The organism is Phenylobacterium sp., from assembly GCF_004299445.1.
Taxonomy (GTDB): domain Bacteria; phylum Pseudomonadota; class Alphaproteobacteria; order Caulobacterales; family Caulobacteraceae; genus Phenylobacterium.
Genome location: NZ_SCTC01000048.1, coordinates 1 through 56320, shown reverse-complemented (window position 1 = coordinate 56320; position 56320 = coordinate 1). Strand labels below are relative to the sequence as shown.

Genomic DNA, 56320 nt, shown 5'->3' with positions numbered 1-56320 from the left:
AGCGACCACGCCCGCCTCGATCACCAGCCAGGTCCTGGCCCGTGGTTCGATCCTCGATGCCCTGGCGGAGGAACTGGACAATCGGCTGGAGCTTCCGGTCGTCAACTTCCCCGACGCCTCCGTCAGCACGCTCGACGACGTCGAGGCGGCCGCGGAGTCGGCTCGTGATCACTGGGGTCTCGGCAGCTCCGGACCGATCACCAACATGATGCGCGTCGTTGAGAACGCCGGCGCGATCGTCACACACTTCGACGGGGTCTCAGAACGGGTGGATGCGCTATCGATGGACCGTCGCCGCCCAATCATCGTGCGGAGCGCCGCCAAGCAGAGCCTCTGCCGCCTGCGCTTCGACTTGGCCCACGAGTGTGGCCACCTTGTCATGCACCGTGGTGTCCAGACTGGCGACCGGTGGACCGAAGATCAGGCCAACCGGTTCGCCAGCGCCTTCCTGCTGCCCCGCGCACCCTTCCTGCACATGTTTCCGCGATCCCGCTTCCTGAATTGGGAGCTCATCTTCCACATCAAGTTGAACTGGAAAGTCAGCGCCCGGGCCGTGCTCCGGCGCGCGCTGGATCTCGGGGTGATCACGCCCGACCAGTACAAGACCGGCAACATCCACCTCGCCAAGACCGGTCAGACCAAGGTCGAGCGCTACGACGCCGACATGCCGATGGAACGTGCCGAGCTTTTGGACGCCGCCATCGACGCCTTGGGAGGATCGCGCCCCGGGGCGCTAAGCGAACTTGCCAGCGAACTTGGCCTGGCCGACGACATGTTCGGCCATCTCACCAAGCGAGAGCTCGACGCGCCGGCGATCGCGCTACTCGACAGTACGGTTCGCTACGTCGATTTCTCGGCGCGTCGCTCCTAGCCTGCAGTTGGGTCTTATAGCCATTAGGTCGGGCCCGGCGGCGCGGGGCGCGGCGCCCTGACCTTCAAGACACGGGTCGCGATTGCAAAGAAGGCGTCGAGGTCTTCAACCGAAATCTCGGTCTGATAAAGCGGACAGGACCGCTCCTCGTCGAGTTCGAACCCGACCTTGCACGGCTCCGTCGTTTGCTCGAGGCGGGCATAGGATTGATCGGCCGGCTTCTGCGGCGTGCCGTTCCGCCCAAACCGCGACCAATAGGTCTCTATGGGGTGTCGGCGCTCCCAGTGTTTCAGACTGTCGTCCCTAGAAAAGCGGGCGCAATCGCTACTGCACACCAGCTGCAAATCACCTCGGAGGCTGTGCAGGATCGGCCCTAGTAGAAGATCTACGACCTTGGTTGGGAAGGGTTCGCCGGCCTCGGTACGGAGCGCGATCTCCATGGCCTGTTGCAGCCGTTCGGACATGTCGTGACGTAGCGTCGAGAGTATGAGGTACGCGATCGCTTCGACGATCGGACCGTGCTCCACGCCCGCCTTCACCAGTCTGGTGTAAAGGAACAACAGATTGAAGATCGCCATCTGGCAGGCGTGTAGGGCCTGTTCGGCGGTGCAATAGCCGGCCCAAGGCCGCTCATCGATGCTGCCATGGGCGAACTCGTTGGCGATGAGCGCGATGCGCTCCATCGGCCCAATTTCGAGCGTATCGCGCTCCGCCCAGATGCGCCGGGCGCGCTCGATCGAACTGTATTCCAGTAGGCTCCAGAAGCGCTCTGAGATCGCCTGCAGATATCCGGCGGAGCTGAGGGCGCCCTCGAACAGCCGCAGCACCGTCGAAGGCTGATCGCCCAGCATGCGCTCCAGCACCGGCCGGTCCCATAGCAAGATTTGCGGCCTCGGGAAGGTCTGTTGCCAGGTTCTGACCCAGTCGCGGGTCGGGTTGGAAAACGTCGAGTTCGTCGCGATCACCAGGCAGTCGACGGCCCCATCCGCCAGGACGTTGTTGCAGGCCGAGGTGACGGCGTCCTTCTCGACCGTTCCGGCTCGCCCCTTACACTCGATCCACCAGCGCTTCGCTTCCATCTGGCCGTCGGGCGCCGGCGTGTAGAACGTGGCTTCCAGGTCGCGGCCGCCGTCGGCTGCGCCGCTGCCTATTCCGCCCAGGCGCCACTCGAGGTCACGCGCGCCAATCCCGTCAAGCAGCCAGAAAAGGCATTCTTCCAACGCGCTGCCTTTGAGCTCGGCGAAGGGAATTTCCGTCGGCAGGACCCACTTGGGCTCGCCGTTCGGCCCATCGCCGTCAGGGGCTTCGTCTCCCGTCAAGGCTAGGTCGCCCGCCCCGCAGCGCGCAGCAGATAGACGCTCACCGAGGACGCGACGGTGACGACGAGTTCGGCCTCTTCGAACCGGGGCTCCCGGCCCTCTTGGATGTGCCGGCCCTGTTCGGAGGCGAACCCCCACAGCTTGTGCAAAGCGGTGTCGAGCGGGGGAGGGAAGCTCAGCCGGCCGATGATCTTTCCGAGGGTGTCGGTGCTGCCGTCGACTTCGCGCGCCACGCCCTCCAAGGCTGCCATAGCGTGTTGGATAGCTCCGGTTACGTCAGCGGCTGGACGCCGGGAGATATCGCGAAGGGCTTCGTGCAACTCGTTGGCGGCGGTCGGCGTCCCCGCATCCCGCATGACCCGGGCCGCGTCGCGCGTGGCCAGCTCGAAGGGCTCTGAGCCGCGCGCGACGATTAGGCCATCCTTCATCTGCCAGCCCACGCCATGTTCGTGGAACAGCAGGTTCAGCCGGCGCTCGAAATCCGGCCGCTTGGTCTCAGTGTAGTCACCCTCGCCGACGGCCTTATAGAGGCGCTCGGCGATGTCATAGACCCTGAACCAAGGGGCCGCGTCGATCAGCTGCGAGACCTCGTGCTCAACGTTGCCGGCCGACCAATTGTTGGGATTGGGCCGCTTCAGAAGCACTTCGCAGAGGGCGTCACGCATCCCGTTCGGTCCAAGGCCGCAGGCATAGCCAAGCATCAGCACCCCATCGCGCACCACATCGGGAGCATCTTCCCGAATGACTATCTCGGTGTCGGGTGGCCGATATCCAAACCGATCTGAAAATGGCGAAAACCTATCCATTCCCAGACTCTAACATGGCGCGAACACACAGCCACGACTGGAGCAGCTGTGGGCAGAAGGCTGCGTCAACTGGGAGGGTCAGGTCACTTCGCCGTTCTCGTCGGGCCAATCGTCGGGCACCAACGCCGGCGGCTTCGTCCAAGGCCGCTCGACAAGCGCGGCCTGGAACCAATCGTCGCGCAGGTTGGCGTGTTCGGTGACGATGATTTGGAACCCCGGCGCGTCTTCCTCCGTGAAGCGACGCAGGAGTTCGAACAATCGGCGCACCGCTTCGAGGTCAGCGTCGGTCTCGGTCGTCTCGACCGAGCCGTCGGCGGCTTTGTAGACCGTCTCCGACGGGAAGTAGACCTGGGTCGGCTGGTCGATGAGCAAAAGCCGGGGGATAGGCTGGTTGTTGTTGGCCGCATAGCGATGCAGGGCCAGCAGCGCCGCCAGGTGATAGGCGAGATGGTTCTCGCCGCCCCCGGTGCGGGGCATGTAGATCGGCCGGCCTGGACGATCTATCGCCACGGTTAGGTTGTGCAGATCCAGACGCGCGGGAAATTGGCCAAACTCGCCGCCCAGCGCGGAGATGTAGCCCGACATGTGCATGGCGATGCTGTTGAGCGTCGACACCAGCCGTTCTCTGGAATCGTCAGTGCCGATCTTGCGCTCTAGGTCTTCGGCCTTGGCCTTGAGACGCCGGTCCTCGCGCTCAAGCCGGGCGAGTTCTTCATCGGGCACAAGTCCTTCGAGGAACAGGCTGACTCGGCCAACGACGCGAGAGGCCGCATTGTTGCGGTTGCCCATCTGCGCGATGATCTCGCTGCTGGCAATGGCGCCCGATAGCTCCACCTCCTTGTTGCGGATCTGGTCGCCGATGTCCTGAATGTCCTGGCGCTGGCCGGCGAGGTATTCGTCCAGGGCCGGGCGTTCGCCGACCACAGCGGCCATTTCGCGTTCAAGCGATTCAAGCTCGGCGATCAGGGCGGCGGCCAATGGAGTCTCCATGCCCAGATTGGCCTCGGCGAATGGCCATTGCCACGCTCCGGTCGTGGGATTCTTGGGCAGGAGCTTGATCGAGGTCAGCCGATCCTTCTGCTCCCCTGCCTCGGTCTCGAAACCCTCCGAGCGCTTTGCGTACTGGATCGCCGCGTCGATGCGCTGTTGAATTTCCCGGCGTCTTTCGCGCAGCGCCACTAGGTCGTTTTCGATGGCCGAAACACGTAGGCCATCGTCCTCCGGCACAGGCGCGGGCTTCCAGGACAGAACGTTCCGAAGCAGTTCGACCCAAGAACCGGTCTCCTCGATATCCATAAGGGGAATGCCGACGGCTCTGGCCTCGGACAGCAGACCGAGCGCCTTCTCGTCGGAGGTCGCAACCGCGGTGCGGGCCTGTTCCAGCAGTTTTCCATTGAGCCGAATGTCGCGATGCACGCCGCGAAGACGCGATTCCAGTTCATATTTGTCGCGCGAAGAGATGCCGAGCAGTATTGGTAGGGTGTCCTTGATCGCCTGCGGCTGGAACTGCTCGTTCTGTCGATAGAACAGCTGGTCCTTATTGGCGACGATGCCCTGTTTTTGAAACAGGTAGTAGTGCGTGTGCTTGATGTTGGCTTGGTAGCTTTCTCGGCTGCTGCTTAGCGGCACCTCCGTGACGTTCTCTGGGATGCCCAGGAGCCGTGACAGCAGCGTCTCCACCCCATCGTCATCGTCGTTGACGGCTAGCTCGGCGAAGACCGGCACGTTCAGCTGGGCGCCGCGCCTTACCATGGCCAGGCTGCAACTCGCGCGGCCAGCGCCGGGCGTGGGCTTAGCCACCAGGACCTGCTCGCCGTCGAACTGGTAGATCACCGCAAACCACGCCACGCGATCGCGGATCACCCCCTCGGGGATGTTGAAGGTGGAGCGACCCATCAAATATTCGAGGATGTCAGATAGCGCCGACTTACCGGTCGAAGACCGGCCCGTGATCACGTTGAGGCCGTTTAGGTGAAAGGCCACGTCGCGGCGGCGGCCATCGTGGCTGTAGATGTGGATGGATTTGATCTTCATGGCCGAACGCCCATCGTCGCGTAGATCGTCACGCGGTCACCGACGCGGGCAAACTCCTTTCCCAGGTACTTGGCGACCTTCTGGATCGACTGGGTCTCGTCCGACCCTGTTATCGACTTGCGCACCCCTTGCGGGCTGGCTTTCAGCCTGCCATCGGGCCGAACTTGGATCGTTCCAAGCTGGTGCAGCAGCCCCAGCGCCTCAAAGGTGAAGGGCAGCATGTCCTGGGCACGCCCGCTGAACCCCACGAGCAACTGAGGATGAGTGGCGACGAGCTTGAGGAAGTAGCTTCGCGTGCTCGGGGCTAGGATTTCCCGCGACTGTTTGTGCAGGCAAATGGGCAGAATGAGCGGCACGAGCGAGAACGGAATGCCCCGATCATCCTCCTCCTCGTAGGTCACCATGGCCCTGAACAGCACCAGGCCGCAGAACGCCGGATTGAAGAGGTTTCGGATTTCGATGGGGCGCTGGTCCCAAACCCTCATGCCGCCTTCCCCAGGATCCGTGCGAGCTGCGCGAGAAAGCGAGGGTGCCAATGAACGTGCGGTTGGGGTCTCGCATTGGCTAAAATGTGGAAGGCGCCGCGGACGACGTAGGGCTCTGTCACGCGCTGACGAATGCGCAGCGAAGTCGTTTCTAACTCAGCCCAGCGATAGAGTTCGCGCCCGGCCGCCAGGCACGCGGCGTCATCACTCTTGTCGGTGATGGTCTCGAAGACGACTTCCTTGTAGCGGGTCCACTCGTCAATGAGCCGGTCTTCGTATTCTTCGATCTCGTTCGAGACGAGCAGGTTTTCCCGGGCCCAGCTCGAACGCTGCTCAAACGCCCGATAGTAGTCGATGATCGCATTCTGCAGTCGCGTGGTGGACAGGTCCAAGGCTCGAAGCTGTTCGACGAACAGGCGCGGATCGTTGGCGACGTCGATCTCGTCAGGCTGCCGCTGCCGGAAAGTGATGGGCAGGTTGTCGTTGCGATATTCCTCCGCCATCGAGGAGAGCTTGTCGGACACCTCAATGCCGGTAATCGGTGCGGCACGTTCGCCGGCCAGAAGGCGGATGGCCTGGTCCATCCACCAACCTTCAAGCCGCTCGAACAGGAACGGTCGCGACTCCCTCCGAATAGTTCGCAGGTGCTGGTTAATGATGACGCTGGGAATTTCCGTAATCCGAAGCGCCGCATCGGCGATCGTGATCCGAGAAAAGAAGTCGTCCTGCTCGGCCGCCGTCAGCGCCGCCAACTCAGCGCGTACGGCGGCGACTAATACGCTCTTCGATTTCGCTAGGGGTTCTTTGACAGCCTGGGTGCGTGTTTCGCCATCGGCATCATCGTCCTTGAATTTCGTAAGAGCGGACTCCGCGCTGACAGTCGCCGTGGTGAACAGCATGAAGCGCGCATCGCAGCTGCTCTTGCTATTGGCCTTGTAGTGCGTGAGCCAGATGCGCACCGATTTCCAGAAGTCGGTCGCAAGGTCGGTGACCGTGTCGCCGACGGCCTTGTGCTTAAGGGACATCAGGCTCTTGCGGCCTGTGGCGTCGTCGAAATCGACGTCGTCCTCCTTCTCAAGCAGAAGCGAGCAGTCTTCTGGCAGCTCCAGGATTTTCAAGAGTGCGAACCGGGCTTGGTAGATGTAGCCGAGACCTTGCTCTGCGGCTGAATACGGCGAGCGTACGTCGCTGCTCATGCGGGCGCGCCATCGTCGAGGGTGGCTCTCCGCAGCATCTAATCCCCTAGCTCTCCGAGCCTTATTCAAGCTCTGCCAGAGTCAATCCTAGTCGAACCTTGGCAACAGACAACCCAAGGATGGCGGCCCAACTTCCGCTTGCAGGGCGGGTGTGTAGGGGCGGTGCGGGCGTTCGGTCAGTATTCTGCACGTCCGCTCCCTAGAGGTGAGCGAACGGTAGCTGCTGGCGCGTCTTATTCCTCCACCGGCGGCGTTACCGGCGGTCCCCCCACTTCGCCTGCCGATCTCTCAAGCGTTCCTTCGAGGTCCGGTTGTCCTCTCCGTCCTCGTTCTCCTCGGCGAGTTCCGCCCAGAGCAGCACCATGGCGAACCCGTCGCGTTGGAACGCCACCTGCTCGGAAAGTTCCGGCAGGGGCGTGCCCCAATCCGACTCCAGCCAGTACTGCGCCCGCGCCTCCACCATGTCCGACATCTGCCCGAGGGTCGCCGGCAGGCGGTGGAACGCGGAGCTGGGCGGAATGGGATCGCCCGCGGCCACGCAGAGCTTCGGAAAGCTGGAGAGGTTGCGGTAGACGCGCTGCAGGCGCCCATCCTTCGCCACCACGATGGCTACCGGCGCGTCATGGTACTGGGCATACGACCGGGCTGCGGCCTCCTTGCTGACGCCGAACTGGCGGGCGAGGGCTGTAACCTGGCCGAGATCGGGATCGCCCAGGCCGTTCATGGCGTGCCGCCACATTGGGGGCGGCATCAGCAGGAGGGCAGAGAACTCATTGGCTTCCACCTCCATGCGGACTGCCGGGGTCATCTCCGCCAACCGCGCGCGTCGCATATCGCCGCGCGAGCAGGTAAAGCCGGCGTCCGTCTTGGGCGCGTGGTGCGTCATCAGGAAGTGACCGAGCTCGTGGCCGACGGTGAACCGCTGCCGCTCTCGCCCTGCCGCACCGTTGACCAGGATGAAGCCCTCGCTTCGCCCGGCGTCGGTGATCAAACCTCCCTCGAAGCCATCCGCTGCCAGGACGCGGATTTCGGTGATGTCGAGCTGCCGGGCGAGATCTTCGATGGGGACGGGAATCGGGAGGTCGGGTTCCGCCTTCAGGATCTTCGTCACCAGCGCCATAGGCGACCCGGCTCCGTCGAGATCCATCCGGGTCACCGTCAGCATGTCAGCTCTCGCGCTTCCGGAAGTGGTCCATCATGGACTGGATCGCCTTGCGATCGTCCGGCGAGAGGTGCTTGAGGTCGCGGTACATCGCGACCAACTGAGAATCCTCGGCTTCGCCCTCCGGGTTCTCTCCGATCAATTCGGCGACGCTGACGTCGAAGCAACGCGAGAGCTTGGTCAGCAGATCGATGGACGGGTTCTTAGCCCGCCCGGTCTCCAGGTCCCAGATGTGGGCCTTGGACGCGCCCACCTCGTCGGCGACGTCCTGCAGCGATTTCCGCTTCGCGGTCCGAAATTGCTTCAGCTTAGCGGCCAGAGCCACGCGCACCTCATCTCGTCATCCGCCGCCCCGACGCAGCAGTCCCCGACGAAACTGTACCAGGATAGTTGCACGGTTCGCAAACGTATGGTTTTATCTGTACGAAGTCGTCGGGGAATCATCTCGTGGACGACCGAGGGACAAGAGATCGATGGGCAAGAACCAGCACGTGGTCCCCCACGGCGACGGGTGGGCGGTCCGGGGCGCCGGCAACAGCCGGGTGACCTCAACTCACGGGACCCAGGCGCAAGCGCAGGCGGCCGCACGGGAAATCGCGATCAACCAGCGGAGCGAGGTCGTGATCCACCGCCCCAACGGGCAGATCCGCGACAAGGACTCGTACGGGAACGACGACTTCCCGCCGCGGGGCTGAGGTTTCGAGGGCCGCCGAGAGGCGGCCCTTCTCATTTTCGGAAGCAAGGAATTCAATCGATGCAGTTTGAAGGCGCGGTGATCCGCGAACAGGGCGTCACCTTCGCGGTGGTCGTGGTCCGCAAGCCGGTGGTCGACCATCGGTCCGAAGCCGACCGCGCGATCCGAACGTTCAGCGGGGCGTTCCCCGGCCTGCCGATCGTGCTCATGGCCCAGGATGGGCGCGGGGCACCCACCTACTACGGCCGGCCGGACCTATCGCGCTTCCTGGCCAACACGCCGCTCGGGGCCATCCCCTGGCGCCGCTACACTCTCAACTAGAAGGAACGGCTGAGCATGTCAGTGTTCGTTGTCACCTGGGACCTGAACCGGGAAAAGCCGAACTACGCACAGGCCCGAGCGTCGTTCGTGAAGCACCTGGAAGCCTTCGACAACACTCGTGACGCAGGGCTCGACTCGGTGCGCTTCATCTCGGCAGCGAGTTCGGCGGCGGAGATCGAAGGGCATCTGCGTCAGAAGCTGGATGCGGATGACCGGCTGTTCGTGACGCGCCTGAGCGCGGGCGGTCACCAGGGGTGGCTCAGCAAGTCTGTCTGGGCCTGGATCAACCAACGCCTTTAAGGCGGAACGGCGGGCAGGCTGTGCAGGCGGATGACCGCGAACGGCTGAGGCAGATCTGGCGGCAGGGCGAGATACCCGTCCTGGTCCGGACCCTGCGCGCGGGCCTACGAGTGCGGCTTCCCTTCCGGGAATACAACCGGGCCTGGCTTAGGGGTGAACGCCGGTCCAGGCCGAAGTGGGATCGCGAGCGTCTCTTCTGGACGGTGCCGAAGAGCTGGTTCAACCAACTGGTGGAACAGTGCCTGGCGACCTTCGGGCGCGTCTACATCATCCAGCCCTACCGCGAGCAAGAGAAGTGCGCGCCCGCCTGCTGGAACGCGGTCGGGGATGAATGCCAGTGCTCCTGCATGGGCGAATATCACGGGAGCAATGGGCCCTCGGGCCGGTGGAAAGTGGTCTCCGACACGTTCGCGACGCAGTGGGGCGAGGAGGCGATCGCCTGTCGCCTCATGCGCCGGCGATAGTTCCGGCAGAGGCCAGCAGGCAGGTCGCTGGACGTCCGCTTTAGGCACCGATGCCAACGTCCGGTACTGGCGCTACGTCGACCACGCCTCGTTGTTGAGCACGATGCGGTAGCCGTCAGGATCCTCGAACGTGACACCGTTCCGATCCCAGTATGGGTTGAAGGAAGCGACGGGGTCGAAGCCGGCAGCGCGGAGACGCCCCACGGCGTCTCGCCATGCCGTGACATCCGGCAAGTAGAAGACGAGGAGGTTGTCCTGAGTCGGAGCCCGACCCGCCGAGTGGCCACGAGCAGTGGTGAATTCAAAGTGGTAGGCGCTTCCACGCCTACCGAGCATAACACCATCAAAACCGGCATGATCGTTGAAGCGGTAAAGGACCTCGAGCCCCAGCCCGCCGCAATAGAAGGGGAGCAGACGCTCAACATCGTCCGTGGGACGAGCAACGCGGAGCACGGGCAGATCTCGCATGCCTGAGAGGCTAAAGGTCCGCTTGGCGGCGCGCATCCAACTTCCGCAACTGGCGCGTCCCTGACATCCGCGGAGTGCAAGCTGACGTCTCGGTCGCCGCGATGGAGCCGCGCGGATAGAATCGACGAATCAACCGATGCCGCTGCCAAGGCGACAATGAAGACGAGCCTCGACCATCTACCGGAGGGCAAAAGGGCCGAGCTGTCTCGCGTCCTTGAGGTGCTGTTCCGTGAATTCGAGGACGTCACCAAGCGCAAGAGCGGCATGCGTCTTCAGGGGCGCATCCTCAAAGTCATCCTCTTCGGCAGCTACGCACGAGGCGACTGGGTCGACGACCCCGTGGGCGGCTACAAGTCCGACTACGACCTGCTGATCGTCGTCAACCACGACGATTTCGCCGACGTCACCGACTACTGGATGGACGCCGAAGCCCACCTGGAACAGGCCTTCGACATCGCCCATACCTTAACGGCGCCGGCGCACTTCCTCGTCCACTCGATCGCCGACGTGAACCGCCAGCTCACCCGCGGGCGTCCCTTCTTCACTCAGATCCTGGACGAAGGCGTCATCCTCTACGAGGCGCCGGACCATCCCCTCTCACGGCCGGCCAAGCTGTCTCCCGCCGAAGCCTCTCGCGAGGCGCGGGCTAACTTTGATAAGTGGTACCCCAGCGCATCCGCCTTCGTGGAAGGCGCGGAGTTTTTCATCTCGAAGGCGCGCAACAACGAAGCTGCCTTCCTCCTCCACCAAGCCGCCGAACGCTACTACCACTGCGTCCTGCTGACACAGACGCTCTACTCGACCAAATCCCACAACCTGAACTTCCTGCGCGGCCAAGCCGAGCGGGTCGCGCCTGAGCTGATCCCAACTTGGCCTCGTGGCAACCGCTTCGAGAAGCGCTGCTGGGAACTGCTGCGCCGCGCTTACGTCGAAGCCCGCTTCTCCGACCAGTACGAGATCTCCACCGAACAACTCGCCTGGCTGGTCGACCGGCTGAAGGACCTTCAAACTCGGGTCGAGCAGAGCTGCCGCGACTACCTCGCCACCATCGCGCCACCTGCCTAAATCCCTGTGCGGCAAGGACTCTAGGCGGCTCCGGCGGCTTGTGCCACGCTGGCCCTCGAGCCCGGTCGAAGCCGGCTCACCGCGACGGCCGATCCACCGCCGCTGGGCGCCCGCGCCATAGAAGACCGCACCGTCAGGTCCGGGAAAGCGCGGGGCGCAGGGACCTGAGCCCTGCGTTCGACACGCCCGGTCGCCACGAACGCGCGGTTCACTGCGAGGGGACGTCATGTCCCGCCCCACCCCCGCGCGCCCGGTGCGCAAGCCGGCGTTCGACGCGTCGGCGGAGGCGTCCGCGCCCACGACCTCGGGCGAGCGACCCGACGCGACATGGCGTGCGCATCTGGTCTGGCTGCGGACCCGACTTCGGAGCCGCTTCAGCGCCGACCTCGCCGATGACCTGGCGCAGGAGACCTACCTGCGCCTCGTCGGTCGCGCCGTCGACGCCCCCGTCGAGAACCCCCGCGGCCTCCTGATGACCGTCGCCACGAACCTGGCCCGCGACGTCTTCCGGCGCGATCGGGTCCGCGCAGACTATGCGGCCCGCGCCCCGCAAGCCTACGCGCCGACGGACGCCGCCCACCACACGGCGGAAGACGACTTCCAGGTCCGGGAAGCGATCCGATCCCTGCCGCCGAAACTCCGGGACGTCCTGCTGCTCAGCAAGATCGGGGGCTTGACGAACCGCGAGATCGCGCAACGCTACGGTTTATCGGTGCGCGCTATCGACAAACGGTTGCAGCAGGCCGTTACGCTGTTCGTCGCTCGACTACGGGATTGAGGCTTCGAAATCTGGCCATGGGAACGCTCCGAGGAGACGACCGCCGGACGCTCGAGGAGGCCGCGGCCTGGTTCACGCGGCTCAAGGGGGATCCCGTCAGCGAGGCGACGATCGACGACTTCATGGCGTGGCGACGGACGCCCGCGAACGACGCGGCCTACACCGAAGTGGAGGCCCGCTGGCGCCAGGCCGACCGCGTCAGCAACGACCCCGAACTTGTCCGGCTGACGGAAGCGGCGCTGCGAAAGCCGAACAGGTGGGACGCGCTTCGAAGGTTGCTCGCGAAGAACCTGCTGCCGTTGAGCCTGGTCGGCGCGACCCTGGCCGGCGCCCTTTTCCTCCTGGTGACGCACCTGCAGCCGCAGGCCTACGAGACCGACGTCGGCGCCCAGCAGATCGTCCGGCTCACCGACGGCTCGACGCTGCGGCTCAACACGGCCAGCCGGGCGGAGATCCACTTCTCCCGCGACGAGCGCCGCATCGTGCTGCAGCGTGGCGAGGGCTTCTTCGAGGTCGCCCACGACGCGGCCCGGCCGTTCATCGTCGTGGCCGGCGACACAGAGGTCCGCGCGCTCGGCACGAAGTTCGACGTGCGGCGCACGAACGGCGCGACGCAGGTGATCCTCGCGGAAGGGCGCGTGCAGGTGATCCGGCCGGATCGAAAGGAGCAATGGACGCTCGCCCCCAACCAGAAGCTCACCCTCAACGGCGCGCCGCCCGTCCCCCAGGTCGCCGACGCGGCCATGACGACGAGCTGGACGACAGGGCGACTGCGTTTCCGGGAGACGCCGCTGGCCGAGGCGGTCGCCGAGGTGAACCGCTACAGCCAGACCAAGATCGTACTGGAGGCGCGACGCGTCGAGGCCGAGCGGGTCAGCGGCGTGTTCGATACGGGCGACACCAAGGCCTTCGTCTCCGCGGTGACCGAGATCTTCGGCCTCACGGCCACTCCCTCGCCAGAGGGCATCCGCCTTCGGGCGCGCGAGCCAGCGGCCGGCTGAGCATATTTTACGAAGGCCCAGGTTCGCGTTTCGCAGCGCCGGCGCGTCACCTCAAAGACGCCGGCGAAAACAACCCGAGGCCCCGCCGTGATGGCAGGCCAAGCGCGGCGTCGGGGGAGTGATATGGTCCGAGCCGCGCGTTCATTGTCTGACTTGAAATCTCGTCTTCTAGCCGGCTGCCTTTCGGCCGCGCTGGCGGCCACGGCCTCGACGGCCCTGGCCGAGACCGCCGGCCCCGTGGACGTGCCGGCCGGATCGCTGGATGCCACCCTGACGAGCCTGGCCGGCCAGACCCGCCAGCAGATCCTCTACAAGGCCGAGCTTGTCGCCAACCGCCGCGCGCCCGCGGTCAAAGGGGTGCTGACCTCGGAGGACGCCCTGCGCCTGGTGCTGCAGGGCACGGGGATCACCGTGAAGCGCACGGGCCCGAACGTGCTGGTCCTGCAGGTCGCTTCGGCCAACGATGCGGGAGACGGGGCAGGCCGCCCTTTCGGCGGTGACGGAGCGTCAGACCTGGGGGGCGTCGGCGTGGGTAGCGTCCAGGCGGCGCTGCTCGACGAAGTGACGGTCACCGGCTCGAACCTGCGCGGCGTCCCGCCGACGTCGCCGTTGATCGTCCTGGACCGCGACGACCTCGAACGGACGGGTCAGACCACCATCGCCGACGCGCTTCGGGCCCTGCCTTCGAACTTCGGTGGCGGCGCCGGTGAGTCGTTCGGGGTGGGCGCCGACAAGCTCTCGCGCAACGGATCGTTCGGCGCTGCGCTGAACCTGCGCGGCCTCGGCAACAATGCCACGCTCGTCCTCATGAACGGCCATCGCATCGCCGGGTCGGGCAGCTTCGCGGATTTCGTGGACATCTCCAGCATTCCGGGCGCGGCGGTCGAGCGGGTCGAGGTGCTGCTCGACGGGGCCTCGGCGCTCTACGGGTCCGATGCCGTCGGCGGCGTGGTGAACTTCATCATGCGTCGTGACTTCGAAGGGGCGGAGACGCGCCTGCTGGCCGGCACATCGACGCAGGGCGGCCGGAGCCAGGCGCAGATCGACCAGACGTTCGGTCGCCGCTGGGACGGGGGCGGGTTCATCGTCGCCTACGAGCTGCGGCGCCAGGACGACCTGCGGGGCGGCCAGCGGCCGTTCGCCGGGAATGCGGACCTGCGTCCCCTCGGCGGGACCGACCAGCGGCTGACGTCCGCCTTCCCCGGCAACGTGCTCCTGCCCGATCCCGTCACCCGTGCGCTGGTTCCGACCTACGCCATCCCCGCCGGCCAGAACGGCGTGGGCCTGCGGCCCGGGGACTTCATCCTGGGCGCACCCAATCGCTACAACCAGCGGCAGGGCGGCGACATCCTCCCGAAGCAGACCCTGAACTCGGTGTACCTCGCCGGCCACCAGGGGCTGGGCGGGCTTGAACTCGCCGCCGACGTGCGCTTCGCCAGCCGGCGCTACAAGAACACCAACGTTCCGCGCCCGGCGACCTTCACCGTCGGCCGCGGCAATCCGTTCTATGTCTCGCCGATCGGGGCGGCGACCCAGTCGATCTCCTACACCTTCGCCAACGACGTTCCGAACCCGACGGCCTACGGCACGTCGGACACGCTGGCCGGAACGGTCTCCGCAAAGCTGGAGCTGCCTCGGGGCTGGCGCTCGGAAGCCTATGGCGCCTTCGCCCAGCAGCATGACGAGAACCGGGGCGGCGGCGTGGTCAACTCCGTCATCCTCAACGAAGCGCTGGGCAACACGCCGGACAATCTCGCCACCGCCTACAGCGCCGCGCTCCACGGCCATTTCAATCCGTTCAACGGCATGGCGGGCGGCGGCAACGCGACGGCGCTCGCCTTCATCAACTCGGGAACGATCCTGGCCCGCAGCCGGGACCGGGTGACATCGGTGAACGTCCAGGCCGACGGACCGCTGTTCCGCCTTCCCGCCGGACAGGTGAAGCTCGCGTTGGGCGCGCAGGCGCGGCGCGAGGCCTTCACCTCCGAAAGCAGCATCTACGTGGCCACCACGTCTCCGACGCGGAGCTCGAGCCTCGACCTGGACCGCACGGTCACCGCGGCGTTCGGCGAGCTTCAGGCGCCCCTGTTCGGGCCGGACAACGCACGGCCGGGCCTTCAGCGGCTGGAGCTTTCGCTCGCGGCGCGGGTCGAGCGCTACGAGAGCTTCGGGACGACGGTGAACCCCAAGGCGGGCCTCCTGTGGTCGCCGGTGTCGGGGTTGATCGTCAGGGGCACCTACGGCCGTTCGTTCCGAGCCCCTGCGCTGCGCGAAGTCGCCGACCCGGCCGTCTTCAACCCGCAGCTCCTGGCGCTCGGAACGGGCCGCGTGGTCACGCTCACGCTGTCCGGCGGCAACCCGGACCTGAAGCCGGAGACAGCCGACTCCTGGACGGTCGGCTTCGACTGGAAGCCCGAGGGCGTTCCGGGCTTGGCGCTCAGCGCGACGGGCTTCGACGTCCGCTTCAAGAACCACATCGAGAAGCCCGTCTCGGCGAACCAGGCGAACGCCCTGCAGGATCCGACGCTATCGGCCTTCGTGCGGCGGATTTCTCCGGCGACCTCGGCGGCGGACCTCGCCTTGATCCAGCGCCTGCTGGCGGATCCGGCGCTCAGCAACGCGACCGGCACCTTTCCTGCGGAGCAGTACGGCGCGATCCTGGACAATCGCTACGTCAACAGCGCGACCTTGCATGTCCGCGGGATCGACGTCTCCGCCCGCTACCGCTTCGACCTGGGCCAGGACACGATCGCGCTCGCCGCGAACGCGACCTATATGCTCAGGTACGACCAGCAGCTCACGCCGACATCTGCGGTCGTGGAGCGCGTCAACCGGATCAATTTTCCGACCCGACTGCGCGGTCGGGCGACCGCGGACTGGACCCGTGGCGCGCTGACGCTCGGGGCCGCGTTCAACTACGTGAGCCGCTACCGCGATGACCTGGGTGTCCGCATCGGCGCCCAGCCGACCTTCGATCTGCAGGTGCGCGTGGCCCCGCCGAAGCGCGGCCCTGTGGCCGGCGTCGCGGTGCTCCTGAACGTGCGCAACGTCTTCGACCGGGACCCGCCCTTCTACAACAACAGCCTAGGCATCGGTTACGACGGCGCCTCCGGCGATCCGGTGGGGCGCTATGTCTCGCTGCAGCTGACGCGCGCTTGGTGAGACCCGGTCATGCGCCAGCTCCTGGCAGCGGCCGCGCTCGCGGTCGGCTGCGTTGCGTCCCAGCCCCCCGCCGCGGCGAAACCTTTCACCGTCGAAGACCTTCTCCAGGTCGAGACCCTGGGGGCGGCCGCCTTCGACCCGCACGGCCGTCACCTCGTCTACGAGGCGCGCGACGCCTATGCGACTGCATCGCGCTTCGACAGCGATCGAGGGGTTATGCATGGCCTCAGTCGCCTCAGGGTCGTCGCCACCGACAAGCCCGGGCCGGGACGTCCGCTGCTCGCGGGCGACCCCGCTGGCGTCCTGCTCGGCGACTTCTCGCCCTCGGGGGACAGGCTGGCGGTGTATCGAGTGATTGGGCCCACGTGGCGGCTGGGCGTCGTGACGATGTCGACCGGCGCGGTTCGGTGGCTCCCGATCACACCGCAGGGCGACACGCGCGGCCGTGCGCTGCAGTGGCTGGATGACCGCCGGCTCCTGGTGCTCGATCGCCCGGATGGACGCGGACCGCTGGTCCTGCGCCAGGGTTCGACGTTCTCGCGGGAGCTGACGCGCCGATGGGAAGCCGCCGCCACGGGGGCGGGCGCTCACACCGCCTACGGCAGCGGCGCGCATCTCGGCGTCCGCACGCGGGCCTTGAACCGCCTCTTGCTTGTCGACGCTCGAACGGGCGACCAGGACGTCATGGCGCACGGCGAGTTCATCGACCTGGAGGTCTCGCCCCAGGGCGATCGCGTGGCCCTGCTGCAGAGCGGGGAAGACCTTCAGTCCCAAGGCGAAGCGCCCGTACGGGGTCCCGCGGGTTCCGAGACCGAGGCGACCTGGCTGTCGATCCTCGATCTGCGCACGGGTGAAACGCGGCGGCCCTGCGCCGCGTGCGATGTCCTTCCACAGTTGCTCGCGTGGTCGCCGAGCGGCCAGCGCCTCCTCGTGTTCACGCGCGGGCGCCACCAACTCTGGACAGACGGGCGATTTGCCGAGGTGGACGTCAAGACCGGCGCCGTCCGGGTGATCGGCGAACGCGTGCAGCCCCGGTTCGACCTCAATCCCGTGACGGTCTGGACCGCGTGGATGGGCGAAACGCCGCTGGTCTTCGGGCGGCTGGCGAGTGCAAACGCCGGCCGGGACGACTGGTTCGCGCTCGCCGACGGGGCGCCGCGCAACCTGACGAGCCGCCTGCCCCCGCCCAGCCGCAGCGCCCGTGTCGCAGGGCGCGATCATCTGTGGGTTTGGGCGGGCGACCGGGCGTGGCGTGTCCGTCGTTTCGGCGACGTCATCGCCGCTGCGCCGGGATTGAGGGTGGCGGCCCTGCCGGATCGCCGGGTCGGAGGCGGTGGCCGCCTGGCGCGTGCGCCGGCGCTGTGGGTGGCGGCGCAGGACGCCTCGGGCAAGCCAAGCCTCACGCGCCTCGGAGCCGAGGGACCGACCGCGGCGGCGCTGGGCGCGCCCGCGGGCGGCGCGTGGGAGGCGGCAGCGCCCGGCGGCGTCCTCCAGCGCGCCACGGACGCCCATGGCGTCGAGACACTCGCCCTATCGGTTGGCGGACGGAGCAACCCGACAGCCGCCGTCAACCGTGGCTGGGCGGCGCGCGATCCCCCAAGGATCGTCCAAGTACGCCACCCCGGTCCGGTCGGGGAGCCCGTGGTCAGTTGGGTCTTTCTGCCCACGGGCTCTCCGGCGAGAGGCCCAGCCCCCCTAATAGTGCGCGCCTATCCGGGCGCGACCTATCCGGCGCCGCCGCAGGAGACGCCGGGCCGGCCCGAATTCTACCAGAACATCCGTGTGCTGACCGGCCACGGCTATGCCGTCCTCGTTCCGAGCCTGCCGAACCCAACGGGCGGGATGACGGAGCCGGCGCAGGGGTTGGCCGAGCGCATCCTGGCCATTGTCCAGGCAGCGATCGACGCGCCCGAGCTGGCCGACAAGGTCGATCCGACCCGCATGGCCATCATGGGCCACAGCTTCGGCGGCTACGCCGCGATGATCACGGTCGCGCAGACGGACTGCTTCGCGGCGGCGGTGTCCCTGAACGGCGTGAGCGACCTGGTCGGCTACTGGTCCACCATCCCGCAGCACCTGCAGCTGGACTCCGAAATCGCCTACTGGAGCAACTGGCACACTGGCGTGGTGGAGCGCACGCAGCCGGAAATGGGCGCCCCGCCCTGGCGCGATCCGGCTCGTTACATCCGCAACAGCCCGCTGTTCCTGGCGGACCGCATCCAGACGCCCCTCCTGCTGATCCACGGTGCGCAGGACGGCCTGTCGGCGGCCCAGTCCGAAGCGATGTATTCGGCCCTGTTCCGACAGGGGAAGGATGCGCTTTACGTCGTCTACTGGGGCGCCATGCACGCGCCCTCGTCGCCGGGCGACATCCGCGACGTCTACGCCCAGACGTTCCGCTTCCTCGACGCGCACTTCGCCGGTGTTTCTACAGGCGGCGTGGCGCCGTCCGCGAGTCCGGGACCCGCGTCTGCCAATGGCGCACCCAGGCCTCTGTCGAAACCGCCCAGAGGATGTCCGAGGGCTTCGCCGCCCAGATCAGGTGCTCCGGGCTGAGCGCCAGCTCGAGACGGGCGCGGTCGAGCACGCCCGCCTCAGCAAGGCAGCCGTCGAGCAGGTAGGGTCGCAGCCAACCCAGGCTGTTGGCGATGAGCCGGGCGAAGTAGACCGTCACGATGCCCTTGGCCCGGCGGTTCAGGACGCACTCGGGCAGCCGGTCGGCGAAGACGCTCCGGGCGAACGCCCGGTCGTAGCTCGAGCCCGCAAGGGCGGGCGTCGGGATCCGCAGGGCGTGCTCGAGCACAGGCTGGGCGAAAAGGGGGTAGAGGACATCCGCTTCGTGCCGCCGGCGGCTCGGGCCCTCGTTCAGGAAGAACCGGGCAAGCGCGTGGATGTGCAGCTGCTTTCCGGGCCCAAGCCCGCAGTTCTCCGCCTCACGCAGCCACTTGGGCTTCAGGTCGGCTGTGGCGGCGCGCACCTCGCGTGAGATCAACGACGACCAGAGACCCTCGACCGGCGGCGCCCGGCCAACCGCTTCGGCGCGAGCGGACCGAAGGACCTCCCACACCGAGCGCCGGGTGCGGCGCGCGACGTTCGCCAGGACGGGGTCCCGAAGGACCGACCAGCCCTTCACCCGCCAGGCGTCCGCGACGATCCCGGCGCCGGCCATCTGCATGAAGACGGCGTCGCCGCCCTGGCCCGAGATGATCGCCTCGGCGCCGGTCTCCCGAATCCGCTCGATCTCGTCGCGGTCCCATTTCGGATCCACGGCGTTCGCGGAAGGGCGCTGCTCGCGCGCGAACGCCTCCAGGTCGCTGAGGTCCAGGGCCGAAGGCTCGTGCTGCCGTTGGACGAGGGGGAGCCCGGCTCGGGCCGCGACGGCGGTCGCATACGCCTGCTCGTCCGACTCAGGCCGTCCGAACGCGATGTTGATGGCCTCGACGATCCGGGAGGTCCGGCCGGTGGTGTGGAGGGAGCCGGCGATGATGGCGGAGTCCAGGCCGCCGGAGACCTCAAGGATCGCGCGGTCGTAGCCGCCAACCAGCGACGCGGCGCAGGCGCTGACGCGGGCGCGGAGCTCGTCGGCCGCGGCGTCGAGATCATCGATGGGATTGCCGGCGAAGGCCGAGGGGCTCCACACGACGTCCGACATGCCTGTGGACCCAAGTCGCAACGCCTCCCCCGGCTGCACCGCGACAACGTCATCCACCAGCACCTGGGTCGCGCAGACCGCGGGCTTCGCGACGAAGTCGGCGATCCTGTCCCAATTGAGTAGCGGCCACCGCGGCCCTACGCCGGCCGGCAGGCCCGTCATCGCGGATCCGACCACTTCGAGTCCGTCGCCGAGCGACCAGGCGAAGCCGGGAAGGGCGCCGCTCGGATCGCGGTAGACCCAGGTTTCGCCGCCGCGAGCACTGGCGACCAGCGCGATGTAGCGGCCCCACCGACGCCGGCTGAGCTCCGCGATCAGCTGTCGTGGCGTGGCGTCGGGAAGCTCCCGGCAAGGCGGCGCCCCGGGCATGGGGAACGTGGCGCCGATCAGCACACCGCGGTCGCCATCGATCGCCTCCAGGCTCAAGGGCGCGTGGGTCGACGTCCAGACACGAAGGCCGGCGGCCGCATGGGCCAAGCCCCAGTCGGAGGTCGCGGCCAGGGCTTCCCCGAGCTCCCGCACGCGGCTGGCGGCGCACGCCGACTCCAGAGGCCATGACAGGGCGAGGAAGGCGGCGCGCACCGTCACAGGACCATGATCGGCGTGAAGGCCCGGATGCGGTCCGGTTCGTCGTCGAGGACCAGTTCCTCGCACTGCAGCCAGCAATGGGCGTGGAAGGGCCAGGTTCTCACGCCGAAGACCCACAAGGCGTCGTGGCCCTGACGGCGCAGGAGGCGGAGGAGCATGAAGGCGCGAAGCAGGCACTTGGCGCTCGTCGGCGCGAACGGCGCCCAGCGATGGAACGCGTCGACCGTCTCCACCAACTGCTCGCTCACGGCGGGCGGTCGCGTGCGCTGAGCCCGCCCGGCGTCGACGATCTCTTTGAAAGGCCGCCCGCGATAGGCCGCGAGCATGTCGGCGACGGCGACGGCGATCTGCATCCCATCGCGCAATGTCGGGACGCCGTAATGGTCGCGCAGGGCGCTCTTCGCGGGGGTGGCGAGGGGGCGCGGCTGCGGCGTCGCGTACGAGTTGGCTGGCGATGACGAAGCCTGAACCAGGCCCGCTTCGAGAAGGTCCTGCGCCATTCCCGGGTCGGTCGCATAAAGGGCTCGGCGGCCGGGCTCGAGCGGAGCCCGGTGCTCGCCTTCGGGCAAGCAGACGTAGGCGTCTCGCTCGACGTCGAGGAAGACGAGATCGCCGTTCACGCCAACGGCGTGGACTTGGTCAGCGAGAAACAGTCTCTTGGCCATCCGAAGCGCCGGTGACCCGTCCCGACGCGCAAACGTCGGGACGGGCGCAGGCCTTATTCCGGCAGGCCGTCGTCGGGCTGGCCTTCGGCGTCGCCGAAGTAGCCGGCCTTCGTGGCGAGCTTGGCGCCGCCCAGGCAGATGAGACGGCTCGTCGGGATCGACAGATGCTTGGACATTGTAGTCTCCTGCTTCAGTGAATGCCGCGTTTGCGGCAGAAGCAGTTCGCGCCCCGGTTGTGCTATATTCAAACTATATCGACTCTATAGTGTCGGCCGCGTCCAGCGCCCTGATCAGGGCCGCCGCGACGCCGATTCGGCGGGCGAAGAAGGCGTTGAGCGCACTGCGGACCGTCTCCGTCGCGCCGCTCGACATGACGTTCAGGAGCTGACCGAACTCCGCCGGCAGGCCGTGCAGGACGCGGGGCTCGGCGGCGCGCAGCGGCGCGAGCTGATCCTGCAATCGACCAAGATGCCGCGCCAACGGCGGGCTTGAAGCCGACGCGAAGACCCGGAACAGCCGCTCACTGGCAGGCACGAAGGCCGCGTCCGGCGGTGTCTCCGGGGCCGTGGGGACGAGCCGGTCGAGGTCGAGAGGCGGCAGCGAAGATCGCTCGTCTTCGCAGGCGATCAGCAGCAATTCCAGCTCGAGGCGGAAGAGCGCGATGAGATCCTGTTCGGCAAGGCTTTGAACGAAGAAGCCCTGCCCGCGACGATCCAGCAGCAGACCTTCTCCGGCCAGCCGGGAGAGCGCTTCGCGCACGGGGGTCTGGCTGAGGCTCAAACGTTCGGCGATGTCGTTGGCCGTGAGCCTGGAGCCCGCACTGTGGACGCCTGCCCGCAGTTCTTCCCTCAGCGTGTCGAGAGCGATCTTGAATGAATCTGCGCGCTTCCTCGTCATGGGGTACTCCGGAACAAGGCCGCAGACTGAAGCCAAAATCCGGATCATGTCGAGATGTCACGACGACGATGATTGATAACACGACAATAATCGTCGGACATTCCGACAAGACGCGTCGGATCAGACGGCAAGTTAATCATGAAACAACAAGAAGTATCACAACTAAACTTGGTTCAGGCGCGGAATGGCGTACAGATTGCGGGCCAGTGCCTTCCCGACCTGTGCATGGATCGCCTTTGACGGATTGACGACGACCTAGGGCTGCTCTGAGGATGCGCCGAAATGTAAGGTTGTTGGTGTGGTTCGGGCGATGTCGCGTTCGAGTTCGAGAAGGCCGCGTGAGCGCGACGAGGGCCTGTCCTGCGTCCTGAAGTCGATCCGGAACCACCGCAGGCTGACCGTCCAACAGGTGGCCGACCGCATGGCGCTGAACAAGCGCACCTACGAGCGGTTCGAGGCCGGCGAGGGCTTCCTCAAGGTCGACAGGATCTTCGCCTTCGCCCGCGCCACCGACAGCGATCCCTACGCCAACTGGGCCAGCGTGAAGATGGGCGCGCCAGACTTCGCCATCGCCTGCATCGACAGCAAGCTTTTGCTCCTCTGCGTCGCTCACGCCCGCGAGCTCTTCCTCCAAGAGGGCGCCGACCTCGCCAACCTCCAGGCCGCACCGATCGTGGAGGCGCTGAGGGTGGCCTTCACCATGCTGAGCGCAGAGCTGGACCGCAGCCGCAAGGCCGCGAGCCGCTGGCTCGGCGATCCAGGCGACCCCGGCGATCCGAAGGCGGAGGACTGATCGTCCGTCCCGAGACCGACACCTTTTGTCGGTCCATCCGACAATCAACGTCGGAAAACATAAATAAAAACAAAGAGTTGGAACGATATCGCACCGATCATCGTTCTGACGCCAGTGGAAGCGTCGGTGCAATTCCAAAGATGAGTGGCCTTGTCAGTCGTCTCACGGCCGTGGCCCTTGGCGCCCTTTCGGGGCTGCAGGCCGCGACCCAGTATGTCGCCTGGTCGTTTCGCTACGCGTCGCCGCTCGGCGATGGCCTCCCGCTCGCAGATCACGCCAGGCTCTACGCGCCGTGGTCGGTGCTCCACTGGCGCGCCGAGTTCCTCAGCGAAGGTCCCAGGGTGTTCGCGGGCGCGGGCGGGCTCATGATGCTCGGCTTCGTCCTGGGCCTCGGCGCCTGCATGCTCCTCGAGCCCACGGCGGGACGGCGCCGTGCGCGGGGGTGGGGCGCTCATGACGAGGCGCGCCGAGCAGGCCTCACCGCGCGCACAGGATGCGTCCTCGGGGACCTCGGCGGACGCCTCCTGGTGACGGCGGACCTGCTGCCCACGCTGGTGACCGGCGGCACGCGCTCCGGCAAGGGCCGCGGTCACGTCGTGCCCAGCCTGCTCTGCTGGACCGAGAGCGCCATGATCCACGACCCAAAGGGCGAGCTGTGGCGGGTCACCGCCGGGTGGCGCGCGACGTTCTCGCACGCGCTCCGCTTCAACCCGCGCGATCCCGCTTCCGTGCGCTGGAACCCGCTGGCCGAGATCCGCCCCGGCGCGGGCGAGCTGGCGCAGGTCCAGCGCCTGGTGGCGATCCTGTCGGACCCCGGGGGCGTGCGGGACGAGGAGGCGATCTGGGACAAGTCGGCGTCCGAGATCCTCGAAGCGGTGATCCTGCACGTCCTCTATGCCGCCGAGGACGAGGCCAAGACCCTGCTCAAGGTGCGCGAACTGCTGGCCGATCTCGACGATGCGGCTGACGTCATGCTGCGGACGCTGCATCGGCCCGGCCCCGACGGCGAGCCCGAGACCCACCCTTTCATCCGGACCGCCGTCAAAGGCTACGCGGCGATGCACGACCGCTTCCGGACCTCCGTCCAGGGGACGGCGCGGTCCTACCTGAAGTGGCTGGCCGGCGAGGACGTCGAGCGCGCCTTGTCCGTCTCCGACTTCGCGGTCGGCGACCTGATGTGCGCCGACGCGCCGATGAGCCTCTACGTCCAGGTGGCGCCCGCCGACGCCTCGGCGTTGAAGCCGCTCGTGCGCCTCTTGTTCTACGCCGCGGCGCAGTCGCTGACGGCCCACGAGACTTCCGACGCCGCCGGCCGGCCCAAGCGGCACAAGCTGCTCATGGCCATGGATGAGTTCCCGCTCCTGGGGCGCGTCGAGTTCTTCGAGAAGAGCCTTCGGCTGATGAGCGGCTATGGGCTCAAGACGATGTTCGTCGCCCAGAGCCTGAACGACATCGTCGAGACCTATGGCGTCAACAACACGATCCTCGACAACTGCCATGTCTTCACCGCCTTCGCGGCCCTGGATCCCCTCACCCAGGAGAAGGTCTCCCGCCTGACCGGGACGATCGGCGAGACGCGGACGACCCGCAGCCATCCCGCGGCGTTCGCGAGCGGCCACGGCTCGGTCTCCCGCTCCGAGATCGAACGGCCGCTTCTCGAACCCGGGGAGATCCGCGCCCTGCCCGATGACGAGCAGCTCGTCTTCGTCGCCGGTCACCGGCCCTTCCGCTGCCGCAAGGTGCGCTACGACCAGCGCTCGCCCTTCCGCGAACGCGCCGCAATCCCCGCCCCGGACGGAGCCGTGCTCGATACGCCGGGTTGTCCCGCCCACCCCTGGGCCGGGGTCCGCGCCCTGGGCGAGGACCGGACCGCGAGCCTCCCCCTGTTCAAGGAGGTCGCTGGCGCGATCGACGAGAAGAAGGCCGCGGCCAAGGCGGCGCAGATCTACGGGCGGGTCGCCGAGGAATTCGCGGCGCAGGAGGCCGTCCTCGACCAGTTGCAGGAGCATCGTCATGGCAAGAGCGGCTGAGCGGCCGACGCCGCGCGTCCAGGTCTATTTCGAGAACCCGAAGACGGAGCTCGCCCTGCGGCGGGAGGCCCGCGCCAACCGGCAGACCCTGAGCCGGGCCGCGGAGAGCGCCATCGCCCGCGGCCTGCAGCGCCGGCCGGGCGCCGACCCCGACGACCGCCTGCTGGCCCTGGAGCGGGCGCTGCGCGACCACATGCGCTCCAACGCCCGCGACATGACGATCGTCCAGGAACTCCTCGTGGAGTTCGCGCGCGCCTTCTTCACGCGGTTGCCGGACGCCCCGGGAGACCACGATCCCCTCGTCCGGGCGGCCGTGGAGGCGCGCATCGAGACGCTCCTGGACGCCGCCGCCGCGCGGATCGTCGCCGGCCGGCGCCCCGACGGCGAGGCGGCGCTGGAGGCGCGCAGCTTCGCGGCGGCTGCGGAATGAACGCCGAGGCGGTGGCGCTGGCGCGCAAGCGCGAGGCGCTCGACCACGCCCTCGGCCCGGCGATCCTCGCAGCGCTGGCCGAGCCGCGCGTGGTCGAGGTCCTGGCCAATCCGGACGGACGCCTGGTGGTCGACCGGCTGGGGTCCGGCCGGACGGACAGCGGCGCGGTCTTGCCCGCGCCGTCGCGCGAGCGGGTGATCCGCCTCGTCGCTGATTATGTGGGGGAGCCGATCACCCGCGACGATCCCCGTCTCTCCGGCGTGCTGCCGAGCGGCGAGCGCTTCCAGGGCTTCCTGCCGCCGGTCTGCGCGCAGCCGGCGTTCTCCATCCGCAAGCGGCCGGCCGTCATCTGGGGCCTCGACGACTATGTCGCCTCCGGCGTGCTGGGCTGCGGCCAGGCCGACACCTTGCGCGCGGCCATCGAGGGCCGGCGGAACATCCTGATCTCGGGGGGTACGGGGTCTGGGAAGACGACCCTGGCGAACGCCATCCTGGCCGAGCCGCCCTTCGCGAACGACCGGGTCTTCCTGATCGAGGACACACCGGAGCTGAAGTGCGCGGCCTGGGACTTCGTGGCCGTCCTGACGCGCCGCCATCCGCGTCCCATCACCGTCGCGGATCTGGTGCGCGACGCTCTGCGGATGCGTCCCGACCGCATCGTCGTGGGCGAGATGCGCGACGGCGCCGCGGCGCTGGAGGCGCTGAAGGCCTGGAACACCGGCCATCCGGGAGGTGTCTCCACGATCCACGCCAACTCCGCGCGGGAATCGCTCCTGCGGCTGGAGGATCTGCTGGGCGAGGTCATGGCGCAGAACCCGGCCCGCGTGATCGCCCAGGCCATCGACCTCATCGTCCACATCGCGCGGCGTCCCGACGGGCGCACCGTCGAACCCATTCTGGTCCTGGATGGGATCGATCCGGACGGAGGCTATCGATTTCGCGCAGGCGACTAGGGGCAATCCCCATGGTCGCGACCCCAAGGCGGGTGCGCCCGGTCCGCCGCGAGGATCGGCGGCAGGTTTGGACGCCCGGGCCGGCGCCCTATGGTGAGGCCATCCGCCATGTACGATTCCCAACTCATCGAACGAACGTGCGGCCCGGACGCGGCCGCCTACGCCCGGAACAAGCACCGCGGCGGGCGGAACAACGCCAATGGCGCAACCTTCGAGACCTACTACGCCGCGGCCCGGCTCACCGAGACGCTCGCGGACGCGCTGGCGGTCGGGGACGACGGCGCGACGACATCCATCTACGCCCAGCAGCTTTGCTTCATCGACGACCTGATCATCGACCGGCCGACCGGCCGCCGCCTGAGCCAGCTGAAGAGCGGCGCCGCCAGCTGGACCGGCGGCGACCATCCGCTGGCCGACGATTTCCGGCTGCAGGCGGCGCTCGACGCGGCGGCCGGGGTGGCGGCCGCCTACGAGCTCGTGGTGGCGCGCGCGGACCTGCGCGACGCGCTCGTCGCCGCGCGACCCGACGACCTCGATGTCGAGGTGGTGCGGTTCGCGTTCGACGCGGAGCTCGACAGCCTGCTGGCCGCCAACCCGGCGCTGGTCGCGGCAATCGACAGCATCTCGATCCAACTGCCCCGGCCGAGCGTGCGGCGCCAGGTCTTCAAGGCCATCCTCGCGGCCTGGGTGAGCTGGACCGGCGATCCGAGCCTGGCGGCCTTCGCCGTGCACGCGGCCGAGGCGCCCGGGCCCGTGGTCGCCGTGCTCGGGCCGGAGTATGAGCTGCCGGCGGAGGTCGCCGAGCATCTGGCCGCGCTCGGGATGGACATCAAGATTCGGAACAAGCACCTTTACTATCGATTCGGTGGACTCTCCGGCTACTCCGCCTTTCGTGGCGGCTCGCCCGAATCCGCCGCATTCGAGCGCTATGTCGTCGAGCGTCGGCCCGCCGACGTCTACGAGGTGGTCGTCGCCTTGCGAGGGGTTTCATGACGTTGCGGACGTCGTTGATCGACGCGACCCTACTGAACGCCGCCCGCGAAACCCTGACGGTTGTCCAGAGCAAGTCCACGTCCGTGCGCGACTACCGCGCAGCGATGCAGCAGCTGGGCAGCTATCTGGGCGCGGCCATGGCGCGATCCGAGATCCGCAGGGGCGACGTCGTCTGCCTGGGCATGACGGTGGAGGACGCCGACTTCCTGGGACGCGGCGCGGTGAAGAGCCTCGAGGACGCTGGCGTGAAGGTCTCGGTCGCCTGCTTCTGGAACGAGCGCGGGGACGCCTTCGACCTCGACTGGGCGGACATGGCCCCGGTCGTTCAGCAATACCGCGAGCCCGCGCCGGAACGGATCGATCACCTGGTGATCCTGAAGTCCGTCATCTCCGGCGCGTGCGTGGTTCGCAGCAACCTCGAGTACCTGTTCGACGAGGTGAGCCCCCGCCGCGTCCACGTGGCCGCGCCCGTCATGTTGGATGGCGCAGATGCGCGTCTCGAGAAGGGTTTCTCGAAGGAGCTCGCGGAGCGCTTCGAGTACTGGACCTTCGAGGTCGATACGGTGCGCACCGACGCGGGCGAAATCGTGCCCGGTATCGGCGGCGAGATCTACGAGCGGCTCGGCCTTGGGCCCAAGGCGACCAAGAACGCCTTTGTCCCGGACCTCGTGAAGGAACGGGCGCCGCAAGCCGCCTAGCTGCACGGGGCGGCCGCTGACGCGCCCGCTCGCGACCTGCACCAATAGACGAGGCATGCCGACGGTTGACCTGTAGGCGCTGCCGGCCCGCCCCCTGCCGGAAGTCTCTTTGCGACTGCGCTGGCGCACGCGGTCCAGAGGGACTCCAATCCTCTCGATGAATGACACGTCGTCGGCAAGTCACCAACAACCCGTGCAAAACTCGCAGAAACGTCATCGATGACTTACAGTCAACTTGCGTGTAACGCAGTGAAAAAGTTGCACATCTTCCTGTTGACAACCTGAATTCAGATACGTTTTGATTGCAATCAGAGCGCGAGATTGCGCCGAGGATTGCACGGATGCGCAAGGTATACTTACGCGGCCTCTCGGCCGCGACGGCCCTCTGCGGCCTGGTGGTGAGCGGCCCAGCCTTTGCCGGCGGCGCGGGGATGCCCTGGGAGGGGCCCCTCCAGCAGATCGTGGAGTCGGTCACCGGCCCGGTCGTCCAGGCCGCCGCGGTGTTCGCCGTCGTCATCTTCGGCGCCGGCATCGCCATGAGCGAGAGCGGCTCGGGCATGCGCCGCGGCATCGGGATCCTGTTCGGCCTGTCGATCGCCTTCGCGGCCTCGACCTTCTTCCTGGACTTCTTCGGCTTTGCCGGCGGGGCGGAGATCGGGTGATGGACACACGCCTGCACCGCGAGGGCTGGGAGCTGCCGATCGCTCAGGGCCTGTCCGAGCCGGTCCTTTTCGCCGGCATGCCCCGCGACTACGCGATCCTGATGGGCACCATCGCCCTCGTGCTGGGCCTCGCCCTGCGGATCTGGTGGCTGGGCCTGCTCTGGTGGACCCTGGCCCACGCCCTTGGCCTCGTCGTGGCCCGGACCGACAAGCGCTTCTTCGACGTGCTGCGCCGCCATCTCGGCCGCGCCGGCCACCTGGACGCGTGAGGCCACCGTGCGTTTCCTGGAAGAGGCCCGCCGCCGCCCGGCCAGTCTCGCCGACCACCTGCCATGGGCGGCGCTGGTCGCCCCTGGGATCATTCTCAACAAGGACGGCTCGTTCCTCACCGCCCTGCGGTTCCGCGGCCCCGACCTGGAGTCCTCGACCGAGGACGAGCTGATGTCCGTGCGGGCGCGCCTCAACAACGCCCTGCGGCGGCTGGGCACGGGCTGGTGTCTGCATGTGGACGCCTGCCGCCGGCCCGCGCACGCCTATCCCGCCTCCGAGATGCCGGCCGCCGCCGCCTGGCTTGTGGACGCGGAACGACAGGAGGCCTTCGACCGCGCCGAGCCGGCCTATGAAACCGACTACCACCTCTCGCTGACCTGGCTCCCGCCTGCCGAACAGACCCGGCGGGTCGAGCGGCTGCTGTTCGACGGCCTTGGTCGCGCGGACCGCGGCTGGCGCGCGGCGCTGGACGTCTTTCAGCGCGAAGCCGACGCCGTCCTGGATCTGCTCGGCGACACCCTGCCGGAAGCGGCGCGCCTGGATGACGCAGCCCTGCTGACCTGGCTGCACGCCTGCGCCTCCACGCGCGCCCATCCGGTTTCCCCGGCCGAGGCGCCGGTCTTTCTTGACGTGGCGCTGGCCGACGAGCCGCTCGTGGGGGGCCTGGCGCCGCGCCTCGGCGCGCAATCGCTGAAGGTGGTGTCCGTCCGCAGCCTTCCCGCCGCGACCCGGCCAGGCTTGCTCGACGCCTTGTCGACCCTGCCGTTCGCCTACCGCTGGAGCGCACGCTGGATCGGCCTGGACAAGGCCGACGCCGAGCACGAGATCGTCCGGCTGCGCAAGCGCTGGTTCGCCAAACGCAAGGGGGTGGGCGTCCTCCTGCGCGAGGCGATCACCAAGGAGGAGGTCCCACTCCTCGACACCGACGCCGCCGGCAAGACCGAGGAGTGCGACGGCGCGCTGGCGGCGCTGGGCGCGGACGCCTGCGCCTTCGGCTACCTGACCCTCGCGGTGACCATCCTCGACCCCAACCCGGCGGTGGCGGCGGAGAAGGCGCGCGCGGTCGAGGCGGCCCTCAACGCCCAGGGCCTCGTCGCCCGCACCGAGGAGCTGAACGCTGTCGAAGCCTGGCTCGGGACCTTGCCCGGCGAGGCCTACGCCGACGTGCGCCGCCCGCTCGTCAGCACCCTCAACCTCGCCGACCTCCTGCCGGTCTCGGCGGTCTGGGCCGGGCCTGCCCACGACGCGTGCCTCGCGGGCCCGCCGCTGGCGGTGGCCCGCACCACGGGCTCGACGCCGTTCCGCCTCGTGCTGCACGTCGGCGACGTCGGCCATGCGATGGTCGTGGGCCCGACAGGCTCGGGCAAGAGCGCCCTTCTGGCGTTCCTGTCCCTGCAATGGCTGCGCTATCCCGGCGCCCGGGTGGTCTTTCTGGACAAGGGGCGCAGCGCCCGCGCCGCGACCCTGGCCGCGGGCGGAAGCTGGCGCGCGCTCGAGCCCGGCGCGGACCTTTCCCTGCAGCCGCTGGCGCGCGTCGACCACGCCGTGGAGCGGGCTTGGGCGGCAGAGTGGGTCGCCGACGCCGTGCGCAGCGCCGGCGTCCCGATCACGCCCCGGCTTCGCGAGGAGGTCTGGTCGGCGCTGGGCGCGCTCGCCGAGGCGCCGCCCGCGCAGCGCTCGCTGACCGTCTTCTGCGCCCTGGTGCAGGAGCGCGCCGTGGCGGCCGCGCTCGAACCCCTCACCCTGAAGGGCCCGCACGGCGCGCTCCTCGATGGGGCCGCCAGCGACCTCGGCGTCGGCCACTTCGACACCTTCGAGCTCGAGCAGCTGATGTCGACGCGCAGCGTGCTGGGTCCGGTGCTGTCGGCGCTCTTCCACGAGCTGGAGCGCAGCTTCGATGGCCGCCCGACGCTGCTGGTCCTGGACGAGGCCTGGCTGTTCCTCGACGACACGGCCTTCGCCGCCAAGATCCGCGAGTGGCTGAAGACCCTGCGCAAGCGGCGCGTCGCCGTGGTCTTCGCCACCCAGTCGCTGGAGGACGTCGCCGCCTCCTCGATCGCCGCCAGCCTGATCGAATCCTGTCCGACCCAGGTCTTCTTGCCGAACCCGCGCGCCCTGGAACCGGCCTCGGCCGAGCTCTACGCCGGCTTCGGCCTGACGCGCCGCCAGCTGGAGCTGATCGCCTTCGCCACGCCCAAGCGCGCCTACTACTGGCGCCAGCCCCAGGGGCGTCGGCTCTTCGACCTCAAGCTCTTCGGGGCCGGCCTGGCGTTCTGCGGCGCGTCGTCGCCCGAGGACCAGGCCCTCATCGACGAGATCCTCGCCCGCGCCGGCCCCGAGGGGTTCGCGCGCGCTTTCCTCGCAGCCAAGGGATTTGCACATGTGGACGCGCTCTTCGACGCGGTCGCGGCCCCGCCGGTCGCCGCGGAATAGGTGGCTGGCGGCCGTAGCCCCGCTGGCGCTGGCGCTCTCGGCCTGCTCGGACCCCAAGCCGGCCCAGGCCCAGCAGGTGGTGTTCGATCCGAAGAACCACCTCGAGAACGCGCTGCAGGCGGCGCGGCAGCTCGAGAGCCTGACCAACGAAGCCAGGATGCTGGCCAACCAGGCCCGCGAACTCGCCACCTCGCCCTACAGCCACCTCGCGGAGACCTCCTCGACCCTTCGGGACATCGGGGAGCTCGCACGCACCGTGAAGGGCGTCGCTTCCGACCTCGATACGCTGCAGACCGACTTCGAGAGGATCTACCCGGCCACCGTGGACGGCCTGGATCCCCGCCGCGCCCTGGAGCAGGCGCGGGCCCGCAACAGCCAGGCGCGGGAGACGGCGCACGATCTCGCCCGCACCGCCGCCGTACTCGAGCGGCTGAGCCGCGGGCGCGGGGGCCGCCTCGAGGGTGCGATCAACGCGAGCCAGCGCGCCGATGGGCAGACGGCGGCGATCCAGTCCTCCACCCAGGTGCTGGCGGTCCTCGCCGAGGATCTCGGTTCCATGCGCACCCTGCTGATGGCGCAGTCGCGGATGTTGGCGGCGGAGAGCGCCCGGCGCGCTGCCGACCGGGCCGCGGGCGCCGAGGCCCGCCGCCAGTTCTGGGGCCGCGCACCGACCACGATCCAGAACCCCGACTTCGATCCCTACACGCCGTCGAGTCGGTGAGGCCGCGTCATGGCCGACGTGAGCATGCAGACGCCGAACGACCTGATGACGGTGTTCTCGAACACCGTCTCAGCGGGGTTCGCGGCGCTCCAGGGTCCCGTCAATGGCGTTTTCGGGCTCATGATCGCCCTCGTGGTGGCGCTCACCGGTATCCAGTGGGCGCTGTCATCGAACCGCGAGGTGCTGGCGAGCGGCTTCGGAAAGGTGCTGCTGATCGGATCCTTCGCCTATCTGATCAACGACTGGGAGCGGCTGTCGCTGGTGATCCAGGCGGGGTTCGTCGACCTCGGACTCCGGGCCGGCGGCGGCAATCTCTCCCGCGCCGATTTCCTGAACCCCGGCGCCATCCTCCAGCAGGGCTGGGACATCGTGAAGGCGCTCGGCGAGACGCCGGCCTTCGGCGAGAACCCGCTCGATGTGGTGGGCGCCTTCACCGACGCCCTGATCCTCGGCCTGGCGATGATCGGCATCATGATCGCCTTCGCGGTCCTGGCGTTGCAGATCATCGTCACTCTGCTGGAGTTCAAGATCGTCACCCTGGGCGGCTTCGTCCTGCTGCCGTTCGGGATCTGGTCGAAGTCCTCCTTCCTGGCGGAGCGACCGCTCGGCTTCGTGGTGTCGTCGGGCCTCAAGGTGCTGGCGCTGGCCATCGTCGTCTCGGGCGCGCGTTCGGTCTTCGACCAGCTGCAGCCCTCCGCCAACCCCGACCTCTACGAGGCCCTGGCGATCCTGGCCGCCTCGCTGCTGCTCGCCATGCTGGCGCTGTTCATCCCCAACCTCGCCGCGGCGCTGGTGACCGGCGGCCCGGCGCTGGGCGCTGGCGCCCTCGCCTCCGGCGCCCTGGCGGTGGGCGGCGCCGCGGTGGGCGCCGTCGCCGGCGCGACCGGCCTCGGCGCCGCAACGGCCAATGTCGCCTCGCGCTTTCGCGCGGCGGCCGGCGCCATGAGCGGCCGGACGCCGCCTGCCGGAAGGGCGCCCCCAGGGGCGTCGCCCGGCGGCACGCCGCCTTCGGCCGGTCCGGCGCCGCGAGGTCCTGGCGGCAGCGGCGGCGGCGGCGGCGGCGCGCCGTCTCCCGGCGGGGCTCCGGGCCTCGACGAAGGCACGGTCCGACCGACCGCGCGATCGACCCCCGCTTCCCCCGACGCCAGCAGTCCGGCGCCGTCCGAAGCGACCCCCTCGGCGCCGGCCGACCCGGCGACCGATGGCGCCACGCCGCGTCCTTCCGAAACCCTCGCGAAGGAGAGTGACGCGGCGCGGCGCGACTTCCACCGCGCCGCGCAAGACAGGGACCACGGCCCGCAGGCCCGGCCGCGGAGCGGTCGCGGCGCGGCCCTGCAGGCCTTCTTCGTGGCCAACGCGGGCCGCGCCCTGCTGCCCGGAAACGAGACCTCCGGCGCGATTTCTCCGCAGCTCCGCGACGAGGAAACCTGAGCGATGCACCCGTTCTTCCGACCCAAGCGCCCCTTGTCCGCCGCCCCCGTCGCCACGCCCTACCAGCGGGCCGGCCAGATCTGGGACGAGCGCATGGGCCTCAGCCTGGCGCACGCCCGCAACTGGCGGCGGATGGCCTTCGCCAACTTGGGCGTGGCCGCCTTCCTCGGCGCGGGCTGGTGGATGCAGGCGCAGCAGGCCGTGGTCCGGCCGTTCGTGGTCGAGGTCAGCCAGTGGGGTCAGACGCAGAGGATCACGGCGCTCGACGGCCGCTACGAGCCGACTGAGGCCCAGGTGGGCCATGCGCTGGCGGCCTGGATCCGCAATGTGCGCGCCAAGCCCGTGGACCCCGTGGTCATCCGTCAGAACTGGCTCTCGGCCTATGACTTCGCCACGCCGAAGGCAGCGAGCTTCCTGAACGCCTGGGCCCAGACCCACGACCCGTTCGCGGAGATCGGCCGCGAGGCGGTGAATGTCGAGATCCTGAACGTCGTGCGCCGCAGCGCGCGGACCTATGACCTCCAGTGGCGCGAGACCCGCTTCGTCAACGGCCAGCAGGCCGGGCAGGAGCGCTGGCGGTCCCTGATCACCTTCAAGCTGGAGCCGCCGAAGACGGAGGCCGAGCTGCTGAAGAACCCTCTCGGACTTCGCATTGAGGACGTGTCATGGACCCCCGACGCCTCGTAATCCTCGGCGCCGTCGCACTCGCGCTGGCGGGCTGCCAGCACCTCCCGCGGCTGGTCGGGCCGAAGCCCGCCGCCGGTGCGCCGCTCGCCGTCCCGGCGCCTCCAGCGGCGGCCACGCTCACCGCGCCACACGAGGCCCGCGACGTCGCGTCCGGCGAGACGCCGGCTGCGGCCGTCGAGGCCGACGCGCGTCCGCCCCGCGCGTTCGCCACCATGGCGCCGATCCCCAACCCGGGCCGGGCCCCACGGTTGCACAGGCCCCGCGGAGGCGCAGCGCCGCGCGATCGCGCGACAGCGCCGCCGGCGCCGCCGAGCGGCCGCGCCGCGATCGCCGCGGCGAACCTCTCCGCCCGCGAGACCTCCCGGGCGCGCGCCTTTCTGGGCGGCGTGCAGGTGTTCGCCTACGACCCCGGCCGGGTCTACGAGGTGTGGACCGCGCCGCTGCGGGTGACGACCCTCACGCTCTCGCGCGGCGAGACGGTGATCTCCAAGGCCGCGGGCGACACGGTCCGCTGGCTGATCGGCGAGACGGTGTCGGGCGAAGGACCTGACCAGCGCACCCATGTGATGATCAAGCCGCTGGTCCGTGGGCTCGAGACCAACCTGGTCCTCGCCACCAACCGCCGCATCTACCTGCTGCAGCTGCGCAGCGGCGAGGCCAACGCCTTCAACACCGCGGTCACCTGGGACCTGGGATCGGTGCTGGACGCCGCGATGCCCGCCACGGCGACCGCCTCTCCGGCGCCGGCCACCCTGGTGGAGCCGCAAGGGCCGCTCGATGCAGGCTTCCGGATCAAGCCCAGGGGCCGCCCCCCGGCGTGGACGCCGTCGGCGGTCGCCACCGATGGCGTGCGCACGTTCCTGAGCTTCCCGCCCGGCGTCATGGCCGCCGAGGCGCCGGCCCTCTTCGTCCTCAGCCCCTCGGGCGATCCGCAGCTGGTCAACTACCGCCAGCAAGGCGCCCTTTGGGTCGTCGACCGAGTGCTCTCCGCCGCCGAACTCCGCGTAGGCGGCCGGCGCCCGCAGGTGGTGCGGATCGAGCGCACGGGAGGGGCGTCGTGAGCGAGACCGTGACCGGCGGGCCCGACGCCCCCCTGCCGAAGACCGCCATGCCGCCGCTGGACGCGCGCGCGCCACGTCCCGCGGTCGTGCGGTTGCGGCGCGGGGTGGTGGTGGGGGCGGTGATGGCCGGCGCCGGCCTCGTCGCCGGCTCCCTGGCCTGGGCCTTTGTCGTCCAGCCCGACCTGCGGGCGCGAGCCCATGACGCCAGGCTGGAGGGGCGGCCGGCCGAGACGCGCGGCGCGGTGCGCCCGAGTGATCGGGTCACCGACGGGCCGGCCACCTACGCTGACCTGGACCGCCTCCCCGACCCACGCGGCCCAGGGAAGCCGCAAGCCGAGGAGGCGCCCACGACGGCAACTGCCAGGCGGCCGGCGCCACCGCCACCGCGCGCGACGCCTGCGGGCCTGGCCGGTGACGCCCGCGGCTCCGGGCTGTTCTTCGCGGCCAATGCCGGACGCGCCGCCGCGGTGTCCGGGGAGGCCGCCGATCCGGGCCGCGCCGACCTCGCGGCCGTCTACAACGCCCGCCCGCTGCTGGCTCCGATCAGTCCGTATGAGGTCAAGGCCGGGACCGTGGTGGCCGCGGCGCTCCTTACCGCCCTCGACACGACCCGCGGCGGCCCGGTCACGGCGAGCGTCACCGAGAACGTCTTCGACACCGTCACGGGCCGCCACCTGCTGATTCCGCAAGGCGCGCGCCTCATCGGCCGCCACGAGGGCGAGAGCCGGCATGGCGACAAGCGCGCCTTCGTGGTCTGGGAGCGCCTGATCCTGCCGAACGGCAAGAGCCTGATCCTGCCGAAGGAGCCGGGCGTCGATGCGGCCGGCGCGATCGGCGTGCGCGGCGCGGTGGATCGCCGGCTGGGCTCCCTGGCGATCGCCACGCTGTTCGCCGGAGCCATCACCACCTTGGGACAGGCGGCGCGCGACCGTGACGACACGGCGGGCGGCCTCCTCGGCGACGCCGGCGACGCCGCCGCGATCGAGGCCGCGCAGATCGGCGGAAAGCTGATCGACCGCGAGCTCGAGGTGCGTCCCTCCATCACCCTTCGGCCGGGTTCGCGCGTGCGGGTCTTCGTGACCCGCGACCTGGTGCTGGAACCATACCAGCCATGACCTTCGCCCCACTCGCCTGCGGTCTCCTGGCCCTGTCCGCCGCGGGCCTGGCGGCAGCCTGCCTGCGCGCATCTCCCGTCCTGATCATCAACGAGTCCGCTAGCCTGCCGAAAGGCGTCTACCGGCTGACGGGCGAACCGCCCGCGCTGGGCGCCATCATCGCCTTCCAGCCGCCGCCCGAGGGCCGCCGTTACCTGGCGCGGCTCGGCGCGGGGCCCCACGCACGCCTGCTCAAGCGGGTGGTCGCCACGGAGGGCGATGTGGCCTGCCGAACGGGCGGTCGCCTCACCTGGCCCCGCGGCTCGGCGCTCGCCCTGGCGCAGGACCGTCGAGGGCGAGACCTGCCCCAGTGGCAGGGCTGCCACCGGCTCGGCGCCGGCGAAGTCCTGGTGCTCGGCGACACCCCGCTGAGCTTCGACAGCCGATACCTCGGGCCGGTTCAAGCGGACGAGGTCCTGGGCGGCTACAGGGAGGTCTGGCGATGGTGAACCTTGGAACCTTGGGCGCACTGGTCGCCCTGCTGGCGGGCGGGGCCTGCGCGGCCGAGCCGGACTGGCGCCGCGCCGGCGGGGACATCTTCGCCGTCGCTGCGTCGGCGGCGGCTCCCGGTCCCGAAGAGGCCGGCCCGCCGCAGCTTGCCCCGCTCGCCCAGCCGCTCCAGGCCGCCGTCGAAGACGCGGCGGCGCGGCACCGCCTCGACCCGAAGCTGCTCCATGCGCTTGTGGCTGTGGAAAGCTCATACCAGGTCCGCGCCATCTCACCCGTTGGCGCGGGCGGGCTGACCCAGCTCATGCCCGCGACCGCCCGTGAGCTCGGGGTCGCGGACCGGTTCGATCCCATCGCCAACCTCACCGGGGGCGCCGACTACCTGGCCCGCCAGCTGGTCCGGTTCGGAGACGTGAGGCTCGCCCTGGCGGCCTACAACGCCGGGCCCGAGCGCGTGGCCCGCCTGGGGCGGGTCCCGAATCTTCCCGAGACCCAGGCCTATGTCGCCGCTGTGGTCGATTGCTACCTGGCGCTCACCGCGGGACGCGCGATCCGAACCCGCGGCGATTGTCGGAGGGCGAATCCATGATCTCCTCCGAGCCGGAAACGACCGCAACGCGCGAGCACGACGAAGACCTCCTGACACGTGCAGAGGCCTCTGCCTACCTCTCCCGCTTCAACGTCCGCATGAAGCCGGCCACCCTGGCCCGCATCTGGTCGGTCGGGCAGGACGGCCCGCCGTGCCGTCACATAAGGCGCAAGCCGTTCTATCCCCGCGGCGAGCTTCGCGCCTGGGCGCTGCAGCAGCGGACGGGCCTGAGAGCCTCGCGCGCGCCGGGGGCCCCCGTCCAGGAAAGCGACCGGTGAACGATGTCGAACTGGAAGGACTTTGTCGATCCTGACGCGCGTGGCGGGCGCTTCCTGCCGTGGAAGGAGGTCGCCCGCGCCACCGGCCTCAGCCGCACCACGGCCTGGCGCCTTCAGAAGCGCCACGAGTTCCCCGCGCCCTACGCCATCTCGCCGGGGCGGGTCGGCTACCGGGAGGACGAGGTCGAGGCCTGGCGTGTGTCGCGCGACCACAGTGCGGCGCGGGCCTCAAGGCCAACTCAGGCTACGGCTCCGGGTGGCGCGGCGATCTCAGAGCCCGCCCTCGCTGCAAGGTCCCGAGATACCGGGCCGTCGGAGGCGGCGTGCCCCAACAGTGGGTCCGCGCCGCCGCATCTCGACCGCAAATCTGACCCGCGCCCGGTACAGTCGGCCGCGGGCCTCGCGCCGCGCAAGCCCGCACTGCGTCGGCGATCGCAGCACGCCCAGGCCATCGCCCAACAAATGCGGTTCGACTTCTGACGCCGGACGACGGCTCGGGCCTGTCGCGGCTCGAGGCCTCGCTCGTCGGCGGCTTGAGCGATTGGTCCGCATCGCAACGCCTTGTCGACAATGGCCGGTCGCAGGCTTCTTGCGGCTTGGGTCGGTGGGGTCGGGAAACCGAGCCCGGGGAGTAGGGACGCCGTCTCAGTGTTCATCCCGACCGGCGTCGGGCGGACCGCGCCGGGACTGCCAGCGATCCTGCGGGACACTGTGCCTGCGGCGGTGCTGGAACCCGCCACCGGCTCAACCTCGTCGCCGGCCCGACCCTGCTGGCGCGCCTCCCCGCCGGCGCCCGGCGACTCGACGGGCCTGCTGCACGGCCTGGACATCGCCCTCGTTGGCCTCGACCCGACTGGCGCTCACCGCCTTCGCCGATCGAAAGGCCCTCGACCGGCGCGGCGCCAGGAAGATGGACCGGATCCTGCCGTGATGACTTGCCGGAGTTGAGGTGTCATCACCCGACAAAACAATCACCAAAAGGCACAAGGCGGGCAGACAACGCTTTTGCACACTCGATTAAGTCAGGCGTAAGGTGTCCGCAGTCGTCCATCCCGCCGGCGCCCGACATCGAAAGCGCCCCCACCGCTTGGCCTTGGGCATCGTGGACTGGCACCGCGACGCAATACAAGTCCTCCGCGGCTTCGGCGCGATCAAGAGCGTAGCCTTGAACCCGCACTTGGTTGAGTTCTTCTCGGATCATCTCAGGTTCAGTCAGTGTGTTCGCTGTCATTGGGATAAATGGCCCATCGTCCAGATATCTATCCAGCATTTCTGGGGGAAGGTGAGCGAGAAGGACTTTCCCGATACCGAGCAGTCACCGTCAGGCCCTCGGTCCTGTTCGGCCGATGACGTGGGCGGCCTGGAGGCCAAGCGAGCCCCGGGTTGTTCCGCTCCGTTAGCTGATGAGTTCCTCATGTCCGGCAATTCCAAGCGAGCGGACGGCCCGGTTCCGGCCCCGAGGCAATTTGGCGCGTGGTATCCTTGGTATGCGGTGATCGTTCTCACGCTCGCCGCGACGATCTCGGCCATCGACCGCCAAGTCCTCGCGCTGATGATCGGGCCGGTGAAGCGCGATCTGCAGATCTCCGACACTCAGATGGGCTTGCTGCTCGGGGCGGCGTTCGCGACGCTCCATACCCTCGCGAGCTTCCCGATGGCGCGGCTCGCCGACCGCTACAGCCGCAAGTGGATCATCGCCGGCGGGATTTTCTGTTGGAGTCTGCTCACCGCGGCGAGCGCCTTGGCGCACCGCTATTCGACCCTCTTCCTCGCCCGGATGGGCGTGGGAGTCAGCGAAGCCAGCCTCCCGCCGGCCGCCTACTCGATGATGTCTGACTATTTCTCGCAGAAGCAGTTGCCGCTGGCCGTCGGGATTTTCCAGAGCGCCACCTTCTTTGGCGTCGGTTTCGCCTCCTTCGTCGGGGGTCCGCTCATCCAGCACCTGGAGATGCAGCCGGCATTAGTCGTTCCGATTGTGGGCGACATGTACCCGTGGCAGGCCGCATTCCTCGTCGTCGGGCTGCCGGGAGTCCTGGTCGCGGTCCTCGCGGCGGGGCTTCGCGAGCCCGCCCGAACCGGACGGGTGGTAGAAGTCCGGCAGAGCGTCCCGATAGCCGACATCGTCCGGTTCGCGCGCGCCAGATGGGTGCTTCTCAGCCTGCACTTTGGCGGCTTTTTCCTGATGGCGCTGCAGGGTTATTCGCTGTTCGCCTGGGGCGCCGAATACTTCATCCGCGCGCACGAGATGAGCCGGGCGCAGGCCGGCGTCAGCTTCGGGCTGGTCGCGATGATCTTCGGAATCCTCGGCAGCTTTTCAGGCGGAGCCATCGCAACATGGCTGATGGCTCGGGGCTATCGCGACGGTCCGATGCGGCTGGCGGCGCTGAAATGCGTGATCGTAACACCCTTCGCGGTCGCGTTCGGCCTGATGGGCGAGGCCTGGAGCGCCGTGGCCGCCATGGTCCCGCTCACCTTTCTGATGGCGCTGACACCGGGACTCGGCGCGGCCGTGATGCAGACCATCGCGCCCAACGAGATGCGCGGTCAGATGGTCGCCGTCTACCTTACCTTCGTGAACTTCTTTGCCCTCCTCCTGGCGCCGTTGATCGTGGCCCTGCTGACCGAGTTCGTGTTCCGGTCAGAGGGGGCGCTCGGCTACTCCCTGTCGGTGCTCGCGGCGATGGCGTACCCGACGGCCGCGGTGCTCCTCTGGCTGGCCCTGAAGCCCTACCGTCAGGCGTTGGAGGCCGCCGCGGGCTTCGGGATAACGAGGCGGGCATAGGCAGGCCCCTAGACTAGATGTCTGGTCCCGGTGTGTGGGGGACTCAGCTTAGCTGAGTGCGCACACCGGGAGGCGTTATGAGCCAGGTCCTCCACGGCAGCGCCACGACAACGCACGCCATCCGAGCTGCGAAACTGCGATCGAAGGCTCCGCTCAAAGAGCTAGCTGCCCGCTATGGCCTCAACAGCAAGACCATCGCCAAGTGGAGGAAGCGGAGCTTCCTCCCCGACGCGCCGATGGGCCCGAAGGCGCCTCGCTCGACCGTGCTGACGGCCGCGGGAGAGGCGATGGTCGTCGCCTTCCGCAAGCATACGCTGCTGCCGCTGGACGACTGCCAGTATGCGCCCCATGCGACGATGCCGCACCTCACCCGCTCAGCCCTGCACCGCTGCTTCCAGCGGCACGGCATCAGCCGGCTGCCCGAGGTCGAAGGCGACAAGACCGCCAAGAAGGCCTTCAAGCGCTACTCGCTCGGCCACTTCCACATCGACATCGCCGAGGTCCGTACCGAGCAAGCTGCACCTCTTCGTGCCCGTGGACCGAACCTCCAAGTAACGCCTTCGCCCGGCTGAAGCCGAAGGCGACCACGGTCACGGCGCGAGAGTTTCTCGACGAGCTCGTCGCCGCCGTGCCTTACGAGATCCACACGGTGCTGACGGACAACGGCATCCAGTTTGCCGACCTGCCGAAGAACCGCGACGGCTTCACCGCCAGATGGCGTGGCCATCCCTTCGACCGCCTCTGCCTGGAGCACGGCATCGAGCACCGGCTGACCAAGCCAAACCACCCCTGGACCAACGGCCGGGTCGAGCGGATGAACCGGACCCTCAAGGAGGCCGCTGTCCGGCGCTCCCACTACGACACGCGCCTGCAGCGCGAAGACCAACTCGCCGACTTCCTGGACGCCTACAACTTCGCGAGGCGGCTCAAGACCTTACGCGGCGTCACACCTTACGAAGACACCTGCAAGGCCTGGGCCGACGAGCCGGAGCGCTTCAGACTCGATCCGGTCCACTTGACCTCGGACTGAACACCTAGGGCAGGACCCCGTCGATCGCGACCGGCAGCGCGCGGGGCCCGCGCAGGGTGGGGTTGAAGCGATATGGCGGCGGGTCCTGCAGCAGCCGCGGATTGACCAGCCGCCGGGCCATTTCTTTCAGGGCGATCTGGCCTTCCAGGCGGGCCAGCGGCGCGCCGAAGCAGGCATGGATGCCGCTGCCGAACCCCAGGTGCTGGTTGTTGGGACGATCGGCGATGAAGGTGTCCGCCCTCTCGAACCGGCGCGGATCACGGCTGCCCGAGGCCAGAATGAGCTGCAGCGCCGAGCCCTTCGGGATCGTCTCGCCGCCGACATCGAGGTCGCAGAGAGCGCCGCGGAAGGTGAAGTGCACGGGCGGCTCGTAGCGCAGCATCTCCTCGACGAACCCGGGCGCAATGGCGGGGTTGTCCTTCAGCAGCTGCAGCAGGTGCGGCTGGCGAAGCATGGTCAGCATGCCGTTTGAGATGAGGTTCACGGTCGTCTCGTGACCCGCCAGCAGCAGGAGCACCGAGACGGAGATCATCTCGCCGGGCTCCATCACCCCGTCCGGCCCGTCGTCGTTCACCAGCCGCGAGAGCATGTCGTCGCGAGGCGCGCCCTTCCGCTGGCTGATCAGGTCGAACATGTAGCCGGCGAGTTCCTGGAACGCCTTCTCCGCACTTTCCGTGCGCCGGCCGGGCTCGCGCGGGTCGCGGTCCTGGGATTGGACGATCCCTTCGGCCCAGGCATGGAACCGCGGTTCATCCTCGCGCGGCACGCCCAGCAGGTCGGCGATCACCGTGACGGGGAAGGGGTAGGAGACGTTGGCCACCACGTCGATGCGGTCCTGCCCCCGCACGGCGTCGATGAGGCTGGTGACCATGGCCTCCAGCGCCGGCGTCATAGCTTCGACGCGGCCCGGATCATTCGGCGGACCGAAGTGGCGCATCGTCATCCGCCGCAGCCGGTCGTGAGCTGGCGGGTCCATGTTGAGGAAGCTCAGCCCCTGGCCGCCGCGCGGCGAATTCTGCGGTTCGACCGACAGACGCGGATCGCGGATCAGGCGCGCCACGTCCTCGTACCGGCTGATCACGTAGGAGCCGTCCGGCTCATGCCATACCGGCTTCTCGCGCAGCTGCTCGTAGAGCGGGTAAGGGTCCGCCCTGCTGGCCGGATCCATGATCGCCTGCATCGGAGTTTGGGGGCGGTCGGAAGCCAGGGTTTCGGACATCGGGCGATCCTGATCAGGCGCCGGCGTAGGCGGCGCCGGGTGTGGCTCCGGGGAAACCGGCGGGCTGCGGCGTGGCGCCCTGTGGCTGGTCGACAACACGCCAGTCGGGGGGGAAGGCCGCCCCGGCCAGGATCTGCTGCTCGTAGAACGGCAGCCACTGCGCCTGGTTGACGGCGATCGCGCCGACGATCCGCCCACCGCGGCCGTAGGCGGCGACGAAGCGGCCGGTTTCGAGCGCACCCTGCACGATCATCACCTGCTCGCCGTGGCTCGGCAGGCCCACGGACTTGAAATTGGCGCCGAACTGCATGGACCAGAAGGCGGGCAGAGCGGTCGCGTTGGTCGCCGATCCGGGCCGCAGCAGGTTCGCCGCCGCGACCCGCGCCTGGTTGATGGCATTGCCCCAGTGCTCGAGGGCGATGCGACGCTCCCCCGCCAGAGGGTGATGGAAGTGGGAGACGTCGCCGCAGACGAAGATGTCATCCGTCGGCGCGCCGTCGGCGGAGAGCGCGCGGCAGGCGGCATCGCAGGGGACCCCCGCGGGGCCCGCCTGGACCCCGCTGCCGGCCAGCCACTCGGTGTTGCGCACCGCCCCGAGGCAGGCGACGACCACATCTGCCTCGACCACGTTTCCGTCCGAGAGGCGCGCACCGCGAACCCGGCCCTGAACGTCGCCGAACAGGCTTGTGACCGAGACGCCGCACCGCAGATCGACGCCGGCGCGCCGCTGCAGGATCGCGGCGTGACCACCCACGACGGGCCCGAGCACGGCGGCGAGCGGCGTCGACCCCTGTTCCACGACCGTGACCTCGATCCCCCGGTCGCGGCAGGCGGAGGCGACCTCCGAGCCGGTGAAGCCCGCCCCGACCACCAGGACCCGGCTGGGCTTGGCCTCCAGGGCCGCGGTCAGGGCCGCCGCATGGTCGAGCGTTCGCAGGAGGTGCATGCCGCCAAGGCCCGCTTCCGCCTCGACAGGCCAAGGCCGGGCGCGCGTGCCGGTGGCGATGATCAGACGGTCGTAATCCAGCGCGGTCCCGTCGGCGAGGTCGACCCGCTGCGCCGCCGTGTCGAGGCCCGAGGCCGCGACGCCAAGCCGCCACGCCCCGGCGATCGGATGCAGGCGGGGGAGGAACGTCTCCTGCGGCCGGACCCAGCCGCTCAGCACCTGCTTGGACAGCGGCGGCCGGTCGTAAGGCGCGTGCGGCTCATCCCCGACCAGCGTGAGGCGGCCGGCATAGCCGCCCTCGCGCAGAGCCTCGGCGGCCCGCAGACCGGCAAGCGAGGCACCCACGATGACGACGTCGCAGGGCGCGCTCATGGCGAGCTATCCGCGCCGACGGGCTCCACCACGATGGCCAGCACCGGGCACGCGGCGGCGGCCCGCAGCACCCGTTCGCGCATCGTCTCATCGGGGGCGGGATGGTAGACCAGCACCTCCTCACCCTCGAGCTTGAAGACGTCCGGCGCCAGGAAGCAGCACTGGGCGTAGAGCTGGCATTTGTTGAGATCGACGAGGATGCGCATCAACCGGCGACCGCGGGTTCGAGAATGAGTTGGGACGCAGGTCGGGCAGGACGGCCCGTTGCAAGGCCGGCCGTGGGGGATGTCACGACGGAGCCGTTGACATCGCCGAATAGGCTGTTGCCGACGCCCATGCCGAGCATCGCCCCCAGCAGGACAGACCATCCCGCGCGCCGCTCACGCCATGAGCCTGCCAAGCCATTTCCTCCGCTGCCCGTCCGGGCTCCGCGCCGATCATGCGCCGTGTCGGGGTGAACCTTCAGCCCTGTCGGCGAAGATAAGTCAGCCACCGGGGTTGGCAATCGATTTTCCACTTAGGTGCCGAGATGAACTCATTCGTCAGGGCGATTGCCGGTCAATGCGGGGCTTTTCGGCAGAGCGCCGGGCGCGCGAGCCCAAAAGGGAACAGCCTGCCCTGGCGAAGGCCGGGGGCATGCTGCGCGACGAGTGCCTGAACGAAAGCCAACATGGCCGAAGCCCGGACCATGATCGAGCGTTGGCGTCTCGATTACCACCACGTGCGACCACACCCTGCGCACGGCGGCCTGACGCCGGGAGCGGTGCGGCTGAACCCCCCCGCCAGTCGCTGCGCAACCTCGAAGGCTCCGCCGCCCAGCCGCTACCGCCGGCGATGGAGATCGACTGCCAACCCCAAAGGGCTCCCACAATGATCGAGGGACCGGCGGGGTGGCAGGTCACCAGATATATGTTATCGGCAAATGTCTATATGTGAACCGGGGTCGGTAGCGCCTCGTCAAATCAGGGCTTGGGTCCTTATCGGAAAGTGGTGATGGCGAAGGTCAAAGTGACCGGCGACGGCGCTGTGCGCGAGGTGACGCTGACACGCGGCGAAAAACGCAATGCGTTGGACGCCGAGATGTTGACCGGCCTGACCGAGGCGTTCGCCCGTCAGCCGGATGCCACCGAGCGGGTGACCGTGATCCGCGCCGAAGGGCCGGTGTTCTGCTCAGGCCTGGACCTGCGCGAACGCGGCGGCGGGACGATCGGCTCTTCGGCCATCGAAGCCATGCTGCACGCCATCGAGCTCCATCCCCTGCCGGTGGTGGCCGTGGTGCAGGGCGACGCCATCGCCGGCGGCAACGAGCTCGCGCTGCACTGCGATTTCGTGGTGGCCGCCGAAACCGCCCGGTTCGGCATGTCTCTGGCCAAGATCGGGCTCGCCCCGTCCTGGTTCCTGGCCAAGAAACTCCTGGAGGTCGCCGGTCCCGTGGGCGCGCGCGAGATGCTGCTTCTTGGCGACCTCTTGCCCGCGCGCAGGATGGCGGAGATGGGGCTGATACACCGCGCAGTTCCCGCGGCCGAACTTGAGGACGCGGCCCGCGCCGTGATCGACCGGCTGGCCGGCAATGCGCCGCTGTCGCTGCGGGCCATGAAGGCGCTGATGGTCCGGGCGATGACGTTCCGCGACAGCATCGCGCATGGCGACATCGACGCCCTGGTCGCCCAGGCCTCGGCCAGCGCCGACGCGCGCGAGGGCATCGCCGCCATGCTGGAGAAGCGCCCGCCCCGCTTCGAGGGCCATTAGGTGGCCGGCGTGCGGCTGGACAAGCCCTGGACGGACCTGACGCCTGAGGCGGTGGCCGCGCTGGCGGGCGAACTCGGCGTCTATCAACTGGGCGACCCCCAGGGCCGCGTCGTGCGGATCGGCTATGCGGGCGGGCGCACCTTGTTTGGCCTCAGAAGCGAACTGCAAGCCGCGCTGGCGGCGGGCGAGGCCGCACGGTTCCGCACCGAGGTCACCGCGCAATATCTCAGCCGCTATGAGGAGCTCCTGATGGTCCATGTCGCGGATCACGGCCAGCTTCCGCGCGGCAACGCCGCCGAGGGGCGACGGCGGCTTGGACGGCTGAGTCCGGGTTAAGGGAGACCGTCATGGATTTCGAGATGACCCATGAGCAGGCCCTGATCGTCGAACAGGTGCGCCGTTTCGTGCGCGAGGAGATCGTCCCCCTGGAGGCCAAGCTCGACCCGGACGCCTCGCGCATCGAGCCTGAGGACCAGGCCCGCCTCGCGGCCATGACCCGGGCTATGGGGCTCTATGGTCTGGGCATCCCGCCGGAGTTCGGCGGCCCGGACATCGACATCGTGACGCAAACCCTGATCGCCATGGAAACCTCGCAGCATCGCGCGGGGCTCTATTCGCCCTGCTTCGGGGCGTTCGGCGGCGCTGGCCTGGCCCAGCTGTACGAGGCCAATGACGACCAAAAGGAACGCTATCTCTTTCCCGTGCTGCGCGGCGAAAAGCGCGGCTTCTTCGGACTGACCGAACCCTCCGGCGGATCGGACCCGGCCAGGGCGATCCGCACCAGGGCGGTGCGCGACGGCGACCACTGGGTCATCAACGGCTCGAAGATCTTCATCTCGGGCGCCGACGTGGCCGACTTCGGCATCGTCTTCGCCCGCACCGACGCCGACAAGGGCCGAGGCGGGGTCACCTGTTTCATCGTCGACGCCAACACCCCGGGCTTCCACGTTCGCCGGGTGGTCCACACGCTCCGGTCCGGCCATTACGGCACCGAACTGCAGTTCGAGGACGCGCGCGTGCCGCACGCCAATGTGCTGGGCGAGGTGAACCGGGGCTTCGCCATCGCCAACGACCGGCTGACGCGCCAGCGCATCCCTTACGCCGCGGGCTGCATCGGCGTGGCCATTCGCGCCCAGGAGATGAGCATCGAATACGCCAAGCAGCGCGAGACCTTCGGCGCGATGCTTTCCACCCGCCAGTCGATCCAGTGGATGGTGGTGGACAACGAGATCGACATCCGCACCGCGCGCTGGGCGACCTTGGCGGCGGCCTGCAAGGCCCAGCGCGGCGAGCCGTTCCGCGCGGAGGCCGCCATGGCCAAGCTGCTCGCCTCGGAAGGCGCCAGCCGCGTCGTCGACCGTGCGATCCAGATCCACGGCGGCTATGGCGTGACCAAGGACTTCCCGTTCGAGCGCTGGTACCGCGAGATGCGCATCCGCCGGATCGGCGAGGGCCCCAGCGAGGTGCAGCGCATCGTCATGGCCCGCGAACTGTTCGACCAAGCGCTCTACTAGGCATGGCGGACCGTCCTCCCCCGCTCGCCGGCGTCACGGTCATCGACCTGGGCCAGGTCTATCAGGGGCCCTATGCGGGCCTCTTGCTTGCGAAAGCCGGCGCGAACGTGATCAAGGTGGAGCCGCCGCACGGCGAGCCCCTGCGTGCCCGCGAGGCGCTGGGCGGCGGCGCGTCGCTGCCGCTGGCCATGCTCAACTCCAACAAGCGCACCATTACGCTCAACCTCAAGAGCCCGCGCGGCGCCGAGCTGATGCGGGCGCTGGCGCGAAAAGCCGACGTGCTCCTGGAGAATTTCGCCCCCGGGGTGATGCACAAGCTGGGCGTGGGCGCCGCCGTGCTGATGGCCGACAATCCCCGGCTGATCTACGCCTCGGCCACGGGCTACGGCCTGACCGGCCCCGAGCGCGACAACCTGGCGATGGACATCACCATCCAGGCCGCATCCGGCGCCATCGCGGTCACCGGCTTCGCCGACGGACCCCCGGTGAAGGCCGGGCCCGCGATCGCCGACTTCCTGTCGGGGACCCACCTCTATGGCGCAATCGTCACCGCGCTCTACGAGCGCGAGCGCACGGGCCTTGGACGGCTGGTGGAAGTGGCGATGATCGAGGCCATGTTCCCGACCCTGGCCTCAAGCCTCGGCATGCTGCACACCAATCGGGACAATCCCATCGGTCGGACGGGGAACCGCCACAGCGGCCTCGCCGTCTCGCCCTACAACGTCTACGCCTGTCAGGACGGCTGGTTCGCCATCATCTGCAACAACGACGAGCACTGGGCCAATCTCTGCACGGCCATGGGCCGGCCGGAACTCGCGGACGATCCGCGCTTCGCCCGTAACAGCGACCGGGTGAAGAACATGGCCGCAACCGACGCGGCTGTAGAGGCCTGGGCGTCCGGCCTCACGCGGGCGGAGATTTTCGAGGCTACGGGCGCGCACCGGGTTCCCTCGGCTCCAGTGCGGGAGCTGACCGAAGTCTTGGACAACGCTCACATGCGCGGCCGCGGCATGATTGAGGATATCGACCACCCGCGGCTGGGCCGCATCGCGGTCCCCGGCAGCCCTATGCGTTACCACGGCACGGCCCAGACGCCGGCCACCCCCAGCGCCGCCGCGGGCCAGGACAATGCCGAAGTCTATCGGGAGCTCCTCGGGCTGGTCGGGGAGGAGGTCGAGGCGCTACGTAGGGAGGGCGTGATCTAGAGATCTGCGTTTCACCGAACGCCATTGGGCCGATGCCGTGCGGATTCCCTCAGTCTGCGGCTGATGCCACTCGCTAGCTAGCGGGGCTCCGAAGCCCCCGGCGACCTCACCTCTGCGTCCGCGCGGTCGGCGGCGCGTGAGCCGGCGAGTATGCCCGGCATGGCGTAGTTGCCTTCGTGGCAAGCGTATTCGTAGACCAGCCCCTGCAGGGCCGCGAACTCGTATTCGCCGCCCCAGGGTTCCACCCAGATCGAGGGGTCCTCGACTTTGAACTGGTAGTGCAGCCGGTCCTTGGCCACCCGGCGGAAGCGTTCCGTCACCTTCAGCCTCTCCCAGGATCCCATGTACGCTTGGATCTTGGGGAAGTTGGTGGTCTCCACCACCAGGGTGTCGCCGTCCCACCAGCCGATAGAATCCCCGAACCAGGGACGGATGTGGGCCGGTAGGTGCTTGCGGTCGTTCAACCGGATGTGGCGGGCGTCGTGGGCCATCTCGATCACGATCAGGACTTCGTCCCGGTTCTGCGCGATCTGGTAGTTGTTGTTGTAGAAGCCATTGGGCAGCATCGGCGGCGGCCCGTTGCGGCCGAACGAGGCGAGGCAGCGCTCGCCCAGGGACATCTCCTCGGGATTGTCGTAGCGCCGCGCCTGCGACTGGCTCTCGTCCTCGCCCGCCACCGAGCCGTAGGCGTCGAGGATGTAGGGCGTCGCGACGGTCAGGTACCTCAGCTGTTCCTCCGACATCGCCGCGCCGGTCTTCGGCGCCGGCGGGCGGCCGTCGGGCGTAGTCAGGATCGAGGTGCGCGGCTGTCCGGCGACCCGCATCACGCGCGTCCCCGGATCGAGGAAGCCGCGGTTGTAGCCGCCGACCCGGCCGTCCTCGACGACAGGGGCGTCCGGGTCGGTCGCCTGATTGCCGCGCTCGACCTGAGCCTCGGCGGCGCCCTCGGCCTCACGAGCCTCCTGGAGCGTCATCACCAGCCGGGCGCCGAACTTCGCCGGCCGGACCTGGGGCGTGATGGTCGCGTTGCTCCAGGCGCCTTCCAGGTCGGACTGGCCTGACGCGTTGCGCGGCGGCGTCCATGCGGCTTGGGCCAGCGCGGGGCCCGCCAGCAGCCAGACGCTCACCGCGATAAGCGCGCTCTTCATGGACGACTCCTATCTGCCGGCCCGGCCGGCGCACTCGGCCACGGCGGCGGCCAGGGCCATGCCGCGCGGATCCTGCAGGACGCCGGCGTTCATCCGGTTCGGGGTGTAGCCGGCCGCCACCTGGAGGTCGGGATCCGCGTAGCCGTAGGAGCCACCCCAGCCACAGTGGCCGTAGGCCCGCGGGCCCGGGCCGAACAGGCCGCCGCGGTTGATCATCATCCCCGCCGCCCAGGCGCCCGCGCCGAGCAAGAGGTCGTCGCGATCGGTGCGCACGGCGGTCATGGCGTCGATACCGGCCGGCGAGAGCAGGCTTGCCCCGTCCAGGCGGCCGCCGTTCGCGAGGGCGCCGTAGATGCGGGCGAGCGCCCGCGCCGTAGCGTGGCCGTTGCCGGCCGGGATCTGCGCTGAACGCCAGTCCGCCCGGTTCGCGTCATCGCCGCGCAGCTGCGGGTTCACGACGGCGGCCACCGCGAGGGGATCGAACGCCGCCGCCGGCGCGCCCGCAGGCGGCGGCGCCGGCGGCGTCAGGGGGGCGACGCGCTCCCAGTCGACCTGCGCGGCGCCGATCTGAAAGTCCGCATCCAGCGGACCAGCGATCGCCGCGGCGATCAGATCGCGGGGCATCAGGCCGCTCGCCCGGCGGGCGATCTCGCCAGCCAGGAAGCCGTAGGTCATGGCGTGATAGCTGTTCTTTTCGCCCGGCGGCCAGAACGGCGCCTGGGCGGCCAGTCGTCCGGTGACCAGAGCCCAGTCGCCGAAGTCCTCCAGCGTCGTCGGGACGACGAAGCCGTTGAGGCCGGACTGGTGCGACATCACTTGGCCGACGGTGATCGCGTCCTTCCCTTCGGCCGCAAACTCCGGCCAGTACCGGGCGACCGGGGCGTCGTAGTCGAGCTTGCGCGCGGCCACGAGCTGGGCGACCGCGATGGCCATGACGCCCTTGGTGGTCGACCAGACATTCACCAGGGTGTCCGGCGTCCACGGCGCCTGCGTGGCGGGGTCCCTCAGCCCGCCCCAGAGATCCGCTACGCACCGTCCATCCGCGTACACGGCGAAGGCGGCGCCGATTTCGGGGGAGGCCGCCTCGGGTCGAAAGTTCTCGCGGAACACCTCCGCGACCAGGGCGAAGGCTGGATCGGTGGTCCCGCTGACCGCGATCGCCGAGCTTGGCAGATGCATGTCTTCCTCCCGCCCCTCAAGGCCGCGGCGACAGCTCCATGCCGGCGAAGTCGCCACGGGCGCGCCATTCGTTGAGCAGTCTGATGAACACGAGGGAGCCTCCGCCGTAGAAGCCGTTGCGGACTTGTAGGTCGCTCGGCATGCCCTCGTTGTTGTAGTAGCCGGGCGTGCATTCCTCATCGAAGGCGCGCCGGGCGTTGGCGAACGACATCACGTTGTCGACCCACGCCTGTTCCGCCTCGGCCGAGGGCTCCACCGTCGCCACCTGACGGTCCAGGCAGTGCCGCACCAGGTGGGCCACATGGCGGCTCACCTCGTTGAGCATATGCGTGAAGTTCGGCGTGTTCGCCTGTTGCGCATTGCCGAGGATGAAGCAGTTCGGGAAGCCGCGCGTATGGATGCCGTAGAGGGTGGAGGCTCCGTTGCGGTACTTGTCGGTGAGGGTCAGGCCGCCGCGGCCGTGGATTTCGTAGCCGGTGCGCAGGGCGAAGTCGGTCTGGAACTCGAAGCCGGTGCCGTAGATCAGGCAGTCCACTTCGTACTCGCGTCCGGCCGCGACGACGCCCCGCTCCGTGATCCGCTCCACGCCACGACCCCGCGTGTCCACCAGGGTCACGGTCGGCCGATTGAAGGTGGGCAGGTAATCGTCAGAGAAGCAGGGACGCTTGCACATCTGGTTGTACCAGGGCTTAAGCGCCTCGGCCGTCGCTGGGTCGTGGACGATGCAGTCCACGCGGGCGCGAATCTGCTGCATCTTCTGGAAGTCGGCGAGCTGCCGGCGCTCGGCGGCGTCCGGGCCGCCGAGGCCCTGGCGACCGATCCGGCCGAGAACTTCCGTCCAGCCGTCATCGACGAGGTCGACATCGGCGCTGCCGCCAGAGACCCACTGGTTGAAGTTGTCCATCCGCTCTTGCTGCCAACCCCGCTTCAGAGAGTTGGCCCAGTCGGGATCGGTGGGGCGGTTGTTGCGCACGTCGATGGACGAGGGCGTCCGCTGGAACACGTAGAGCTGCTTGGCCCATTCGCCGAGGTGCGGCACGCACTGCACGGCGGTGGCCCCGGTGCCGACGATACCGACCCGCTTGTCCTTAAGCTTCACCAGGGCGCCATTCGTATCGCCGCCGGTGTATTCGTAGTCCCACCGGCTGGTGTGGAAGGCGTGCCCCTTGAAGCTCTCGATGCCGGGCACGCCGGGCAGCTTGGGGCGATGCAGCGGGCCGGTGGACATGGTGACGAACCGCGCGCGCAGCAGGTCCCCCCGGTTGGTCGCGGCAATCCAGCGGGAGGCGGTCTCGTCCCAGCGCAGGTCAGTCACTTCGGTCTGGAACAGCGTCTGGTCGTAGAGGCCGAACGTCCGGCCGATCGCTTGGCTGTGCCGCAGGATCTCGGGCCCGTGCGCGTACTTTTCGGTCGGCACATGCCCGATCTCCTCGAGCAGGGGCATGTACACGTAGGATTCGATATCGCACTGGGCGCCTGGATATCGGTTCCAGTACCAGGTCCCGCCGAAGTCGCCGCCCTTCTCGACAATCCGGAGGTCCTCGACCCCGGCCTCGCGCAGCCGTGCGGCCGCCAGCAGGCCTCCGAACCCTCCGCCGATGACCAGGACGTCGAGGTCGAGGCTCAGCGCCTTGCGGCTCAGCGGCGCAGCAAAGGGATCGTCGAGGTACCGGGAGTAAGCGCCGACCGTCGGGACGTACTGGGCGGTTCCGTCGGCGCGCAGGCGCCTGTCCCGCTCTGCACGGTAGCGAGTCCGAAGGGCGTCAGGATCGAAGTCGAGCGATGGGCCGGGGAGGGAATTTGACATTGCGGTGCACAAACTCTCTCGCGAGAAAGCGCATGTCAAGCGTCAGGGTCCTGCGTCCGCCATCGACACGTCCTGGCAGGATTTTCAACGCGCGTCAGATCGGCTGCAAACCGATGCGGACGAGCTCGGCGAGTTCGGCGGGCGCCCGGCCCCGCTCCTCGCTGTCGAAGGAATCGAACCATTTCGGAAGCGACTCGAAGACACCCGGGAGCATTGAGAGGATCGCCCGGGTGTTCAGCGGTCGGATCGACCCTTCGGCCTGACCTGCACGATAGCTGACGAGAGAACTCTCCATCATCCGGCCGGCGGAGGCATGAATCTCCTCACGCGTGGCTTCCGGGAGCGATTCGAAACCGGCCAGCGGGGCCAGCGGGGCGATATCATCGCGCAAGCTGCTTTCTGCGAGGGCGTGGGTTTGCGCGCAGACCGCTTCGATCCTGGGGCCGTTGAACTCTCGCCCGCGCGCCTGGATCTCCTCGTAGATGCGGAAGGATCGCCGGTAGCACTCAGTGACCAGCGTCTCCTTGTCGCCGACGTTGTGATAGACGACCTTCTTGGTGACCCCGCGCGACAGGGCGATCTCCTCGAGGGACGTGGCGTCCACGCCCTTGAGGTTGAAGAGCCACGACGCCGCCGCCAGCAGCGATTCCCGCCGCGCCGACGCCAAGACTTCGGAGTCGAAGATCCGGTTCACTGGCACGCCGGGCGGCGTCAGGTCGAACCGTCGATAGCTGACCTCGGCGCGGCGGTCGGCGGCCACGCCGCTGCGCAATAGCTCCTTGGTTGCGGCCACCAGATCGGTGTCGCTCAGCGTCTCGCGCGTACGCCAGCGTCGCGCCAGTGGGATCCAGGACACGAGGCCGATAATGGCCTGCGCGACGATGCGGAAATCGCACGGCCGGGTCTCGCCACGCGCTGCGCCTTTCCGGAGGATCGCTGCAACGTTGGCATGGATGGAATCGTAAAGGCCCAGGATGATGCTGTGCTGATCGGGCCGCAGGTAGGCCATCTCGCTCAGCGCCGCGAACTCGGCCTCATCCTCGCGCAGCATTCCATCGACGAAGGCGTCGATGATCGCGAGCGCGTCACCGCCGCGCTGCTCCGCCTCCCGCAGCATCCGCCCCATCAGTTCGCAGGACTGGCGGTAGCATTGGAAGACCAAGTCCTCCTGATCCTCGAAGTAGTAGTAAAGCGCGGCGCGCGAAACCCCGACCCGCTGAGCGATCTCCGCCAGCGATGTATGCGACACGCCGCGATGGTTCAGCGCCTTCGCCGCCTCAGCGAGCACCTTGGCCCGCTTCACGCCGCGAGTCGCGCGACTTTGAGATGGATTGCTTGGCATGAGGGTGAGCGGTTCACCACGTGCGGAATTCGACATCAACAGCCCCTACGCGCACCCGCATGTCAAATCGCTTGACGGCATTTCACGAACAGACGATCCTTTGCTCCAGGGTGTCAAAGTAAGGGTCGGCGGTCCAGGCCGCACGGACCCCGCGCCGCCGAAAACGAGCGGGCGAATTGTGAAGGGGGAGGCCGTGCAACGATCGCTTCGCATTCTCATGTGCGCGTCCGCGCTGACCGCGCCGGCCCTGCTCGCCTCGCCCGCCCTCGCCCAGACGGGCGGCGAAGGCGCGGAGGTCGCCGAACTCGTCGTCACCGCCCTGAAGCGCGAAAGCAATCTCCAGGACGTGCCCGCGGCGATCTCGGCGGTCGGTGGCCCTGAGCTCGAGGCGCGCGGCATCAGCCAGCCTTCGGACCTGCAGTTCGTCGTGCCCAGCATGCAGGCCGGCCGCCTGCTCGGCCAGACCGCCATCACCATCCGCGGCGTCGGCCTGAACCAGGGCGCCCCCGGCGTGGCGATCCACGCCGACGGCGTCTATCAGCCCAGGCCGTCCATGGGCGACCTCACGCAGATCGACGTGGAACGCGTCGAGGTGCTGCGTGGCCCACAGGGCACGCTCTACGGCCGTAACGCCAACGGCGGCGTCGTGAACTTCATCTCCAGGGCGCCGGGCGACACGTTCGAGGGCTACATCCTCGGCAGCTACGCGACCTACGAGGACAGCCGCATCCAGGGCGTGATCAACGTGCCCGTGAATGACCGCATCCGTGTGCGTCTGGTCGCCGACCGGTGGCAGCGGTCCGAAGGTTTCGTGAAGAACGTCATTCCCGGCGGTCAGGACGTCGACAAGGGCAAGAGCGCGTCCGCGCGCCTGCGCGTGCAGGTCGACGTCACCGAAGACCTGACCTGGGACGTGGCCGCCTACGGCCTCACGGCGTCCGGCCCGACGTCCTACTTCACGCTCTACAACACGCCGACGCCGCTGTCGGTGTCGCGCAACCCCTACCTCGCCAACGCCATCGTACCGCTGAAGCCGCGGCGCAATTCGGCCAACGACCTGATCGCCGCCAACCGCGAGTTCGGAGGCGCCTCGTCGACCCTGACCTGGGAGTTGGGCGAGGCGCAACTGAAGGCGATCAGCGGCTATTCGCGGATCGCCGACCGCGAGGACCGCGACGACGACTCGATCAACGTGAGCGCCTTTCCGGCTCACCGCCGTGAGCGCGCACGGACATTTACCCAGGAGCTAAACCTCTCCGGCTCCTTGGGCCCGGTCGAAGCGGTTGTGGGCGCCTTTTACATGCGCGACCACAAGTACGAGGTCCTCGACTACGACTTCTTTCTTGGCATTTTTCCATTGCCGCCCAACAGCGACCTGTTCTTCGAGACCTACAAGAACCTCTCCAAGGCCTATGCGGTGTTCGGGGACGTCACCTTCAACCTCAGCGACAAGGCCCGGATCATCGGCGGCTTGCGCTATTCCAAGGACAAGCAATCGGTGGCGCAGCGCAACTACCTGCAGTTCGGCAACCTGGCGCCGCGCACGATCACCTGTCCCCTGCAGACCAACGACGTCACCTTTAACTCGACCACGCCGCGGATCGGCGCCCAGTACGACGTTTCGGAGGACAGCAACCTCTTCGCGACCTACTCGAAGGGCTTCAAGGTCGGCGGTTTCAACTTCTCAGCCTGCAACCAGCAGTTTCGGCCCGAGAAGGTCACCTCCTATGAGGCCGGCTGGAAGAACCGCCTGCTGGACGGCGCGCTGACCCTCAATGTCGCGGCCTTCTACTACGACTATACGGATCTGCAATTGAATCAGACCGTCGGCCTCACGTCGCTGATCACCAACGCCGCCGCCGCGCGGGTCAAGGGCGTCGAGGTGGAGGGCGCCTGGCGGCCGGACCGGCACTGGACGGTCAACGCCAACGTCTCGCTCCTGCGGGCGAAGTTCACCGATTTCCGGAACGTCGACTCCCTGGCGCCGGCGCGTGGCGCACAGGACGTTGCCGGCAACTACCTCTCGAACGCGCCCAAGACTTCCATCAACGTCGGGGTCGCCTACCGGTCGGATCCGATCCTCGCCGGCGGGCCGATCACGGCGCGCGCCGATCTCTCCTACCGCTCGAAGATCTACTTCCGCGAGTTCAACGACCCGCTCGACGCACAGGACGCCTATGCCATCCTGAACGCCGCCCTCATCTGGGACAGCCCCGACGGGACCTACCGGGTGCGCGCCTTCGCCACCAACCTGACGGGCGAGGACTACATCGTGCGCATGGGCTCCTCGGACAATTTCGGCTCCCGCTTCGTGAGCTGGGGCGCGCCGCGTCAGATCGGCCTGGAACTCCGCGCCAACTTCTGAGGAAGTTGAGTTCTGCGGTCTGTCGGTCAAAGAGCGACGGGGTGAGCCAGGTTCAGCCGGGCTCGCCGACGACGGTCAGAGTTTCGATGCCGCGGAAGAAGGGC

The 56320-nt window shown here is 68.6% G+C and carries 53 protein-coding genes and 3 pseudogenes (1 of these 56 cut by a window edge); 36 read left to right on the top strand and 20 right to left on the bottom strand.

Features of this window, described 5'->3' with window-relative positions:
* Positions 1-871, top strand: the 3' portion of a protein-coding gene (locus EPN98_RS12950) for an XRE family transcriptional regulator (protein WP_293363157.1). It extends 251 nt beyond the left edge of the window; only the last 871 of its 1122 coding nucleotides appear in the window; its start codon lies off the left edge, out of view; its stop codon occupies positions 869-871.
* Positions 872-894: 23 nt separating this feature from the next.
* Here EPN98_RS12950 and EPN98_RS12945 read toward each other — a convergent pair whose 3' ends face one another.
* From EPN98_RS12945 to EPN98_RS12915, 7 genes are all read right to left on the bottom strand, one after another.
* On the bottom strand, positions 895-2190 hold the full coding sequence (locus EPN98_RS12945; RefSeq protein ID WP_293363156.1) for a restriction endonuclease: 1296 nt from the start codon (positions 2188-2190) through the stop codon (positions 895-897).
* A 2-nt stretch (positions 2191-2192) separates the two neighbouring features.
* The gene (locus EPN98_RS12940) at positions 2193-2996 is read right to left on the bottom strand and encodes an AbiJ-NTD4 domain-containing protein (RefSeq protein ID WP_293363155.1); all 804 of its coding nucleotides are present in this window, start codon (positions 2994-2996) and stop codon (positions 2193-2195) included.
* Between the two features lie 78 nt (positions 2997-3074).
* Positions 3075-5030: a DUF3732 domain-containing protein gene (locus EPN98_RS12935; protein WP_293363154.1), complete on the bottom strand. Its 1956-nt coding sequence runs from the start codon at positions 5028-5030 to the stop codon at positions 3075-3077.
* Positions 5027-5515, bottom strand: coding sequence for a three component ABC system middle component (locus EPN98_RS12930; protein ID WP_293363153.1), 489 nt, complete (start codon positions 5513-5515; stop codon positions 5027-5029). Before EPN98_RS12930 ends, EPN98_RS12935 begins: the two co-directional genes overlap by 4 nt.
* Positions 5512-6711: an ABC-three component system protein gene (locus EPN98_RS12925; RefSeq protein WP_293363152.1), complete on the bottom strand. Its 1200-nt coding sequence runs from the start codon at positions 6709-6711 to the stop codon at positions 5512-5514. Before EPN98_RS12925 ends, EPN98_RS12930 begins: the two co-directional genes overlap by 4 nt.
* Before the next feature lie 253 nt (positions 6712-6964).
* Positions 6965-7876 carry an ImmA/IrrE family metallo-endopeptidase gene (locus tag EPN98_RS12920; RefSeq protein ID WP_293363150.1) on the bottom strand — a complete coding sequence of 304 codons (912 nt, stop codon included), beginning with the start codon at positions 7874-7876 and terminating at the stop codon, positions 6965-6967.
* Position 7877: 1 nt separating this feature from the next.
* Positions 7878-8198 carry a helix-turn-helix transcriptional regulator gene (locus EPN98_RS12915; protein WP_293363148.1) on the bottom strand — a complete coding sequence of 107 codons (321 nt, stop codon included), beginning with the start codon at positions 8196-8198 and terminating at the stop codon, positions 7878-7880.
* Between the two features lie 148 nt (positions 8199-8346).
* Here EPN98_RS12915 and EPN98_RS12910 point away from each other — a divergent pair, with 148 nt between their 5' ends.
* From EPN98_RS12910 to EPN98_RS12895, 4 genes are read left to right on the top strand one after another with little or no spacing between them, the layout of a single operon-like run.
* Positions 8347-8568, top strand: coding sequence for a DUF2188 domain-containing protein (locus tag EPN98_RS12910; RefSeq protein WP_267232112.1), 222 nt, complete (start codon positions 8347-8349; stop codon positions 8566-8568).
* A 59-nt stretch (positions 8569-8627) separates the two neighbouring features.
* On the top strand, positions 8628-8888 hold the full coding sequence (locus tag EPN98_RS12905) for a hypothetical protein (RefSeq protein ID WP_293363147.1): 261 nt from the start codon (positions 8628-8630) through the stop codon (positions 8886-8888).
* Between the two features lie 15 nt (positions 8889-8903).
* Positions 8904-9188: a hypothetical protein gene (locus EPN98_RS12900; RefSeq protein WP_293363146.1), complete on the top strand. Its 285-nt coding sequence runs from the start codon at positions 8904-8906 to the stop codon at positions 9186-9188.
* 20 nt (positions 9189-9208) lie between these two features.
* Entirely contained in the window at positions 9209-9652 is a 444-nt protein-coding gene (locus tag EPN98_RS12895; protein WP_293363145.1) for a hypothetical protein, read from the top strand.
* A 72-nt stretch (positions 9653-9724) separates the two neighbouring features.
* Here EPN98_RS12895 and EPN98_RS12890 read toward each other — a convergent pair whose 3' ends face one another.
* Positions 9725-10156, bottom strand: coding sequence for a VOC family protein (locus EPN98_RS12890; RefSeq protein WP_293363144.1), 432 nt, complete (start codon positions 10154-10156; stop codon positions 9725-9727).
* Between the two features lie 120 nt (positions 10157-10276).
* Here EPN98_RS12890 and EPN98_RS12885 point away from each other — a divergent pair, with 120 nt between their 5' ends.
* The 5 genes and pseudogenes from EPN98_RS12885 to EPN98_RS24530 form a co-directional block, all read left to right on the top strand.
* Complete coding sequence (locus EPN98_RS12885; protein ID WP_293363143.1) at positions 10277-11185, top strand: HEPN domain-containing protein; 909 nt, start codon at positions 10277-10279, stop codon at positions 11183-11185.
* Positions 11186-11411: 226 nt separating this feature from the next.
* Positions 11412-11963 carry a sigma-70 family RNA polymerase sigma factor gene (locus tag EPN98_RS12880; protein WP_293363142.1) on the top strand — a complete coding sequence of 184 codons (552 nt, stop codon included), beginning with the start codon at positions 11412-11414 and terminating at the stop codon, positions 11961-11963.
* A 17-nt stretch (positions 11964-11980) separates the two neighbouring features.
* Positions 11981-12964 carry a FecR domain-containing protein gene (locus EPN98_RS12875; RefSeq protein ID WP_293363141.1) on the top strand — a complete coding sequence of 328 codons (984 nt, stop codon included), beginning with the start codon at positions 11981-11983 and terminating at the stop codon, positions 12962-12964.
* Positions 12965-13117: 153 nt separating this feature from the next.
* Positions 13118-16126 (top strand): TonB-dependent receptor, encoded by a 3009-nt coding sequence (locus EPN98_RS12870; RefSeq protein ID WP_293363139.1) that lies wholly within the window; start codon positions 13118-13120, stop codon positions 16124-16126.
* Between the two features lie 9 nt (positions 16127-16135).
* A pseudogene (locus tag EPN98_RS24530) lies at positions 16136-18535 on the top strand (prolyl oligopeptidase family serine peptidase); the annotation flags it as partial.
* Positions 18536-18554: 19 nt separating this feature from the next.
* Here EPN98_RS24530 and EPN98_RS12860 read toward each other — a convergent pair.
* The 4 genes from EPN98_RS12860 to EPN98_RS12845 form a co-directional block, all read right to left on the bottom strand.
* The gene (locus tag EPN98_RS12860) at positions 18555-20360 is read right to left on the bottom strand and encodes an asparagine synthase-related protein (protein ID WP_293363138.1); all 1806 of its coding nucleotides are present in this window, start codon (positions 20358-20360) and stop codon (positions 18555-18557) included.
* Positions 20361-20362: 2 nt separating this feature from the next.
* Positions 20363-20986 (bottom strand): lasso peptide biosynthesis B2 protein, encoded by a 624-nt coding sequence (locus EPN98_RS12855; RefSeq protein WP_293363136.1) that lies wholly within the window; start codon positions 20984-20986, stop codon positions 20363-20365.
* Between the two features lie 98 nt (positions 20987-21084).
* The gene (locus EPN98_RS12850) at positions 21085-21207 is read right to left on the bottom strand and encodes a hypothetical protein (RefSeq protein WP_257836365.1); all 123 of its coding nucleotides are present in this window, start codon (positions 21205-21207) and stop codon (positions 21085-21087) included.
* Positions 21208-21280: 73 nt separating this feature from the next.
* Positions 21281-21928, bottom strand: coding sequence for a GntR family transcriptional regulator (locus tag EPN98_RS12845; protein WP_293363135.1), 648 nt, complete (start codon positions 21926-21928; stop codon positions 21281-21283).
* A 310-nt stretch (positions 21929-22238) separates the two neighbouring features.
* Between EPN98_RS12845 and EPN98_RS12840 the strand changes: the two genes are divergently transcribed.
* From EPN98_RS12840 to EPN98_RS12755, 18 genes are all read left to right on the top strand, one after another.
* Entirely contained in the window at positions 22239-22721 is a 483-nt protein-coding gene (locus EPN98_RS12840) for a helix-turn-helix transcriptional regulator (protein WP_293363134.1), read from the top strand.
* A 140-nt stretch (positions 22722-22861) separates the two neighbouring features.
* Positions 22862-24751, top strand: coding sequence for a type IV secretory system conjugative DNA transfer family protein (locus EPN98_RS12835; protein ID WP_293363132.1), 1890 nt, complete (start codon positions 22862-22864; stop codon positions 24749-24751).
* Complete coding sequence (locus tag EPN98_RS12830; protein ID WP_293363131.1) at positions 24735-25181, top strand: hypothetical protein; 447 nt, start codon at positions 24735-24737, stop codon at positions 25179-25181. Before EPN98_RS12835 ends, EPN98_RS12830 begins: the two co-directional genes overlap by 17 nt.
* A complete protein-coding gene (gene trbB, locus EPN98_RS12825) occupies positions 25178-26134 on the top strand; it encodes a P-type conjugative transfer ATPase TrbB (protein WP_293363129.1) in 957 nt (318 codons plus the stop codon). The genes EPN98_RS12830 and trbB overlap by 4 nt, the downstream gene beginning before the upstream one ends.
* A 108-nt stretch (positions 26135-26242) precedes the next feature.
* Positions 26243-27127 (top strand): hypothetical protein, encoded by an 885-nt coding sequence (locus EPN98_RS12820; RefSeq protein ID WP_293363128.1) that lies wholly within the window; start codon positions 26243-26245, stop codon positions 27125-27127.
* Positions 27124-27825 (top strand): hypothetical protein, encoded by a 702-nt coding sequence (locus tag EPN98_RS12815; protein ID WP_293363126.1) that lies wholly within the window; start codon positions 27124-27126, stop codon positions 27823-27825. The genes EPN98_RS12820 and EPN98_RS12815 overlap by 4 nt, the downstream gene beginning before the upstream one ends.
* Before the next feature lie 341 nt (positions 27826-28166).
* Positions 28167-28487 carry a TrbC/VirB2 family protein gene (locus EPN98_RS12810; protein WP_293363125.1) on the top strand — a complete coding sequence of 107 codons (321 nt, stop codon included), beginning with the start codon at positions 28167-28169 and terminating at the stop codon, positions 28485-28487.
* The gene (locus tag EPN98_RS12805; RefSeq protein WP_293363123.1) at positions 28487-28756 is read left to right on the top strand and encodes a VirB3 family type IV secretion system protein; all 270 of its coding nucleotides are present in this window, start codon (positions 28487-28489) and stop codon (positions 28754-28756) included. Before EPN98_RS12810 ends, EPN98_RS12805 begins: the two co-directional genes overlap by 1 nt.
* A gap of 7 nt (positions 28757-28763) precedes the next feature.
* Entirely contained in the window at positions 28764-31190 is a 2427-nt protein-coding gene (trbE, locus tag EPN98_RS12800; RefSeq protein ID WP_293363121.1) for a conjugal transfer protein TrbE, read from the top strand.
* Positions 31138-31911: a conjugal transfer protein TrbJ gene (locus EPN98_RS12795; RefSeq protein ID WP_293363120.1), complete on the top strand. Its 774-nt coding sequence runs from the start codon at positions 31138-31140 to the stop codon at positions 31909-31911. The genes trbE and EPN98_RS12795 overlap by 53 nt, the downstream gene beginning before the upstream one ends.
* 9 nt (positions 31912-31920) lie before the next feature.
* Positions 31921-33342, top strand: a complete 1422-nt coding sequence (gene trbL / locus EPN98_RS12790; protein WP_293363118.1) for a P-type conjugative transfer protein TrbL — start codon at positions 31921-31923, stop codon at positions 33340-33342.
* A gap of 3 nt (positions 33343-33345) precedes the next feature.
* Positions 33346-34029: a conjugal transfer protein TrbF gene (gene trbF / locus EPN98_RS12785; RefSeq protein ID WP_293363116.1), complete on the top strand. Its 684-nt coding sequence runs from the start codon at positions 33346-33348 to the stop codon at positions 34027-34029.
* Positions 34008-35090 (top strand): TrbG/VirB9 family P-type conjugative transfer protein, encoded by a 1083-nt coding sequence (locus EPN98_RS12780; protein WP_293363115.1) that lies wholly within the window; start codon positions 34008-34010, stop codon positions 35088-35090. The genes trbF and EPN98_RS12780 overlap by 22 nt, the downstream gene beginning before the upstream one ends.
* A complete protein-coding gene (locus EPN98_RS12775) occupies positions 35087-36205 on the top strand; it encodes a TrbI/VirB10 family protein (RefSeq protein ID WP_293363114.1) in 1119 nt (372 codons plus the stop codon). The genes EPN98_RS12780 and EPN98_RS12775 overlap by 4 nt, the downstream gene beginning before the upstream one ends.
* Complete coding sequence (locus EPN98_RS12770) at positions 36202-36693, top strand: S26 family signal peptidase (RefSeq protein WP_293363113.1); 492 nt, start codon at positions 36202-36204, stop codon at positions 36691-36693. The genes EPN98_RS12775 and EPN98_RS12770 overlap by 4 nt, the downstream gene beginning before the upstream one ends.
* Positions 36687-37280 (top strand): lytic transglycosylase domain-containing protein, encoded by a 594-nt coding sequence (locus tag EPN98_RS12765; RefSeq protein ID WP_293363112.1) that lies wholly within the window; start codon positions 36687-36689, stop codon positions 37278-37280. The genes EPN98_RS12770 and EPN98_RS12765 overlap by 7 nt, the downstream gene beginning before the upstream one ends.
* Entirely contained in the window at positions 37277-37558 is a 282-nt protein-coding gene (locus EPN98_RS12760) for a hypothetical protein (protein WP_293363111.1), read from the top strand. The genes EPN98_RS12765 and EPN98_RS12760 overlap by 4 nt, the downstream gene beginning before the upstream one ends.
* Positions 37559-37561: 3 nt before the next feature.
* A complete protein-coding gene (locus tag EPN98_RS12755; RefSeq protein ID WP_293363109.1) occupies positions 37562-38038 on the top strand; it encodes an AlpA family phage regulatory protein in 477 nt (158 codons plus the stop codon).
* 475 nt (positions 38039-38513) lie between these two features.
* Here the strand turns inward: EPN98_RS12755 and EPN98_RS24525 are convergent, their stop codons facing one another.
* Complete coding sequence (locus tag EPN98_RS24525) at positions 38514-38864, bottom strand: IclR family transcriptional regulator C-terminal domain-containing protein (RefSeq protein WP_366558478.1); 351 nt, start codon at positions 38862-38864, stop codon at positions 38514-38516.
* Between the two features lie 108 nt (positions 38865-38972).
* Here EPN98_RS24525 and EPN98_RS12750 point away from each other — a divergent pair, with 108 nt between their 5' ends.
* Positions 38973-40340 carry an MFS transporter gene (locus EPN98_RS12750; protein ID WP_293363107.1) on the top strand — a complete coding sequence of 456 codons (1368 nt, stop codon included), beginning with the start codon at positions 38973-38975 and terminating at the stop codon, positions 40338-40340.
* 77 nt (positions 40341-40417) lie between these two features.
* Positions 40418-41370: pseudogene (locus EPN98_RS12745) on the top strand (IS481 family transposase).
* A gap of 4 nt (positions 41371-41374) precedes the next feature.
* Here EPN98_RS12745 and EPN98_RS12740 read toward each other — a convergent pair.
* The 3 genes from EPN98_RS12740 to EPN98_RS12730 are packed head-to-tail and all read right to left on the bottom strand — an operon-like array spanning position 41375 to position 44113.
* Positions 41375-42589 carry a cytochrome P450 gene (locus tag EPN98_RS12740; RefSeq protein WP_293363106.1) on the bottom strand — a complete coding sequence of 405 codons (1215 nt, stop codon included), beginning with the start codon at positions 42587-42589 and terminating at the stop codon, positions 41375-41377.
* A gap of 13 nt (positions 42590-42602) precedes the next feature.
* Positions 42603-43907, bottom strand: a complete 1305-nt coding sequence (locus tag EPN98_RS12735; protein WP_293363104.1) for an FAD-dependent oxidoreductase — start codon at positions 43905-43907, stop codon at positions 42603-42605.
* Positions 43904-44113 (bottom strand): ferredoxin, encoded by a 210-nt coding sequence (locus EPN98_RS12730; RefSeq protein WP_293363166.1) that lies wholly within the window; start codon positions 44111-44113, stop codon positions 43904-43906. Before EPN98_RS12730 ends, EPN98_RS12735 begins: the two co-directional genes overlap by 4 nt.
* 436 nt (positions 44114-44549) lie before the next feature.
* Here EPN98_RS12730 and EPN98_RS12725 point away from each other — a divergent pair.
* The 5 genes and pseudogenes from EPN98_RS12725 to EPN98_RS12705 all read left to right on the top strand — a co-directional run.
* A pseudogene (locus tag EPN98_RS12725) lies at positions 44550-44781 on the top strand (integrase core domain-containing protein); the annotation flags it as partial.
* Between the two features lie 119 nt (positions 44782-44900).
* Entirely contained in the window at positions 44901-45656 is a 756-nt protein-coding gene (locus EPN98_RS12720; RefSeq protein WP_293363102.1) for an enoyl-CoA hydratase-related protein, read from the top strand.
* 9 nt (positions 45657-45665) lie between these two features.
* On the top strand, positions 45666-45992 hold the full coding sequence (locus EPN98_RS12715; RefSeq protein ID WP_293363101.1) for a hypothetical protein: 327 nt from the start codon (positions 45666-45668) through the stop codon (positions 45990-45992).
* An 11-nt stretch (positions 45993-46003) separates the two neighbouring features.
* Positions 46004-47170: an acyl-CoA dehydrogenase family protein gene (locus EPN98_RS12710; protein WP_293363100.1), complete on the top strand. Its 1167-nt coding sequence runs from the start codon at positions 46004-46006 to the stop codon at positions 47168-47170.
* A 2-nt stretch (positions 47171-47172) separates the two neighbouring features.
* The gene (locus tag EPN98_RS12705; RefSeq protein ID WP_293363099.1) at positions 47173-48375 is read left to right on the top strand and encodes a CoA transferase; all 1203 of its coding nucleotides are present in this window, start codon (positions 47173-47175) and stop codon (positions 48373-48375) included.
* A gap of 77 nt (positions 48376-48452) precedes the next feature.
* Here the strand turns inward: EPN98_RS12705 and EPN98_RS12700 are convergent, their stop codons facing one another.
* From EPN98_RS12700 to EPN98_RS12685, 4 genes are all read right to left on the bottom strand, one after another.
* Complete coding sequence (locus EPN98_RS12700) at positions 48453-49523, bottom strand: hypothetical protein (protein WP_293363097.1); 1071 nt, start codon at positions 49521-49523, stop codon at positions 48453-48455.
* A 9-nt stretch (positions 49524-49532) separates the two neighbouring features.
* A complete protein-coding gene (locus tag EPN98_RS12695) occupies positions 49533-50702 on the bottom strand; it encodes a serine hydrolase domain-containing protein (protein ID WP_293363096.1) in 1170 nt (389 codons plus the stop codon).
* Between the two features lie 16 nt (positions 50703-50718).
* Positions 50719-52509, bottom strand: a complete 1791-nt coding sequence (locus EPN98_RS12690; protein WP_293363094.1) for an NAD(P)/FAD-dependent oxidoreductase — start codon at positions 52507-52509, stop codon at positions 50719-50721.
* Between the two features lie 94 nt (positions 52510-52603).
* Positions 52604-53887: a TetR family transcriptional regulator gene (locus tag EPN98_RS12685; RefSeq protein WP_293363092.1), complete on the bottom strand. Its 1284-nt coding sequence runs from the start codon at positions 53885-53887 to the stop codon at positions 52604-52606.
* A 157-nt stretch (positions 53888-54044) separates the two neighbouring features.
* On the opposite strand from EPN98_RS12685, the gene EPN98_RS12680 reads away from it, so the two are divergent.
* Positions 54045-56216, top strand: a complete 2172-nt coding sequence (locus tag EPN98_RS12680; RefSeq protein ID WP_293363091.1) for a TonB-dependent receptor — start codon at positions 54045-54047, stop codon at positions 56214-56216.
* Positions 56217-56320: the final 104 nt, after the last annotated feature.

Coding starts and splice junctions, on each gene's coding strand:
- EPN98_RS12900 (WP_293363146.1), top strand. CDS start 8,904: ATGTCAGTGTTCGTTGTCACCTGGGACCTGAACCGGGAAAAGCCGAAC.
- EPN98_RS12935 (WP_293363154.1), bottom strand. CDS start 5,030: ATGAAGATCAAATCCATCCACATCTACAGCCACGATGGCCGCCGCCGC.
- EPN98_RS12910 (WP_267232112.1), top strand. CDS start 8,347: ATGGGCAAGAACCAGCACGTGGTCCCCCACGGCGACGGGTGGGCGGTC.
- EPN98_RS12695 (WP_293363096.1), bottom strand. CDS start 50,702: ATGCATCTGCCAAGCTCGGCGATCGCGGTCAGCGGGACCACCGATCCA.
- EPN98_RS12940 (WP_293363155.1), bottom strand. CDS start 2,996: ATGGATAGGTTTTCGCCATTTTCAGATCGGTTTGGATATCGGCCACCC.
- EPN98_RS12765 (WP_293363112.1), top strand. CDS start 36,687: ATGGTGAACCTTGGAACCTTGGGCGCACTGGTCGCCCTGCTGGCGGGC.
- EPN98_RS12735 (WP_293363104.1), bottom strand. CDS start 43,907: ATGAGCGCGCCCTGCGACGTCGTCATCGTGGGTGCCTCGCTTGCCGGT.
- EPN98_RS12805 (WP_293363123.1), top strand. CDS start 28,487: ATGGACACACGCCTGCACCGCGAGGGCTGGGAGCTGCCGATCGCTCAG.
- EPN98_RS12885 (WP_293363143.1), top strand. CDS start 10,277: ATGAAGACGAGCCTCGACCATCTACCGGAGGGCAAAAGGGCCGAGCTG.
- EPN98_RS12720 (WP_293363102.1), top strand. CDS start 44,901: ATGGCGAAGGTCAAAGTGACCGGCGACGGCGCTGTGCGCGAGGTGACG.
- EPN98_RS12750 (WP_293363107.1), top strand. CDS start 38,973: ATGTCCGGCAATTCCAAGCGAGCGGACGGCCCGGTTCCGGCCCCGAGG.
- EPN98_RS12830 (WP_293363131.1), top strand. CDS start 24,735: ATGGCAAGAGCGGCTGAGCGGCCGACGCCGCGCGTCCAGGTCTATTTC.
- EPN98_RS12880 (WP_293363142.1), top strand. CDS start 11,412: ATGTCCCGCCCCACCCCCGCGCGCCCGGTGCGCAAGCCGGCGTTCGAC.
- EPN98_RS12740 (WP_293363106.1), bottom strand. CDS start 42,589: ATGTCCGAAACCCTGGCTTCCGACCGCCCCCAAACTCCGATGCAGGCG.
- EPN98_RS12835 (WP_293363132.1), top strand. CDS start 22,862: ATGAGTGGCCTTGTCAGTCGTCTCACGGCCGTGGCCCTTGGCGCCCTT.
- EPN98_RS12920 (WP_293363150.1), bottom strand. CDS start 7,876: ATGCTGACGGTGACCCGGATGGATCTCGACGGAGCCGGGTCGCCTATG.
- EPN98_RS12770 (WP_293363113.1), top strand. CDS start 36,202: ATGACCTTCGCCCCACTCGCCTGCGGTCTCCTGGCCCTGTCCGCCGCG.
- EPN98_RS12755 (WP_293363109.1), top strand. CDS start 37,562: ATGTCGAACTGGAAGGACTTTGTCGATCCTGACGCGCGTGGCGGGCGC.
- EPN98_RS12890 (WP_293363144.1), bottom strand. CDS start 10,156: ATGCGCGCCGCCAAGCGGACCTTTAGCCTCTCAGGCATGCGAGATCTG.
- EPN98_RS12700 (WP_293363097.1), bottom strand. CDS start 49,523: ATGAAGAGCGCGCTTATCGCGGTGAGCGTCTGGCTGCTGGCGGGCCCC.
- EPN98_RS12850 (WP_257836365.1), bottom strand. CDS start 21,207: ATGTCCAAGCATCTGTCGATCCCGACGAGCCGTCTCATCTGCCTGGGC.
- EPN98_RS12930 (WP_293363153.1), bottom strand. CDS start 5,515: ATGAGGGTTTGGGACCAGCGCCCCATCGAAATCCGAAACCTCTTCAAT.
- EPN98_RS12760 (WP_293363111.1), top strand. CDS start 37,277: ATGATCTCCTCCGAGCCGGAAACGACCGCAACGCGCGAGCACGACGAA.
- trbB (WP_293363129.1), top strand. CDS start 25,178: ATGAACGCCGAGGCGGTGGCGCTGGCGCGCAAGCGCGAGGCGCTCGAC.
- EPN98_RS12925 (WP_293363152.1), bottom strand. CDS start 6,711: ATGAGCAGCGACGTACGCTCGCCGTATTCAGCCGCAGAGCAAGGTCTC.
- EPN98_RS12685 (WP_293363092.1), bottom strand. CDS start 53,887: ATGTCGAATTCCGCACGTGGTGAACCGCTCACCCTCATGCCAAGCAAT.
- EPN98_RS12705 (WP_293363099.1), top strand. CDS start 47,173: ATGGCGGACCGTCCTCCCCCGCTCGCCGGCGTCACGGTCATCGACCTG.
- EPN98_RS12845 (WP_293363135.1), bottom strand. CDS start 21,928: ATGACGAGGAAGCGCGCAGATTCATTCAAGATCGCTCTCGACACGCTG.
- EPN98_RS12840 (WP_293363134.1), top strand. CDS start 22,239: ATGTCGCGTTCGAGTTCGAGAAGGCCGCGTGAGCGCGACGAGGGCCTG.
- EPN98_RS12820 (WP_293363128.1), top strand. CDS start 26,243: ATGTACGATTCCCAACTCATCGAACGAACGTGCGGCCCGGACGCGGCC.
- EPN98_RS12815 (WP_293363126.1), top strand. CDS start 27,124: ATGACGTTGCGGACGTCGTTGATCGACGCGACCCTACTGAACGCCGCC.
- EPN98_RS12710 (WP_293363100.1), top strand. CDS start 46,004: ATGGATTTCGAGATGACCCATGAGCAGGCCCTGATCGTCGAACAGGTG.
- EPN98_RS12810 (WP_293363125.1), top strand. CDS start 28,167: ATGCGCAAGGTATACTTACGCGGCCTCTCGGCCGCGACGGCCCTCTGC.
- EPN98_RS12690 (WP_293363094.1), bottom strand. CDS start 52,509: ATGTCAAATTCCCTCCCCGGCCCATCGCTCGACTTCGATCCTGACGCC.
- EPN98_RS12795 (WP_293363120.1), top strand. CDS start 31,138: ATGTGGACGCGCTCTTCGACGCGGTCGCGGCCCCGCCGGTCGCCGCGG.
- EPN98_RS12730 (WP_293363166.1), bottom strand. CDS start 44,113: ATGCGCATCCTCGTCGATCTCAACAAATGCCAGCTCTACGCCCAGTGC.
- trbL (WP_293363118.1), top strand. CDS start 31,921: ATGGCCGACGTGAGCATGCAGACGCCGAACGACCTGATGACGGTGTTC.
- trbF (WP_293363116.1), top strand. CDS start 33,346: ATGCACCCGTTCTTCCGACCCAAGCGCCCCTTGTCCGCCGCCCCCGTC.
- EPN98_RS12875 (WP_293363141.1), top strand. CDS start 11,981: ATGGGAACGCTCCGAGGAGACGACCGCCGGACGCTCGAGGAGGCCGCG.
- EPN98_RS12780 (WP_293363115.1), top strand. CDS start 34,008: ATGGACCCCCGACGCCTCGTAATCCTCGGCGCCGTCGCACTCGCGCTG.
- EPN98_RS12905 (WP_293363147.1), top strand. CDS start 8,628: ATGCAGTTTGAAGGCGCGGTGATCCGCGAACAGGGCGTCACCTTCGCG.